A 54,180-nucleotide genomic window follows, 5' to 3' on the forward strand; every position below is an offset into this window, starting at 1 on the left:
TACGGCAGTGGCTAAGCACCCGCCCGGATACCGCATGGCAACTGCAAGCAGATGAACGCCTCGACCCCTTCGCTCTGGTGCTGGTCACTGCGCAACACGACCTGCGCATTGACTGGGCCACAACGCTCAAGGCGCTGCTGATCCCCATGACCACTGATGGAACTGATCCGGCAGGAGCTACCACTGAGTGGTGAGTATTGACTGATGGAGGTTCTATGGCTTCGTTCGAAAGCATTCAGCGTCGCATTGACACCCGCTTTATCCAGGCCCAAAAAAAACTGGAGGAGATCGCCCTGAACAATCAAGCAAGCCCCGAAGACATGCAGCGCTTCCTCGACGCTTCACAAAAAATGGCCATTGCCAGTTTCTCGATCAACGAGCAAACCCGATTCAAGCACAGCCTGACCAAAAGCATTATTGATGCCGTGCAGTGATGCTCAGGTTCAAGCACTCCTTGCAACGGACCCTGTTGCCAGCTCTTTTTTTGCTAGCCAACGGGGCGATGGCCGCCGTTCCACAGGAGTGGCAAAAAACGCCTTATGCCCATGAAGCCAATAACCTGTCAGTGCCTGATTTTCTAGGGGCCTTTGCCCATACCGTGGGCCTGCAACTACAGATTGATGGCGCGCTTCAAGGCGTCGTAAACGGCAAGCTACGCGCCGACACGCTCACCGGTTTAATGGAGCGGCTTGCACTGGAACACCGTTTCCAGTGGTTTGTGCATAACAACACGCTCTACATCAGTTCGCTTGACCAGCAGACCACGAGCCGCCTTGAAGTTGCGGACGATACCATTGCCGATCTGAAGCAGGCCCTGACCCGGATAGGCCTGCTGGATGAGCGTTTCGGCTGGGGCGAGTTGCCGGATATCGGCGTGGTACTGGTGTCCGGGCCCAAACGCTATATCGAGCAGATCAGGCAGTTCAGTCGCAAACGGGCAGAACCCGCCAATAAACAGGATGTGCTGACTTTCACACTGCAGTTCGCCAATGCGGCAGACCGGCAGATCGATTATCGGGGCGAAAAACTGAGTGTGCCCGGTATCGCCAGCTTGTTGCGCGGGTTGCTCGATACCAAGTCATCGAGCCCGTTCGCTGCTCCCTCCCCCGGCCCCTCGCCAGTATCCGGCACGGCCTCCCCCATGCCTTATTCAAGCAATCCACCACTGCCCGCGCTCACCGCCGATTTGAAATCATCAGGCCTGAACGCCATCCGCGTGGAGGCCGATGTACGTAACAACAGCGTGTTGATCTACGACGCCAGCGAACGCGGGACGCTCTATCAGGCACTGATCGCCAAGCTCGATGTCCCGCGCAAACTCGTGGAAATAGACGCCGTGATTCTCGATATCAACCGCACCCAACTCAACGAACTGGGGACGAAATGGGGCTTTCAGAGCGGCCGTTTCGGGATGGCTACTGGGTTGTCTGGCACTTCCCCGACAACCGTGTCCATGATCCAGGCTGACCGTTTTGCAGCCGAGATCAAGGCGCTTGAAGCCCGCGGGCTGGCAACGGTGGTATCCAACCCCTCGATCATGACCCTGGAAAACCAGCCCGCTGTTATCGATTTCAATCGCACGCAATATATCCAGGCCGTCGGTGAGGGCGTGGCCAACATCATGCCGGTCACCACCGGCACCAGTTTCCAGGTCATACCCCGGGTAATCGAAGCCAGTGGCGCCAATCAGATTCACCTGATCATCGATATCGAAGACGGCACCTTTGCCGACAACACAGGGCAGCATTCCACACCGGATGTTCGCAAAGGCAACATCAGTACCCAGGCAGTGATCCACGAAAAACAATCCCTGGTCATCGGCGGTTTTCATGTCGCTGAAGAGGTCGACAGCCGCAATCAAGTCCCTGTATTGGGAAATATCCCATGGCTGGGCAAGCTGCTGTTTTCGTCCACGCAGAACACTAAAAATCGCCGTGAGCGGCTGTTTATCCTGACACCCCGCCTGATTGGCGACCAGACCAACCCTGCCCGCTACCTGCCACAATCGGATCAGGCGCAACTGGAGGCAGCGCTGACCCCATTGAGACGGCGTGATGCGAAGCAGCCAGTGATTCAGCGCTCCGATATTACCCGGGTGTTCCGTCAACTGGTCACGGGCCACGTGCCTGGCCGGTTCACAGCGATGCCGATGCCGACCCGGACGGGCAGCCTGTGCAAAGCGTTCACGTCTCTGAAGGTCGATACCGAGCGTCATCAGTGGTACGAAAGTGAGGACTACAACGTGGCCGTACTGGTATTGCACAACCAGAGCCAGAGCCGGGTGCGCGTCGATGAACGTGATTGCAGCACTGCCGGCACCCTGGCGGTGAGTATCTGGCCGACTCCGTGGCTGGCGCCCGGCGAACGTGCGGAGGTGTTTATCGCGACACGAGCACCCGACCCCGACGAACAATCAAGCGTGTCTCGGCCATCATTGCTGGAGGCCACGCCATGACTCGGCTGATCGCAGTTGCCATGGCGGCGGCCCTGGCTGGACTGTTGCAAGGCTGCACCTCGGATTGCCGTGCAGACCTGTGCGCGCGCCCGGCCTCCAGCGCCAGGACGCTGGTGATCTGGTGGCCACCACACATGCGTACAGAAACAGGCTCGTATGCTGAACGTTCAGACCATCACGTTGTGCCTCTGGAACCCTAGATCAACCGTGCAACGACCCATTGCCCCGGTGATCTGAAGACATTCAAACCCATGCATCCAATCCTGCGCAGAGTCTTAGCCCCCACCCCCATGTACCGGCCTGTCTGATTATCAGCCAGGCCGGTATTGTCGTTACATCAAAGGGCTGCGGCCATGCCGGATCTTTTGGTCAAGCTGCTCGGGATTCAGCTCCCGAATACGAGCCGAGGGCAACGTATCCTTGAACTCAACGCGCAAGGGAGTGTTCTGATCCATACCGTATTTCAACTCAATGTTGAGGAGTTTGCAGGAATTGCTCAAGGCTGCCCTGCTGGAGTAGGCCACAAGAGGAATGGGGGTCTTCATAGCGTCGGTTCTAGTTGCCGTATAGCTTACAGCCAAGGTTTTAATCCGCAGGTTGTCCGGGTTTTCCAGGGCCTTTTGCACATCATTTATGGCGTTAGGCCCATCCCCTATCTGATTGTCAATCATGCGCAGCACCTTCGGCTTGACCTCCAGCCTGATCACTACCGAGGTGCCCTGGCTGCTTTCCAGGTCGTTGATGATCCGCTCGAATTGTGGCTGCTGGGCAAACAGCCGGAGAATTGCCGCCTTGTTAGCAGGCGCAGCGTCATTCAGCCACTCATGGTCAGGGCCACCTTTTACCCCCACATAGGAAACCGTTCTTTCAACTGATTTGAGTGCTCGCCGACCTTGTGCGGCCAGCGCCTCCTGGTGAAGGCAGGTTTGCAGCTGTTCATTGAGGGCATGGTGCTCTTCAGAACGGGTAGCGGGTGACGGTAGCTGAATGAATAGACGATGCAGATGTTGCAGTTGCTCCACCAGTGGGCCCTGTGCTGCAAACGAGGTCAGGTGTTGCTTGAGTGGCGCAGAATGCCGGGACAAGGCATCGCGTAATCCATTGACTTGCGCCTGATCGATCACAGCAGGCTGCTTGAAGGTAAAACGCATGCTGCGGGCAACACTGCGATCAAACCCCAGGGTGAACGAAGAATCACTCGTGATATACGGCACCCACGTAGGTCCATCGGCACCGAGCTGAGTCCACAAGGCGCCATTGGCCGGCGCCATACCTAAAGAGGCACTGCCTCTGGCTAACCATTGGGTATTCACGCTTTGGGCCCGGGTTATTTCATCCTGCCCCAAGACGACAGCGCTGCGTTGATCAACATGAAACAGTTGAAGCCCCCCCCCCGCATTCACCATAGTACGTACCAAGCCACCAGGTGTATTCGAGGTTTCCGGCATCAACATGTGAAAGCGGGGCTGCACATGAGCGGAAACACTCAAGTCCAAAGCATTTTTCGAGCTCGTGCCGCTCTTGTGATTGCTGCCAAGATCCAGCAAGTCGAAAACGTTCCCTTTCTCCCCGGTGAGGATGGCCATCATTGCGGGAAAATCTGCCTCCCTGATATCAAAGCTGACGCTTTGCTCGTTTTCATGCGTCAACGCCAATGTAGTCTCAGCCCCTACCCTGAGCCGGCCTTCGAGTGGCACCTCGGAGGGAAGCAACATGTTACCGACGCCTACAGAACCAGTGACGGTATGGCCAGTGCCCATATTGATGTCAACGCTGACCCCCTGATCGGTTCGAGTCAGCGTTATACCGTTGGTTTTGTCTCTTGAAACACCCCCTATGATTTCAAGCAACGGGACTGGAAGTAAGAACAGGGATGCCGATAAGGTTTTGCTCCGGCTCGATGCAACTGACTGGCCGCTTTCAGACTTTTGAATGCATTGCAGCAGAGCCTGCTTGACCGTCTCTTGTGGATTGAGCCCCAAGGTAGTGGTTATATGAAAATTGAGCGCTGATCCCGGGGTACCCAAGTCCCTGGCCAACAACTTGAAGTTGTTATAGAGCGTTTCTGCCTGCTTCAATCCATTGATGTTCTGCGATGTTTTCTTGTGTACCGGGCTGCTTTGATAGTCCTCTATCGCACTCTCCAGGCGGGCTGTTATTTCGGCCTGATCAGGCGCTTTACCCTCCAGCCGGTCGACCAGTTTGACCAGCCTGAAAAGTGTGCGGGCGTGCTGAATCAAATCGCTCTCGATCAGCCCGGTCGAATTGCTCAAATCACGTTTCAGGCCAGCGTCGTGCAACGACAAACAAACACCCTGTTTTTCGTAACTGCGCAGCAAGGCCGCTGTGATATCAGACTTTGAAGAGCCCATATTCTCGAAGGACTGGCGAATTCGGGACAGGTTGCTCGCTGAGCCTTCAGTGGGTTTGCCACTCGTTGTGGGCAGATAATCCGGGATCACACGGGCTCCCTTGATGTCGCCCAATCGCCTGGCCAATTGCACGCTGTACTCTTCTACCTGACTCATAAAACGCTTGAGTTTTGTGGCCAGGGCCTGGGTTGGCTTGCCCTCGCCCAGGCGGTCAAGGCGACTTGAAATATCCATCGTACGGGGTGTCACGCTCGCCAGCGTACGCAATAGCCCCTGCAGTTCCCGCACATCCGCGTAGAGGTCTGCCAGCCCGCGTCGCCCTTTAACATCATGCTGGATACCAAGGCCGATATTCTTGATCCCCTGAACAGGATGAAAATGGGCTAAAGCACTTTTAATAACCCCACGATCAACCGACAGGGCTTCAGTCTTGTGGCCAAAACAATCGGAGGTCACGGCCCAGGAGGTGCCGTTGTCCTGACTCTTCAACTCAGCGTTGCCCAACACCGTACCCAGTGATCTCGCGGGGGTGTTTGAGTGTGCCGTTAAAGGTTTCCATTGCGGGTCACCATCCGCTGAAACAATCAACTGCCGATAGTGTTCACCCCATCTTTTTTGTTGCGCATTGTTTTCACCCCAGCTGACGATCAATTGCTGACCTGCTCCCATACGCAACGACTTGACCGGCGCATTGTCCGGCACCGGCACGGGAGTCCAGGTGAGCGCTGAGGTGCAAGGGGTTTGCCAGTGAGCCTTGTCGAGCTTGAGCAGTTCGCCGGCGCCGGTCTGTGCATACAGATCTCCCTGACGGTCAAGTGCCAGCGCCACAAGCTCTTTAGGCCGGGTAAAGGTCAAGACCCTGGCCTTTCCGTTGACGTGGGCAATCAGCTTGTTTTCAGCATCAAGCGTTACAAATTGCCTGGCGTTATCGATAGCAAAACCGGTGATCTTTCGCTCGTTATTCTCAACCATGGCGCCACCAAGGTTGATATGGGCATGAGCATCATTAACAAGTGTCAGGTCATAACTGGCACCGCTGTACGCAGCATCCCGCGTTTTATGGATTGCCAGCGCTTTCAGCTCTGCACCTTGCAATACATAAGCGCGACCATCCAGGCCACGCTCCAGTCGCTCCACATTGTGGTGAGCGCTTTTATCCCATTGCTGTGAGCGCTCGTTCCAGCACAGCAATGTGTTGCCCTCAAGCGCAACCTTGCCCCGCGGCCCAAGGTCCACACTACCGGCGAGTGTCTGCAGCCCTGGCTCGGGCAAACCTGTGTCGTTCACTCTGAGGATCACATCACTGAGGTTCCAGCCCGATGCCTGATCAGGGCCATGGCTCAAAGGGGTGCTGTGTAACTGGCGGCGGGAGTCGAGGACAAGGGCGTTGAGCCGGCCTTGATCATCATGCATAAAGCCCTTGATGCTGACTGCGCCCTGATGCAGCTGCTCAAGATTATCGAGTGGTTCAGGGCGCATGACCAATTGCCCGTCTTCGGCATTGCGCAGGTTCGCGCACAAAAACTCACCCTGAGGTGTCGAGGCGTACAGCACATCACCCCCCAGCCCCAGATGCGCCAGTTGCACCGGTTTACCCGACTCGTTGACGGGAACAAGACAAAGAGCAGCATCGGCTGTGTCGCGGCTGATTTTTAGCGTGAAACCCTCAAGGCTCGCCTGCGTTTTACCATCAATGCTCATGTCTGCGACCCCCTGCGGCACTTTCATCAGTTGCCCTTGAGCACTCAAGCCAATACGGCTGTATCGGGCCTCGTCCTTGTCGGGCAACCAACGAAGCGTCTGTGCTTCTAACCGGTACAGGCGTTGCTCGACCACACGAAACTGGCCGCCTTCGGCGGTTGTTTGCACACCGCTTATCTGCCCCAGATGGGCACGCCCGGGATTGATCGGGGGCGACGGGTAAAAACTCAGGGGAAGACTGCTTTTAAGTACTGCAGCGGCCGCAGGGGTGGACTGGATATGAAATACATTAAATTTGTCGTCCCTGATTCGCAGGTTCCGGGCAGGGCCTGCGTAAGTGGCATCTTGCTTGAACGGCCTGGACAACTGATTCAGTTGGGCGGCAATGTCCTGGCCCACATACGAGCCTTGGGTCACGACTTTTCCTTCAACCAGGCTGGCGCTGAATGCCAGAGAGGGCTGCTGATAATGACGAAAACCGGTCATTTGCACCGATTCGGTGGGGCCAGAAGTGTTCGGGGAGGCTGTGCCGCGCATTTCTGACGGCGCTGGCTTTGCGGGTTCAAAAAAATTGACGTCCATGACTGCTCAACTCTGACTGGCTGATGAAGAGTGAGTGACCATGTAATAGCGCCCGGTTCCTGCCCCGATCAGCGTTGCTCAAGTTCCGCCAACTCGATGACTTCACGGCGCTCGTCATCATCCAGTTCTCGCAGAGTGCGGTAGACCAGCGCAACCGCCTGCAGGGTCTCGCGGCTGATGCAATGCCCGGTCTCGATGCCATACAGCGTGCGAGCCAGCCACACACACTGAATCACCGGAACATCTGCTGCCCGTGCCCTGTCGATCATTCGCCGTGCCCGGGCATCAGCCCCCTTGGCAATCACGGTCGGCAAAGGCGTCTGTGGCGGCCGGTAGTACAGCGCCACGGCAAAATGCGTAGGGTTGATCAGCAGCATGTCGGCCTCTTCCAACGGCGGAGTCGGGGCCACAGGCTCTTCATGGGCCAGCTCCTGGGCCAGTGCCCGACGCAGCATCTTGGTATGTGGGTCACCTTCCATGCCCTTGTACTCCTTGACCACTTCGACATGGGTCATGCGCATGCGCCGGGCAAAAAAATACCGCTGCAACGCCAGGTCAACCACTGCTAGCACCAGCAGCAGGCCAAGGCACACATGCAGCAAATGCCGGAACAAGGCGATCAGCGCGACGATATAGCCCGGCAAGTCAGCGTTGACCAACCCGACCAACGCCCCCAGGGAAGGCCCGATCACTCGGTAAAGCACCGCACAGATCAGCAGTGCCTTGATCAGGCCGGTGAGCAGGGTCAACAGTGACTGGGCCGAAAACATCTGCCGGGCCTGATTGACCGGGTTGAGCCGGTTGAAGTCCGGGATCAGGACTTCAGGGGCAAACAGAAAGCCGAATTGCAGCCAGCTGCTGATTAATTTCATCAAGACTGCAACGCCGGTCATCAGTAAGGCGAAGTCAAAAAACAGGTAACCCGCCTCGACGAACACGGCCTGCAGCGAATGACCAAAGGGTTGCCCGACCAGTGAAACGGGCAGCATCAGCAATTGGCCAAAACGCTGCAGGCTGTTCTGAGCCGTGATCAAGGCGACCTCACTGATAACCGCCAGCGTCAGCAGTTTGGCGATGTCCTGACTTTGCGCAACCTGGCCTTTTTTGCGCTGGTCCTGCAGTTTTTTCTGGCTGGCGTCATATTTCTTCTCACCCGAATCGCTCATGACTCACCTACTTTGAAGAGCTGGCCCAGTGCGTGCCCAAGATCCCCCAGCAGACTCATCCGTCCCACGATCAGCTCCTCCAGTTGTGGCAGGTAGAGCAGCAGAAAGCCCAGCCCGGCCAGGCTTTTGGCCGGCATCGACAGCACAAATACCTGCAACTGCGGGCTGTAGAGGCTCAACAGGGCAACAGCGAATTCGATCAACAACAACAGCGCAATAAAGGGCGCGGCGTAGAGCACCAGATGCGTGAAGGTATCGCCGAGCAAAGAAAGAAACACGGCAAAACCATCCGCAGCAATGGTCGGTAACCAGAGCGTGGGGGGCCAGATCAGGTAGCTGTCCCAGATCACCCGGGTCAAGCTGCCCAGCCCGAGGGTGACCATCAGCAAAAAAATGCTCAGTTGCTTGAACAGGTGCCCGACAGGTGTGGCATCCGCCCCCAGCGAAGGGTTGAGCTGCCCGCCGATCAGGGCACCACGCTGGTTATCGAGCAAAGCCCCTACCGACTCGAACAGCCAGAACGGCATGGACAGCAGCATGCCCAGCAAAAAGCCCAGCATGGCCTCTTTGAGCATCAGACCGCCGAGCGCCAGCAGGGTGTAATTCACGCCCGACAAGGCGTGATAAATACCCGGGGCAGGTATCAGGGCCAGCGCAAAAACGATGACATGCCGGGGCATGCCGCGCACATGTTCGAAGCAGAATGCCGGGATCAGAAAAAAACAGGGATACAGGCGCGCCATCGCAATGGCGAGGCTGGGCAGGTATTCGAGAAACGCAATCTGTGGGGCCATCGGGTGTTCCCTCTAAAGCGCCGAGCGGGCGACCATGTCAAAGGTGAGGTTGATCAATTGAATCAGCTCAACCCCGATCCAGCGCCCCGTCAGCGCCAACGTGACGCCCACTGCAACCAGTTTGATGCCGAAGGGCAGCGTCTGGTCCTGTACCTGCATCAGCGCCTGCACCAGCGAGGTCAGCACACCCACCGCTACAGCCACGATCAGCGGTGGCGCAGACAGCACCACCACCAGCAGCATGCCCTGCTTGAACAGCAAAATCGGCTCCATGGACGCCTCACAGATAGGACAGGAACAGACTGTCGAGCAGACGTGTCCAACCCGAAACCAGCACAAACAGCAACAGCTTGAGCGGCAATGAAAGGGTCATGGGCGAGACCATCTGCATGCCCAGCGCCAACAACAGGTTCGAGACGATCAGGTCGATCACGATAAAGGGGATGTAAATCAGAAAACCGATTTCAAACCCTGCCTGTAGCTGCGACAGCACAAATGCCGGTACCAGCAGGATAAGGTCGTCACGCTTGACCTCTTGCACCAGTTGCGCAGGCCATAGACGCGCAGTGTTATCCAGCAGATGGGTCAGCACATCGGGAGCAGTGTTGCGTGCCATAAAGGCCCGCAAGGGCTTTACCGCCTCCTCCCCGCTCTCCTGCAAGGCTTGCACACTGCTCATATCCAGCGGCGTCTGCTTGAGGGCCTGGGCGGTTTCATACCCCACCGGTGCCATGACAAACATCGTTGCAGCCAGGGCAACTCCATAAAGGGCCATGCTCGGCGGCACCTGCTGCACACCAATGGCGTTGCGGGTAATCATCAACACAATGCAGATTTTCAGGAAGGCGGTGCACACCATCAGCAGCATGGGCATCAGTGACAGGCCGCCGAGAAACAGCGCCAGCAGAAAGGGATCGATCCCTTGAACTGTCATTGCGAAAAACTGATGCGCGACAGTTGCAGGCCAAGGCGCCCCTCAACCTCCACCAACTGCCCGTGACCGATCGGCCGGTCGCCGTAATACAACCCGGCCATGCCCGTGTCATAGCCCTCGATGTTCAACACCATACCGGGGGCCAACTGGCGCAGCTCACCCAGGCTCAACTTGAGTGCGCCACAGCGCACGCTCAGCTCTACCTGCAAGGTTTCAAACGGCTCATTACCTTTATGCCGTTCAACGTCCGTACCCGCAAACATCACCTCTTCCACAGCCGACTCCTCGAGAGCACACACGGTCAGGCAGCGACGCCCGCCTTCATCATCAATTTGCGATGTGATCCGCCACCGCCCAATCCTCAACTGCCCCACGCCATCACCGCTGAACAACAGGCGCTCCGGCACCAGCACGTCGCCTGGTCGTACCCTGCGCAACTGCTCAACCGTCAACGGCAGATAGCCAAGCACCACGGGCACAGGCACGGCAAAGCAATCGGGCAACGGCGCCTTGACTGCCTGCCATTGCCCCGCCTCGCAAAGCGCCAACAGGCTGTGGGCCGCCAGCATCAATCGGCCGATACTTCGCGATGGGCCCAGCACTACACTGAGGCAGCACTCGAATGCGCCCACCTGCCTGTCGGCAAGGGGCCGCAGATAGCCAAAAAGCGCCCTCAACTGCGCACTCATGCGCTGCTCAAAGTGCGCCCAAAACCATGACTGGGGATCGTTGCCGGTCTCGGCCAGCACCACCGGGCACTCGCCAAACAGGCTAAGCAAGGGCCCTGCATCACTGAGCGTAAAGACCCCGCAGCGGCTCTCGAACGAGACACACGCACCGCCCTCTGGCGCCCGCCCCGGTTCCAGCAAAAGCTCACCGGGCTCGCCTGCGACCTGAAATGAATAGCGCAGGCCACGACCCAACCGCCAACAGGCCTGGACCGTGGTTGCGTCCAGCCGTGGCAAGGTGATCGGCGCTACCGTCATCACTGGCACTCCTGCAGTAACCGGATCCTGACGACCTGCCCCAAGGCACGGGCCAGACGCCGTTGACAGGGTTGCTGCTGACGGGCGAGCCATTGTCGGGTGGCGGATTGCTGCGCCTTTAAAATGATCAGCCAGCCATGATGTTCATAACGGGCGCTGACACTGACCCGCCCGCGATGTGCCAGATGCAGCACAAATTGCACTGGCCATGGCCCTGCCCCCGTTGCACGGGGCATCAGTGCCTCGGACAACACCTGTGCCAAGCCCCTATCCGCGCCTGCCAGGCTGTCTGCAAACAGTTTGCAGTCGGCTGCGCGCGCCGGGGCGGCAGGCTGATACCGGGCCAATGGCAACGGCACCGGGTTTACTCCTGATGACTCGGCCATCCCGCCTCCTCTGCCAGCAACATCGACAATTCCAGAAGTTTTTCGACCTTTCTCTGGCATTCACCCGCGTACTGGCGGGCACTCTCGACATGGATCGCAACCACGCGCTGCTGCTCGAGCAGCGCTTGCAAGGCACTTGCCTGCTGCGCTGTTTGAGCCGCCCACTGGCGCTGTGACTCGTCCCAGCCCGACAGGGTCCTGGGCGACACCACCTGCCCCTGGTACCGGCCGGTCAGTTCGGCTTGCTGCCGGTTTTCGTTTTGCCTGGCCTGCTCAACCGCCGAACGGGCCTGCTCAATGTTCAGGCCAAGGGCTCGCAGCTCCATACGTTTGATGTGCAACAAACGCTCAGCCCGATCGGCCCGATGTTGGCGCAGGCGCCGCAAGGGCTCGGTGGCAGGCGGGCGGTTTTCAGAAGGGCACATGGGCAGTCAACTCGCTCAAGTGCTCCAGGGTTTCCTGAAACGTTGCAGGCTCGCGCAAGTCCTGACGCAAAAAGGCCTCCACACGCTGGCGGCTCTCGACGGCCAGGTCGGTCAGGGCATCGTTGCCCGCCTGGTACTCACCCAGCCTGAGCAGCAGTTCGATCTGCTGATGCGCGCTCAGCAATCGCCTGAACGCGGCCATGTTTTGCATATGTTCTGGCGCAGCCACATTGCTCAGGATCCGTGACAGGCTGCCCAGCACATCTATCGCCGGATAGTGACCGCGCTCTGCCAGTTTGCGGGACAACACAATGTGCCCGTCCAGCAAGGATCGAACCTCATCGGCTACCGGATCGCCCATGGAGTCCTGCTCGATGAGTACGGTATAGATCGCGGTGATAGACCCCTCGCGAGTCAGGCCTGCGCGCTCTACCAGACGTGGCAACAGGCTGTAAACCGAGGGCGGCAACCCGCCTCTGCCCAAGGGTTCGCCAGCGGCCAGACCGATTTCCCGCTGAGCGCGGGCAAAGCGCGTCAATGAGTCGATCAACAATAAAACCCGCCGGCCTTTGCGTCGGAAACCTTCGGCCAGAGCAGTTGCGGTAAAGGCTGCCCGCGCACGCTCCATGCTTGTGCGATCAGAGGTTGCGCACACCAGCACGGCTTTGCCCCGCAGCCCCTCATCCAGCTCATGGTCAAGAAACTCACGCAGCTCGCGACCGCGCTCGCCAACCAGGCCAAACACGATCACATCGCACTCGACGTTGCGGGCGATTTCGGCCAGCAGTGTGGTCTTGCCACAACCGGCACCGGCAAACAGGCCGACCCGCTGGCCCTCACCCAGGGTCAACAACCCGTCGATGGCCCGTACCCCTGTTGGCAAAGCGCGACCGATGCGCGGCCTCTGAGTGGCCAAGGGGGCTCCGCATACAACTGCATTGGCCTCCTCACAAGGCCGCCAGGCAAAGCCCCCCCCGTCGCCCCCGGCAAGCGGTCGGCCAAACCCGTCGAGCACTTGCCCCAGCAGATCATTGCCGACGCGAACCTGATGCACAGCCCCCAAGCGTTCAACGGCCGCCCCTGCGCATATTCCTTCGAGGCTCGCCAAAGCACTGAGGGTGGCGTCTTGCTGATCGCAGCCGATGACCTCTGCCAGTATCCATGCGTTGCTCCCTGCCTGAACCCGGCACAGCTCGCCAATGCGGGCCTGGGGCAGGCAGCATTGCAGCAGCATGCCATTGATCCGCAGGAGCCGACCGCTCAGGGTCACCGGTGAAAAACCCGCCAGGTGCGTGAACTGGCGTTGCCGCCAGCGCTCAAGGCGCTCAGCAATCGTGCCGTTCACCAGCTCACCTCATAGCGCTGCGCGCCTTCAAACAGTACTCGGCGGTTGTCGATCGCAGTCAGGCGCACACCCTGCGCTTCGTCACCAAAAAACAGCCTACGCCCGTCGGCCAATACAACATGGGCCTTTTGGCCACCGATTATCTGGACGATCCTGAAGGGCAGTACCGTGCTGATTTCCTGGACCTGATTAATGATCGCAACCGGCGTTTCAAACTGCGCCTCGAAGCGATCGAGCATCCGCGAGACCAGTGCCAGCGAGTCTTTGCCGACATCACCGTCCAGGATGATTTGCTCATCAACCATCTGCAGCCGGATGGCGTTGTCCAGATCACGCTCGATCAACATCTTGAGTAATTGCTGATGGACCTGATACGTTGTTGCAAGCTGACGCCTGTCACTGACAGCCAATGGCTTCGGAGAAAGTGCCTGTGCCGTGTTTGAAGGCTGACAGACTTGTGCCGCCAATATCAGCACCGACACGCTCAGGGCCAGCGCCAGCCACTTGCCAGGGCGGCGCGCAGGCACCATGCCCGAGCGCGCGGCGGCCGTTTCGCTCTGCACCCTGGTTACTTCTGCCAGCTCATCCACCCAGGCACTTTGCGTATTGGCGATGCACAAGCGTATCCCGCCAATGGCGAACGCCTTACCCGCAGCCAGATCGGCAATCTGTGCCCGGGCAGTGCCGGTTTCATCCTGCAAGAGACCTTCCTGCGCCTGCACTGTCCAGCGCCCGTCCACACAGTGCAACCGGGCATGCCTGGCTTCAACGCCAGGGTCGTACAACTCCAGGTCGGCATCTTGATGGGCACCGATGCTCCAGCATTCACCGAACAAAGGCAGTGCAGCCCCCTCATGCAAACCGCTCAGCACTCGCAACTCGAACAGCAGGCCAGGCTGCTGCGAATCGAACACCACGGTTGCGCCATCAGGTAAGCCATGCCCCGGACTCAAGACACGGCCTCGCGCAGCACACCGTCGAATTGCAGATCAAGACGCCCGAGCACCTTGACCTTGGCCGAGCCGGTCAACTCGGCGAAAGACATGACCGGCACATGGTTGAATTCATCGAACAACAGCGTGCGCAACGGGCTGCGCAGATCCTGCGCCACCAGCAATACGCTTGCGTCGCACTTGCGCGGTGCAAAAGCCTCCTTGAGCAGCGCCACAAGTTGCGTACTGTGCTCATTGTCCAGGGCAAAGAACACGCCCGATTGGGTTTGGCGCAATGCCTCGCGAAAAAGGTTTTCGCTATGGGCAGACAACAGCCAGGCATGCAGACCGTCAGCCTGACTGTACAGATGATAGATCTGCGACTTCAGGGCAATCCGCGCATAGTCCGCCAGCGCTGACACTTCGCGCTCGTGCTGGCCATGTTCGGTCAGCACTTCGACAATCAGGCGTACCGCCCGCAGGGGGACGCCTTCACTGGCCAGGCGCTGCAGAACGGCAGAGAACCGGGACAGCGGCATGATCCGCTGCAACTCTTGAACCAGCTCAGGCTGGCTGTGCTCAAGCCAGCCGAGAATCGACTTGCTCTCCTGCAACCCCAAAAATTGCGGCCCGCTGATCATCATGGCTTGACGCATGCGCTCAACAATCAAGGCATGGGCACTGAACGACTCGACGCCCTCCCGGGCCAGCAGCGGATCACCGGGGTTCAGCCATAGCCAGTCCCGTTCATCTCTTTGCTCGCTGCCTCTGAGAGCACTCTGAGGAGCATCCGTGACACTGTCCCGTGCCACGGCCCGTCGTTCATCAAAAGTCGCCTTGAGCGTGGGCACTTCGTGAACACAAAAGCGAAACTCATCCTCGGGCAGCACGTCGCTGTATTCGATTTCAAAACTGGGAAGTGTCACCCCGATACGGGTGACGATACTGTTGCGCACCTGACGAATCCCGTGAATCAGCCGCTCAGTAAGCTCCAGGCTTTGATGGGCACTGGCGAACTGCAGCAGATACGGGCGTGTCGGATCAAACACTCTCAGATCTTCGTCGCCGTTGTGTTCAGGGGCCACCTGCACTGCTTGCGCCGGCTCCAACGCCTCAGCCTTGCGGCTTCGCGACCACCAGTAAAAACCCGGCGCAAACGTACACAGGGCAATCAAGCCAAACACCGGGGCGGGCATTCCCGGCAGGGCGGCGAAGGCCAGCATGGCCGCCGATGCGATCATCCAGCTCTTGGGTTCACGGGTTATCTGCTGGCCGATTTGTGCCCCGACATGGCCGCCTGGCGATTGGTCGTCGGGGGCAACACGGGTGATGATCATCCCCGCGGTCAAGGCAATCAACAGCGCCGGAATTTGCGCGATCAGACCATCACCGATGGTCAATACCGAATACAGCGTGATGGCCTCGCCAGCACTCATCCCGTGTTGCACTACCCCCGTGGAAAACCCGCCGAGGATATTGATCAGCACAATCACCAGGCCTGCGATGGCGTCTCCTTTGACAAACTTCATGGCGCCGTCCATGGCACCGAACATCTGGCTTTCCCGGGACAACTGGTCACGCTTGTATCGGGCCTGTGCACCATCGATCAACCCGCCACGCAGGTCACTGTCGATGGACATCTGCTTGCCCGGCAGCGCATCCAGGCTAAAGCGCGCCGCCACTTCAGCGACACGTTCCGAACCCTTGGTAATCACCAGGAAATTGACGATGGTGATGATCAGAAAAATCACCAGCCCCACCGCCAGATTCCCCCCCACCACAAAGTTGCCAAAGGCCTCGACGATCTCGCCCGCATCCTGCTCCAGCAGGATCAGGCGGGTCGTGGCAATCGACAACGCCAGACGAAACATCGTGGTCAGCAGCAAAAGTGCAGGAAATGTGGAAAATGCCAAAGGGTTGGGCAGATAAAGCGCCAGCACGATCAACAGGCTGGCCAGGCACATATTGAGCGCGATCAGCACATCCACCAGCCAGGTCGGCAAGGGCACGATAAAGATAAAAACAATGCCCAGCACCGCCACGGCCCCGAGCACTTCGCCCGGGCTTGCCACATTGCCAGGGCCGTTACTGAGCCATTTGACGAGCCTCATCGAATCGGTCTCGTCAGCCCTGCCGACACCTGGACGATACCTTCGCTCTGAGTGTGTTCACCCATCAGGCTCAAAAAAGACTGCAATGCGTCCTGACGGCTTGCAGGGTCACTCCAAACGGCCAACGGGAGACGCTGAATCAACGGATAAACTTGATTGAGCAAGACCAGTTGACTGGAAAGGTTTTCGCCACCCAACTCACGACTCAGGCTTTGCACCTCATCGCTATCGATGCCCGTGCCCGCATACCCCAGCAGACGTTGCAACAGGCAGACTGGCGACAGTTCGGCCTGCCGTTCGCGGGATGACAATCGCTCAATAAACCACCGGCAACTGTGCAAAAGGCTGCTCAACTGGGTGCAGCCTTGAAGCCCGCTCAACAGAGTACGCAGCCTGATGCTCGGCACCGAGGGCCGGTGGGCGGCGATATCATCCGCCAGCGCGCGCGCCATCACGCGCAACCCGTCGTTGACCCTCTCTTCATCGAATAAAGCCAGCAAGGCCTGGATAATGCTCGGCAGTGATTGTTTGCGCACCACACTGGAGTAATACAGCGTGCGAACAGCCTGGCGCAGCGCGGCATCGCCTTCGGCTGCTGCCAGCGCCAGCGCAATATTCAGGCCCGCCTGAATTTGCCGGTCATAGCGGGTATGCAACTGTGCCTGAACCTTCTGCACCCGCTCGATATCACCTTCACGCCCTTGTGCCCGGGCCTGAGCAACCATGTACTGCAAGACAACACTGGTGCGGGCCGGGTCGTCGCCGGTCAACGCCAGCAAGGCTTCGACCCCTGAGTCTGACGCCAGTGCCAGACGAACGTGCCGGGTCAGCAGCCCCAGGCTGAGCTGAGCGGGATGCCCCAGTTGCTCATAGAGCTCGTTTAACTGCTGGATACCCTCAACCTTCTGCACCCGGTTATCTACCGTGCGCAGCACGCGCTGAGCCAATGCCTTGCTGCTGCTTTCGGCTTTCTGGCTGAACAACATGCCAACCTCTTCAGCGGCACTTTGCGCAGAAGACTGGGGCATCTGCCCCCCAACGCTCCGAGAAGAGAGCAGGATCTGCGCGGTGTCGTTTCGCCCTTCAACTTTCATAGCGCTGCCAAGTCAGGAGGTTTCATTGACCTGTGTGGTTGATCACAGGCAAGCGGTTCCCTGGCAGTAGCATTGGCATGTTTTTGAAAAAACTGGCGCACGCACAAGGTCCGCTACGCAAGATCCGGCACAACCGCGCCTGTTAAAAACCTGTAAAGCTCATATAAATCAGATGGCTATATTCGATCCGCAAATTGGCACAGGCGATGCTTGGGAGGTCCTTGTCGAAACCATTTTCGATAGCACTCACCCTGAGGATAAAAAATGGATCACCTTGATAAGGCTTCCCCCCCTGCCCCCGATTTTCTGGATCTGTCGACTGAACTTCAAAAAAAGCTTAAAGCGTTTATCCACAAGCGCGTACTGAACCCCGAAGATGCAGAGGATATTTTTCAGTTGACCTGCCTGGAGGCGTGGCGCAGCAAAGCACGCTTCAACGGCCAGGCAACGCTCAGCACATGGATGTGCGGCATTGCCCAGAACCTCATTCGCAATCATTTTCGTCGGTTGCACGCAAGGCCGGTGCATTGCGAGTTCGACGAGACGCAGTGCCATGAGCAGGACCACAGCCCCGACCTGTATGGTCAATTTGAGACTCACCGCAGGCTTGAGCTCACGCTGATTGCCTTCAACCGGCTGCCCATCGAAATGCGCGACACGTTGTATGCATCGGTGCAAAGCGGCAGCAGTTATCGCGACACCGCCAGCGCTCTGGAAATCCCTATAGGGACAGTTCGCTCACGCATCTCGCGAGCTCGCGAACAACTCAAGATGGCCACCCACTGCTAGTGCCCGCCACGGATGCTCAGAGGGGTCCATGATTGAGGGCACGCCCGGAGCAAGGCCAGGGAATGGCCCCCACTACCGACTCAGACTTTTTTCGTTCGCGGCAGCAAAATCGCCAGCACGCCGAACAACGGCAGGTAAGAGCACAGGGTGTACACATACTCGATGCCATGAATGTCCGCCAAATGCCCGAGCAAGGCCGCACCAATCCCGCCAAAACCAAACATCAGGCCGAAGAAGATACCGGCAATCATCCCCACATTGCCCGGCACCAGCTCCTGGGCATACACCACAATGGCCGAGAATGCCGAGGCCAGGATAAAGCCGATGATCACGCTGAGCACACTGGTCCAGAACAGGTCGGCATAGGGCAGCAGCAAGGTAAACGGCGCCACCCCGAGAATTGAAAACCAGATCACCGCCTTGCGGCCAATACGGTCACCGATGGGGCCGCCAAAGAACGTGCCCGCCGCAACTGCGCCCAGGAACAGGAACAGGTACAACTGCGAGGTGGACACGGACACGTCGAACTTTTCGATCAGAAAGAAGGTGTAGTAGCTGGTCAGACTCGCCATGTAGAAGTACTTGGAGAACACCAGCAAGCCGAGCACCGCCAGGGCACCGAGTACCCGCTGCTTCGACAACCCATGAGTCGCCTGCTGCCCGGCCTTGAGCTTGAACAGATTCAAATGGTTGCGGTACCAGCGACTGATGACATACAGCAGCCCGACGGCGAACAGGGCAAACAGGCCGAACCAGGCCACGTTACCCTGACCGAAGGGAATGATGATGGCCGCAGCCAACAACGGGCCAAAGGCCGAGCCGGCATTGCCACCTACCTGGAAGGTCGATTGCGCAAGCCCGTAGCGCCCGCCCGAAGCAAGCCTCGCTACACGGGAAGCTTCGGGGTGAAACGTAGAAGAGCCAATACCCACCAGGGCGGCGGCCAGCAAAATCAGCGGAAAACTGCCGACCTGAGACAACATCAAAATCCCGATCAGGGTGCAAACCATCCCGGCAGGCAACAAAAGCGGATTGGGATGACGGTCGGTGTAGTAACCCACCCACGGCTGCAATAGCGAAGCGGTCATCTGAAACGTCAGGGTTATCAGTCCGATCTGAGTAAAGGTCAGGTCATATTTGGCCTTGAGCATCGGATAGATCGACGGCAGTACGGCCTGGATCAGGTCATTGATCAGATGCGCCAGGGCCACGGCGCCGATAATGCGCATGACCAATGGGCTTGACTGAGGGGCTGGAGGGGACGCGATTGTAGTTGTTTGAGCGTTGCTAAGAGCCATTTGGGTTTCCGTACGACAGGTGAATGCGCGCTTGCAGATCCGTCAATGTGCCATTCTTTTACAAGATCTTTCCATGCAAACGCCGTAAAACCTGAAGCAATTGATAGAACGAAGATTTTTTTTAGATATTTGCTTGACACACCCCCCGTACGAGGGAATAATGCGCGCCATCGGCTACATAGCTCAGTTGGTTAGAGCATAGCATTCATAATGCTGGGGTCCGGGGTTCAAGTCCCTGTGTAGCCACCAAACGCTTGTTTACAGAAGTCTCCATGAGTCTGCAGACAGTACAAGAAGCCCGCCTAGTGCGGGATTTCTTGTGTCTGGGGGTTTCTTAATGTCTCCTCCCAAATCTCCCCGTCGCATCCTGCGAGCCCTCGGCCAATAACCTGGCAACTGCGTCCAGAAATCGCCTACCCCCTTACGTCATGACCGATCCGGATCAGTCTGCTTCACACCTGTTCGCAGCCCATGATCTGAAATGGACAGGTAGCCCCACTATTCCCTGACACTTTTAATATAATAAATATTTACTTTTTAAATCTGGGTTACCTAAAAAAAACAATGCTAGCCTGCGCGTTTTTGGAGAGCCGCTTATATGAAGGCACTTAAAGACGTCACTTTTAAGTACCCATGCTCCGTTATTTTTATAATGTCTTTTTTCCTATTTGCCGCCCTGCAATACAGGCCCGCAGTGCTCAATTACACAACACGCTTCGTCGACTTCGCCCACTATATGTTCCAGAACGGATTGACGCTTTTTCCAATCTCTGATGACCTGCAGCCCTATCCCGACTACACAGTGACCCATACGTTCCTCGTTTATCTGATTTCACTGCCATTTGGCCAAGTATCCCTTCTCTCACTGGCGACGCCTTTTTGTATTGCTGCCGCCTTGACACTGGTATTCATATACAAGCTGGGTGAACGACAGGAAAAGAAATGGGGCGCATATGGTGTTGTGTTCGCGCTATTCACCTGGTCATTTCTGGACGGCGTAAACTCCTTATCAATGGATATATACCCTGCACTTTTTACCGTGATATGTTTTTATCTGGCCTGTGCAGGAGACGAGCATAAACAAACATCCCGATTGCTGCTTATACTCGCAGCCCTGGCGCTGGGCTTTGCATTCCGTGGTCCTGTTGGCCTGATCGTCCCAGCCAGTGTAGTCGCCTCTTATTACCTGCTGAGCCGGCAATGGCGCAGGCTCGTTGTGTTCTGCCTGCTCGCCGGCCTGGTCCTGGGCGCTGCCCTTTTGCTGCTGATAGCGGCTGCCTACGCACAAGGTGGACATGCTTTCTTGCAGGAGGTATTGGTCAAGCAAGGGCTGGGGCGATTTGACAGTAACCAGGCACCTAGTTATTACTTCTACTTCTCTGCCGGCTTGCTGACCTACGGTGTAACCGTTTTTATTGCCTTGAACGTGATCATCAGAAAGGGCAAAGATTTTTTTGCACCGTCGCCTCTACCGTCGACAAGCATGCTCTTGTATCTCTCGGCCTGGTTTCTTGTCGTGGTCGTACTGCTGACAATTCCAAGTGCCAAGAAAGCGCGTTACATACTTTCAATCACACCCGCGATTTCCTTGTTAGCGGCCTATATCTTTGTAGATCGAAGCCAACGATTCGCCAACACCAGAGACAAACTGCTGAAGTTCTGCTTGAGACTACCCGTTATTGGCCTCGGGATGCTTCTGTTTGCATTTATTTATAGTCACTTTGCGGCGTCCCCTGTTCAACCGAACTACCTTGGTGCAATGACGGGCTTGATTATTCTTGCCGCGGCTCGCCCCTGGATGGAGTCACGCCTTTATTCACATCCACATCGCGAGTTTTTGACATTCTCTTTTGGGGCGGCGACTTTTCTCGTACTGGACATGTTTTTCTTTAACGCCATTACCTACCATCTGGAATTGGCCAATGAACCGACCCCCAAGTTCTTGCCTTATTGGTTTTGGTGACGCGCGCGCTCACAACGTCACCCATTACGGATTCCGCTCGAGTGAGCGACTATCAAGCAGCCGCCTGATGCGGGCTTAGTCTTGCCTGACGATATCGACTGAAATCTCCACCGCCTCAATCACTCCCCGGTTTTCAAGCCAGTGCGTGGTGTGCCTGTCTTCAGGCCAGCCCACACCCGGGCCATACTCCGTGGCGATACCATTTCTATGGTCAGTGATAACGCCGTGAAGGATATAGACGGTGCCAGGCCTGTCTGCATGGTTGTGAACCGGCCCGAAAACGCCCCCCGGCTCAATCGTCACCTTACGCATGCGAAGCTGGCGCCCTGCCATTCCCTCGATCTCGGGGCCAAGGTCGATGGTGGCCAGCAACGTGACCGTAACGCCTTTGGTCTCGGGTACTGCCTGTTCATTGCTCATCGCACCCACCTTTTCAAAAGACAAAGCCTTATTGAAAGTAAACACCCTGAAAGGCGTAACGAGTGACGAGGCGACAAAGGGATAGGCAGAACAGATTTGCTCCACCCGAAAACAAAAAACCCCCGAAGCCATAAGGCATCAGGGGTTTTGCTGTTGTGGTGCCCAGAGACGGAATCGAACCGCCGACACGGGGATTTTCAATCCCCTGCTCTACCGACTGAGCTATCTGGGCAAGGCGGCAATTAAACGTGTTTTACCGTCGGGGCGTCAAGCACGAAATAAAAAAAAGACCAATGATTACCTGCGCTTACATCACCGCCCAGGCCTGATATCACCCCTGGGGCAGGATTTTCCCCGGGTTCATCAGCCCAAGAGGGTCGAGAGCCTGCTTGACCAGGTGCATGACACCCAGTGCGGCGCCATGCTCCAGGGGCATGAACTTTATCTTTCCCGAACCAATGCCATGCTCTCCGGTGCAAGTGCCCTCAAGGGCAATGGCGCGCTCGACAACCCGCTCATTGAGCGCTTCGGCTTCAACCAGTTCTGCGGCATTGCCCGGGTCGACCACCATCCCCAGGTGAAAGTTGCCATCCCCGACATGCCCGACCATGCCTACGAAAAATGAAACCCTGGCCACATCTTCAGCCGTTTCGGCAATGCACCGGGTCAGCGCCGAAATCGGTACGCAGACATCCGTACTCCAGATCCGACCATTCGGCCGCATGGACTGCATTGCATAGTGGACACTGTGCCGGGCACGCCACAGGGCATTGCGCGCATCAGCATCGCCAGCCGCCTGAAAACCCAATGCACCATTGCTTTCAACAATCTCCCGGGTCAGTTCCACCTGCTCCGCCACACTGGCCGGGGAACCGGCGAACTCGAAAAACAGCGTCGGCGTTTCAACCAGGCCCATGTGCGAGAAACGGTTGACCGCCTGCACCGTGCGCGCATCGAGCAATTCGACCCGTGACACTGGAATGCCATATTGAATGATCGACACCACCGAACTGACCGCCGCCGCTATCGTCGGGAAGGTACACACCGCCGCGCAGGTGGTTTCCGGAATACCGTAAAGGCGCAGGGTGACTTCGGTGATGATCCCCAGCGTGCCTTCCGAGCCGACAAACAAGCGCGTGAGGTCGTAGCCAGCGGATGATTTTCGCGCCCGCCCACCGGTCTTGATCACCTGGCCGTCAGCCAGCACCACGGTCAGGTTCAACACGTTTTCGCGCATGGTCCCGTAACGCACCGCATTGGTCCCTGAAGCGCGGGTCGCTGCCATGCCCCCCAGGGTACTTTCACCGCCCGGGTCGACCGGAAAGAACAGCCCGGTGGTACGCAGTTCGGCATTCAGCTGCATGCGGGTTACCCCGGCCTCCACAGTGACATCCAGATCATCCGGGCGCACGGCGATGATTCGCTGCATGCGGCTCAGGTCGATACAGACCCCGCCCCGGGTAGCGCCTACATGGCCTTCCAGTGAAGTGCCACCACCAAAGGCAATGATCGGCACTCGCTGCGCTGCGCAGAGTTTGACGATGGCCGCCACCTCGGCCGTGGACTCGGCGTAACACACCGCGTCCGGCGGCAAGGTCGGGTGGTATGACTCACCTCGGCCGTGTTGCTCGCACTCGGCTCGGCCAGTGCTCAGGCGCTCACCGAGCAGCTCGCGCAGGGCATCGAGCAGGGTGGGCATGGGAGAAGCGTGAAATGCAGGGTTAGAGGCCATGGAAACGTCCATATTATTGTTGGGAGGGACGATTCCAAGGTACAACAAACGGCCACTGTGATCACCGGCAGATCCGCAAGCCCGCTGAACGTGGCCGTAACGTTACTGGCTGCCGGGATATAACGCCCCGTCAACCAGCCTCGCGACCACCCTGCGCAAACGTTCGAGCAACACCTCATTGGCCGCGACCGAGACCGGGTTCAAGGGCTCACGCAACAAGGCAATTTCGCACTGATTGCAGGCCTCAGCCAAATTGACAGCGCCCACCGTGGCAAAAGAACCGTGCATCCGGTGCACATAACTGATCAGTTTCGAGGTATTGCCCTGCTGCAACGCCAGCTGAGCCTGCGCCAGATCCTCCTGCATGGTGGCGATAAACAGCCGATGCATGGCTGGCGACAGGCTGATCCAGTCTTGCAGATCATCCGTCTGCAGGGGTGCATCGGGGGCATCATGGACGCCAACAGGCAGCTCGGCAGGCGCTGCGCACAAGGCGGACAAGGTCTGGCGTAATGTGGTCAGGCTCAGGGGCTTGACCAGCCATACATTCATTCCCGCTTCCAGGCAGCGCTCCCCTTCTTCACGCAGGGCATTGGCGGTCACACCAATAATCGGCACCCGCGGGTCAAGCTCACGCAAGCGGCGCGTCAGCTGATAGCCATCGAGTCTGGGCATATTGACGTCGGTGATCACCAGATCAAACGACGCTTCCTTCCAGCGCGACAGGGCTTGTTCACCATCGTCTGCCAGCGTGACCCGAACCCCCAGGGCTTCCAACTGCTCCCTGAGGATCTCCTGATTGACGGGGTTATCCTCGGCGACCAGAACGTTCAATTCCAGGTTTGCGGCATAGGGCACCACACTGGCGGACGCCTGGGGGACAGCCCCATGGGCGATCTGCATCAGCGTTCTGCCAATGGCGCGAATATCATAGGCATTGACCTCCCAGCCACGGGCAGTTCTTTGCGGCTGGCTGCCCCCCGACTCGGTCGCCAGCAGCCGCTCACCTTGCCAGGGCACTGTCAGCGGTTGGTCAGGGTCCAGATCCAGCAGGATTGCAGGGTAGTCGGGAGGAAGCGCTGCCGGCATAACCTGGGCGCGAGCGCCCCAATGGTTTAACCAGTCTGCCAGGATCTGCCCTATATCATTGCGCGCAGCGCGCACGTAAACACGGACCCCCTCAAGGTCGATATCGGCACAACTACCCAGTGAGCCGGCGATAACCGGTAAGCTCATATGCAACGAAAAGCTGCTGCCAAGCCCCGGTTCACTGACCACCCGCAAATTCGCGCCCATCATCTCGCTCAAGCTCGCACAAATGGACAGGCCCAGCCCCGCACCGCCTGCACGTTCGCTGCCACCCACCTGGGAAAAGGGCTTGAACAGGCGCGTCAGTTGCCCTTCGCTGATCCCCACGCCGGTATCGGAAACCTGCCACTGCAACGCGGCCTGCCCTTGTTCGATGCCTATCACCTTGAGCCTGAAGACAACCCAGCCGGTGTCGGTGAACTTGATTGCGTTACTCAGCAAATTATTGATGATTTGCCGAATACGTACCGCATCGCCACTCAACAATGGCGGCAACTGCGCGTCGGCACAGGCAAAAATCTTCAAGCCCTTATTGCTCGCCGCGGCTGAATAACTGCGCACACAGTCTTCAAACAAGTCCAGCGGACAGAAGGACTTGGCCTCGACAGCCATTTGCCCGGACTCGATCTTGGAGACGTCCAGCACATCACTGATCAACTGAAACAACACCGTAGACGACCGCTGAATGGTCTGCAGGTATTCACGCTGGCGCTCATTCAGAGACGTAAGGCCCAGCAGTTCAAGATTGCCCAGTACCCCGTATAGAGGCGTACGAATTTCATGGCTCATGGTTGCCAGAAACAGAGTTTTGGCTTTGCTCGCTTCGTCAGCCGAACGCCGCTCCTGCTCCATCAGGTTGGCGTCATCCACATGCCGGGTGACGTCGTTGAAACCACAGAGCACCACGTTCTTGCCCTTGTAACGGGTAAAGACAAAACAGGCCTGCAGATAGCGCCCCGCGACTTCCAACTGGACCTCTCCCAGTTCGTGCTCACCATAATCGCGCTTCAGCAGGGCAATCAGTTCAGGGGTACCCTGCCACTCATGCGCCCTCTGGTTTTCCAGCAGGATCTCTCCCGTGCTGCGCTCGACCACGCACAATCCCACGGGTGCGCTGTCGAGCATGGCCCGATTGAATTCTTCGCTCTCGGCCAGGGACTGGCTGGCACGCTGGGCAGGTTCGATGATTTGCTTGCGGTACCAGCGGTTGAAGCGCCAGCCGATCAGCCCAAACAATACCAGCAGGCCCGCCGCGCCGGCCAAAGGCCATTTGGCATAGCCAAAGAAGTTCTGATAACTGATCGCGTACAACCCGACCCAGGGCGTGGCCCCGCCCGAACTCAGCTTGAAGCGCAGACCATCGCGGGTAATGCTCAAGCCCAGGGGCAGATCCTCGACATCCCCGGCGTCCCCCAGCAATACATCGCCGGCAGGCAAGATCAGGGTCAAACGGCTGTTGGTGGGGTGCATCAGCAAGCGCTCCAGATCACCGATATCGCTGACGTCCAGTAACGCGTTCAGGATCACCAGGTCATTGGCTTCAGCCCCCGGTGGCATGAAGTTGCGCGACAGATTCAGCCCGACGGCGCCGACAATGTACTTGCGCTTTTGAATCAGGTCCTGCGGAGCTTTTATCCAGATCAGTTCATCACTGCCAAGGGCATGGCGATGCACCATAAGTTCATCGTACAAACGTTTGGTCACATCGAAAAAGTTGCTTTTGAGCAACAGGGGGGACTGCCGCGTGCCCTCAATACCGGGCACCGCAATAGTGAATTGATCGCTGGGGGAAAAAACAAATACCTGCGGCGCCACATAGTGGGAATCGGACCAGTAAGCCGTGAAAAGGTCGGTCAACTGCACACCGAGCGAGTAGACGCCCTGCATTTCGGTATGGGTGAACTTGTCTCGCTGGCTCACCGTAAAGGGCAATGACTTGGCCGTGTCACGGTTCTGGAACAAGCGCTCATCGCCCTGACGGATCAGTACCTCGTGCGAGTGCGGTTGGCTATCTATCAGCAGGTTTTCATTAGCCTGACTGTAGCTTTGAACGGCAATATGCAAAAAGGTCTCATGCTCATGAATGCTTTCCATCAGCCGCGCGAAATGAAAATCCGTCTTCTCGCCCTCCTCCTTCAGCACTCGATTAACCGCCCAATAGCTCATGCTCACCAGCAGCAGGGCAAACCCGGTGAGCAGGAGCAATAGTTTGTTAAGTCTGAGTGAGCTCAGTGCCAGCGCACCGAGACGTACCTTAGCTTGCTTCATGATTTAGCGCCGTCGATGACCTGGGAGGAAATAGGCAAGCCTGTTGCTAGCCAAAGGGTTACACATTGCACTATCCGCCAGCCCCCACTGCGCTCGCCACGAGCCTTGCGCCGCCACTTCTGCGCCCTCGAAATGGCCTGAGCAAGCCGAACAGGAATTGTCTGATGGGGATTCTCCTCTGGCAATTGCATCCTTTGCATCACCTGCCGCGGCGAGCCGTTGGCAGGGGGGGCATTAAATAATGGAAATCACACATCATTGGTTTGTAGAGGGCTTCTCTCATGTTTCATAAATTTGGCAAATACACCGCGCTTTGTGGCTCTTCGCTGCTGATCGTAATGGCTGCTGCTACCGCTCAAGCGGCTGATGGTCAGGTTGAATTCACCGGCACTATCAACGACAACGCATGCACCATCAACAGCGAAAGCGTTAAAAAAGCGGTTGATATGGGCCAGGTCCGTATTGCCGACTTCCCTAACACTGTAGGGGCTGTCGCCACTGCTGGCGCCACACCATTTTCGATCTCGCTGGAAAACTGCAGCGGCTCGACCCTGAAAAACGCCTCCATCAAATTCAGCGGCCAACAAGCTGGCACTGATGCAACCGTGTTGGGCATGACCGGTGACAACCAGGTACCCGGCGTTGGTATCCAGATCAACGACGCGCGCACCGGTAACAAGTTGCCACTTAACACGGCCAGCAACGATTACGTTCTGCGTCCGCAGTCCAACACCTTCGACTTCACCGCATCCTATGTTCGCCTGGTTGCCGACACCGCAGCTTCGGGTGAGACCCCGGGTGTGCGTGGCATCGGCACCGGTAAAGTCAATGCATTGGCCAGTTTCGACGTTACCTACAAGTAATTTATGCATTTAACGAAGAGCTCGCGGTTGATCGCGATTGATCGCGAGCTCTGGCGTTAACCAGAGGACATCTTAATGCGTTTAAAAGTTGCAGCCTTTTTGGCACTGGCAGCAAGCTTCTGGCTGCCCCAGGTTCATGCAGGCGTCAACGTGGGTTCTACGCGCGTTGTGTATCAAAGCAAGGAGAAAGAAGCCAACCTTGCACTTTCAAACTCGGGTGATGACGGTGTGCCGTATCTCGTGCAGTCGTGGGTCAGCCCGTTCGATGACCGCGACGCCAGCGCCGATGAGTTTATTGTCACACCGCCGTTGTTTCGCCTGGATGCCAAGGGCCAGAACCTTCTGCGCATCATTGCCACCAACGCTCAGAACCTGCCCGATGACAAAGAAAGTCTGTTTTTGCTCAATGTCAAAGCCATCCCGGCCAAGAGCGAGGAACAGCGTAACCAGAACGTGCTGCAAATAGCACTCAAGACCACGATCAAACTGTTTTATCGCCCCGCCAACCTCAAGGGCACTTTGCCCGAAGCGGTGGAGAAACTGCAGTGGCGGGCTGAAGGCGGAAAACTCACGGTGCATAACCCGTCGGGTTACAACGTGGTGGTCAGCGAATTGCTGATCAACAACAGCGCCAGCAAAGGCATGCCCGAGGTTATCAAGCCCGGCAGCACCGTCACCACTCCAATAGCGCTGAAAAACAGCGACAGCCTAGAACTTAGCTACATCAACGAGTACGGCAGCACAGTCAAGGCCGCACCCGTTACCCCACATTGATCACTGAATAATCCGCTGAATGGAAGGACCCCCTCATGCTGCGATTGCGCATGTGCGCCTTCGCGCGCCGAGTAAAGTGCTGGAGCACGATGACCGTTGCGGCTACAGGTCTTGCAACAACCGCAGTGCATGCAGACTACAGTTTTGACTCTTCTTTTCTGGAAATTGGCGGCGGCAACGCTTCGAGCGAAGTGGCCGAGCAAGTAAAAGCCATGAGCCAGGGTCAACTTCCGGGGATCTACCGGGTAGACCTGTCAGTGGATGACCGGCTTGTGGAGCAGCGCGACCTGCACTTTGTGCGAGAAACCGCGAGCCAGATATCGACTCCCAACGGCCTGTTCCCCTGCTTCAGCCTTCAGGCCCTGATGGATTTGGGAATTGACCCCACACGCCTGAAAAATGCGGACATCAGCGCCGACAATTGCGTGTACTTCAACCGTGACCTTACCGGCGTCACCTACGATTACGACTTCAACAAGCAGCATTTGAGCCTGCAGGTTCCCCAGGCGTATATCGGCAGCGTGCCGTTTGAAACCCGGCGCAAGACCTGGAGCGATGGCGAGCAGGTGGCCTTCGCCAACTACAGTTTTTCCGGGAGCGACTACGAGAACCAGTTCGGCAGCCGCCAATCCCAGTTCGGCAGTGTTCATAGCGGGTTCAACAGCGGCGCCTGGCGCTTTCGCAATTTCTCGACCTGGCAAAAAGGCACTAACGTCGACGGCAGCTGGAAATCGGTGGACACCTATGTCCAGCGCGACCTGGGCAACCTTATGGCCATTGCCACGGTGGGTGAAAGCGCCACCGACAGCGATCTGTTCGACACCATCTCTTACCGCGGCGTGGGGATCGCTTCTGATCTGGACATGCTGCCCGATGATGCGCGTAATTTTGCCCCCGTAGTGCGTGGGGTTGCCAACGGCCGCTCGCTGGTGACATTGCGCCAGCGCGGTTATGTCATCAGTGAACAGTGGGTGCCGTCAGGCCCGTTCGCCCTCAAGAACCTGTACTCGACCGCGGGCAACGGCGATATCGAAGTCACCATCGAAGGCCCCAATGGCGAGCGCCAGGTCTACATCCAGTCATTTGCCTCTGTGCCTTACATGTTGCGTGAAGGCCAGCAAAGCTACGCTGTGACCGCAGGCCAGTATCGCCCGGCAGAAGGCGCGCAGAATTCGCCCAAGCCCAGTTTTGTCCAAGGCACCTATCGCCGCGGCCTGACCGAGGGCACCACGCTGTTCGGTGGCAGCATCGTCAGCGAACAATACAAATCGGCGCTGCTTGGCTTTGCCCACGACTTTGCCGGCTTTGGTGCGATTTCCCTGGACGTGACCCATGCCATCAGCGAAGACATGGGCGCAGACGCCAAAACGCTGTCGGGCCAGTCATATCGCTTCCGGTACTCCAAATCCATCGATCTGACCGATACCAGCTTCAGCCTGATTGGCTATCGCTACTCCACCAGCGGCTATTACAGCTTCAACGAGGCAATCAACGCACGCTCCAACAACTCGCTAGAGCCCTATGTCGATGAAACCCTGAATAACAGTGCGGCGTTTTCCCCCTATTTGACCGGCCATATGAAAAGCAGCTTTACCGCCAACGTATCGCAACAATTCGGTACCTGGGGCGGCATGTACGCCAACCTGACCAAAACCGATTACTGGAACCGGGCCAAGAGCAATACCTCCATTCAGTTGGGCTACAGCTTCAGTGTTGCCAGCGCCTCCTACAACCTGGGGCTGTCACAGAACAGCGGCATGGGCGACGACATCCGTAGCGTGTCGCTGAGCGTCAGCCTGCCGCTGGGCAGCCCGGGCAGCAGCAGCCGCATCGGCCTGAGCACCAACCAGGACTCCGCCGGCAATGCCAGCCGCAATGCCACCTTCAGCGGCTCGCAACTGCAGGACGATGCCCTGTCGTACAACCTGGGCATCAATCAGCAGATCAGTGACGATGACCGCGTGCTCGGCGGCTCGGTGGCGGCCCGCTACAACGCGGCCAATGCCATTTGGCACGGTTCCTATAACAAGGATCAGAACACCCGTCAGATGGACTATGGCGTGGAAGGCGGCGTGGTTGCCATCCGCAATACCGTGATGTTCACCCAGCCATTGGGCGAGACCAACATCATTGTCGCCACCCCCGGCGCCGCCGATGTGGGCGTGCTGACCAAGAGCGGGATCAAGACCAACGGCAGTGGCTACACGATTATTCCCTCGGCGCAGCCGTACCGCAAAAACAAGGTATCGCTCAACACTGACTCACTGTCGGACAACACCGACATTGCCAACCTGGTACAGGAAGTCACCCCCAATCGTGGTGCCTTTGTCCTGGCCAACTTCGAAACCCATAACGGCCGCCGCCTGCTGGTCAGCGTCAGCTCAAGCACTGGCAAGCCCGCCCCTTTCGCCGCCGAAGCGCAGCTGTATGACCCCAAGGGCACTCTGCTGAGCAGCGCGATGGTAGCCGACAAGGGCCGGGTATTTATGACTGGCGTGCCGGACAAGGCGCGGCTGCTGATCAACGTCAACGGCCAGCCTTGGTGCGCCAAGGACCTGGACCTGAACACCTACAACCTGTCAGAGACTGGCATCGGGCAACTGACCATCCGTTGCGATGCCAAATCGCCAGACACTCAAGGTACTCCCGATGCATGAATCAAACGTCAAATCATCTCGTCCGGGGCTGGTCAAAGTCTGCTTGTTGCTGCTCTGCCTGTTGCTGGGACTTGTCAGTCAGCAAGCGTTTGCACTGATTGAAAACAACCTCGCATGCACCCCTACGGGCACCACCGGCATCATTCAGCTGGGCGACCTTGCGCCATCCACCAGCTATACCGCCAACATGACAGCCAACTGCCGGGTTACCCGTTGGTTTCCCTTTGGCGCGTCATTGCAGCACAGCCAGTTCTACAACCAGGGCAGAGGCAGCAAGGTCCAGGTGTTTCATACCAACTCTGGACTGATGGTTCCCGAGCTGCCCATCGGGACTGCGACCACTACATGCATGCCGTGGAGCTGTGTGCAGCTGTACGTGGGCAACACCTTTTCCTACAACGTTCTGCTTTATGGAACGGCGCCCGTCACGCCTGGCAACTACATGGTCAGTGTCACGCTCACAGACACCTCTATCCAAGGTTATGAGGCTTACGGCGACTACTTGCAGACCGTCATTCTCAGCTTCCGGGTCATCCAGCCCGCCTGTTCGATGGGCTCGGCAAAAACCCTCAACCTGCCCTTTGGCACACTCAGCAGCAATGACTTCGCCAGTTCGCAGCAAATTGCCAATATCACCATGAATTGCACTCGCGGTACGCAAGCGACCGCCACGCTGGTACCCACCCAGGCGGCCATCAGCGGCAGCCCGGGCGTTTCAGCCACAACTCTGGCCGGTCTGTCGATGGCTGCCACCTGGGCTGACACCAACACGGCAGTGAGCTTCAACAGCCCACGCACGCTGGCGCTGACCAATGGCAGCAACAACATCAGCCTTGGTTTTCGCCCGCGCCTGAATACCAGTGTTTCGCCTACCGGAAATTTTTACAGTCAGTACACCCTCAACATCACCTATCTCTGATCAAGTAAGGAGCTCAACCATGAAATTATCCCTGACATTGGCTGCGACACTGTTCGCAGGCCTGCTCAGCTCGACCGCCAACGCCGTAACAGACACTGTGACCATCAACCTGAGCGGCACCCTGACGCGTCCGCCCTGCAACCTGACCAGCAGCAAGACGCTGACCGCCAACTTCGGCAGCCTGCGTTATGACCAGGTGGCCGATGCCGCGCTGATCGACATCCCCCTCACCATGACCTGCCCGGCCAACTCGGTACTGGCGGTGAGCATTCTGGCAGCCCGCACGATTCAAGGCTCAACCACACAGGCCTCAACGGGCAAAACCAATCTGGCTTATTCATTGCTCTGGAACAGCGACAGCACGGCGGCCAACATTACCGGGACCAAACGCAACCTGACCAACCAGAGCGGCACGGTCGACCTGAGTATGAAAGCAAAGTTGATTGCCCTTGGTGCGTTGACCGAGGGTGCATTCAGCACTTCGGCTGTTATCAGTATCGAGTACCTGTGAGATGTCCATGCTCGCCAGAGTGAGCCTGTGGGTGGCGATGCTGTCCACCGCAGCGCTGTTGCTCAGCCCGGCCATCTGTGCAGAGGATGCCGCCCTGATAGAGGTGGGCGGCACTCTGATAAAACCACCCTGCACAGCCAACTTCCCGGCCTCGCAAAGCGTGGATATCCCCAAGACAAACCTCAACTCGCTGAACTCGGACATCACCGGCTGGACCGATGTCAGCCTGGACTTTCAATGCATCAAAGGCAGCCAGGTACACCTGCGTTTCAGCGCCGGCAATGGTGCTTTTGACAGCAGCACACTGCGCACCACGCTCGACAGACTGGGGCTGAAAACCCGCCTGAGCGACATGACCAGTACGTTGAAAGTGATTGACCTGAAGCTGGGCGAGCAATTGATCTTCCCGGTTGAAGAAACGCGGCTCAAGCTCCAGCTCTCAGTGCGGCCGGTCAAGACCGGGGAGGAGCTGCCCGCAATCGGCAGTTACAGCTCAACGCTATTGATGGAAATGATCTATCTGTAAACCGCTGCGTCAGGCAAAAAGATTGGCCTTGACGCACAAGATCAGCAGCGCTTGATCATTGTCGACATTGAGTTTGCGCATCGCCGAAATCTTCAGGGTACTGATGGTTTTAATGCTGCGGTTCAGGCTATGCGCGACATCGCTCACACTCACCCCCGTAGAGAACAGACGCAGGACCTCGAACTCCTTGACCGTCAGTTGGCTGAGCCTTTGCGAAAGGTCATCGGCGCCCTCACTCAAGTCCCCTTGCGGCTGGTCCTGCTGGTAGTGCCCTTGGCGATAGAACGCGTCCAGCGCCACCAGGATCTGCTCAAGCCCAGCGCTCTTTGAAATGACACCGCTGATACCCAGCTCATACAGCCAGGTCAGTACTTGTGCATTGGTTATAACGGTCAGGATCAACACCTTGGGTTCGGGAAAATGCCGGCGCAGGTACTCCACCAGGCGAGTGCCGTCACCATATTGATCGTCACCCGGCATGTTGTAGTCGGTAATAATCACATCAGGCTTGAGTAACGAAATTTTGTCGATCAACTCCGAGGAACTCATTGCTTCGCCCACAACCTTGAAACGCGGGTCACGCTCAATGATTTCACGCACGCCCATCAACACAATCGGATGGTCGTCGGCCAATAAGACTTTCATTTGCGGCATGGCAAACATGACTCCTGCACTGGAAGAGCACTACAGCTATTCGAAGGGGTCCGCTTTGATGCAATAGGTCAGCAAGGCATGGTCGTTAAGCACTTCCAGCTTCTGCATCGCAGCCACCTTTTGGGTGCTCACGGTTTTAACGCTGCGGTTCAATTGGCGGGCGATATCACCCACGCTATTGCCCGCAACAAACAGCCTCAGCACCTCAACTTCACGGGGTGAAAGTGTGGAGAAACGTTCATCAATGACTTTGGGGTTAGTCACCACAGAGATGGCTGGAGCAGCCGGGGCCGTATAGTCCCGATCGTTGGCCAACGCACTTAGGGCCTTGCCTATTTCTTCGCGGATATGGCTTTTAGCAATCACGCCTGCCACACCCAGCTCCAGCAAGCGCGAGATAATCAGATGATTGCTCATGACTGTCAGCACCAGGATCTTGACCCCGGGAAAATGCTCAATGATGTACTCGATCAGTTGCAGACCGTCGCCATAGGTTTCATCCCCTGGCATGTTGAAATCAGTAATCAGCAGTTCGGGTTGATGCAACTGCAACTGCTCGACCAACTGCGACGAGCTCAGCGCCTCGCCTACCAGGGAGAAATACTCATCACGTTGAATCATTTCCCGAAGCCCCAGTACCACCACTGGATGATCGTCGGCAATCACTACCTTTAATTCGCGCATTGCCTGGCTCCACATTGATGACATGGCAAGTCCGGCGCCCCCGGTTTCTACAGATCGAGCGCAGAACAAGACCCGTGGCGCCGCACTCAGCTACCCCGGTGATGGCTTAGAGCTATCGTCCAGTAAAAGAGTTTCAAAGTCGGCGCACGATATAGCGCCGCAAATAAGGAAACCTTGCACTTGATCACACTGGATGCTGCGCAGAAACTCGAGTTCGGCCTGTGTCTCGACGCCCTCGGCGACAACTGTCAGGCCCAGCTTGCGGCTCAGTTCAACAAGGCTGCGCAGTGCTGACGCCAGATTCTCGTTTTCGACACAGCCATGTACCAGCGACCGGTCAATCTTGAGCTCACTGAATGGAGTGGAAACCAGATTGAAGTAAGAGCTGAATCCCTTGCCAAAATCATCCTGGGCCAAGCCAAAGCCCATCATGCGCAAACGACAAGCTCCCGCATAGTAATTACTGAGCTCTTCTGTGGTTGAACTCTCCATCAGTTCAAAAACGATACTGCGTGGCTCGCCACCATCAGCAATAACAGCGTCGCGCAGACGGTCGGCGAGCGCATGGTTATCCAGCAAATGCGTGGGCAAGTTGATTGAAACCGGAATATCCCAGCCCTGCTCTCGCCATTGTCTTTGGGCTTGAAGTGTTTGCTCCAGCATCAGCCACAACAGCCGCTCTTCAAGACCGTGGCTGATCAACAAGGTCAGAAAGTCCTTGGGCAATAACAAGCCGGCCTCGGGATGCACCCAACGCACCAGGGCTTCTGCACTGAGAATATTGCCGTTGCGCAGGGATTTCTTGGGCTGGAACCATGCTTGAATCTGCCCGTTGGCCATGGCCAATTCGATACTCTGCGGGTCGACTTCAATGGCCAGTGAGGGGTCCGTATCACCGTTAAGGCGGAAAAGCTCCATTCGCTCTTTCAAGCGCTGTACCGCATTGAACTCGACCGGTTTGGAGATCAGGCCAATCACTGAAATACCCAGGTTTTTTGCTGCCAACCCCGCACTAATCAGCATGCGCCGGGACGAGGCGCTCATCAGTGCCAACGCCGGTTTATTTTTCAGGGCGGCAACTCTCTGGATCAGTTGCACACCATCCATCACAGGCATCAGCAAGTCACTGAGCAGCAAGTCATAGTCATGACGCGCCAGACACTCCAGCGCGCCATCGCCATCCCAAACGGTGTCAACTGTAAAGCCACCCACCTCATTGAAAACGTTCAGCAAATACTCATGCTGAAAAGGGTGATCCTCAACGACCAGTACACGATAGGGCTTCACTGGATCCTCCTTTAGAAGTGCTGAAGACAGTTGTATAGGGTGTGCAGCGTAAAAGGCTTGATCAGGCAGTGATTCATCCCCGCATTCAGACAGCGCTCGCTCTCCTCACGCATGGCATTGGCCGTTGCACCAATGATCGGCAGCGTTATGTTCATGGCCCGCAACCGGGCCGCCAGCTCATAACCATTCATTTTCGGCATGTTGACGTCGGTCAGCAGCAGATCAAAATCGTCGTCGCGCCAACGCTCGAGTGCTTCCAGTCCATCGCTGACCAATGTCACTGTGCAACCCAACTCTTCAAGTTGATCACGCAGAATCAGTTGATTGATCACATTGTCTTCGGCAACCAGAATGCGCAAACCGAGCTTGAGTTCCGTCTTCACCGTACCCGGTTCAAGATCGCTGCCAATACCCATGCCCTGGGCCTTGCACAGGGCACGATAGACGTCCTGCAAGCTGCTCAGGTCCGCTTGCCAGCAAGGGTTTTCAACGGCGGGAGCTACCGACATGTCACTGGCGGCTACCACCAGCGGGCCTGTCCAGCCAGGTTCAAGCAATTGCCGGGCAGCGCCGGGATGCAGCTCCAATAAAACAGCAGCATCGGATGCATCCCCTGGTTTCGGCGCCCCAAGATGAGCCCGCGCACCCCAACGGCGTAACCAGGCGCAATAACACTCGGCCAGTTCGCGCACGGGGGAAACCACATAAACAACGCGGGCAGCCAACTCGCCAAAAGGGCTAAAACGCGCCGGTTCGCTAACCTGCACCAAGGGCAGATGCAGGGTAAAACTGCTACCCAATCCCGGCTCACTGACCAGACGCATGGTGCCGTTCATCAAGTGCATAAGGCGCTTGCAGATGGACAGGCCCAGCCCGGTGCCGGCGACCACGTTTTTCGCAGACTCCACTTGATAAAAAGGCTCGAACAGATGAGCCTGCTCTTCATGGGCAATACCTTTGCCAGTATCGGAAACCTGCCAGTGCAACATCACGCGCTCATCATCACGGCTGTCCATTTTCAGACGCAGGACAATTTTTCCGTAGTCCGTGAACTTCAGGGCGTTATTGAGCAGGTTATTCAAGATCTGGCGGATGCGGGTGACATCACCGCTGAGCCACTCGGGCACCGTTGAATCAATCAATGCAAACAACTGCAGGCCCTTGGCCTGGGCTGCGCCACTGTAGCCCAGGACCACCTCTTCTATCAGCTCAAGAGGGCTGAAGGTGTTGAGTTCCAGTTGCAGCTGACCCGCCTCGATACGCGACACATCCAGCACGTCGCAAATCAGCTGCAACAAGTTGCCGGATGAGCGTTCGATAGCCTTGAGATAGTTGTTCTGCTGATCGTTAAGTTCGGTACGCGCCAGCAGTTCCAGCGTGCCCAAAACACCGTACAGGGGTGTACGGATTTCGTGGCTCATGGTTGCCAGAAACAGAGTCTTGGCCTCATTGGCCCGGTCCGCCAGTTGCCGGGCACGTTCGAGGGTTACTTCAATCTGTTTACGTGCGCTGATGTCGCTGAACGCGCAAATCAGCACGTCCTGACTTTTGTAGCGCGTAGGGGCAAAGGCCAGGTACAGAAGACGGCCATCCTCCATTTCGATCTCATCACTGTTGCGCAAGTCACATTCATCGAACGCGCGTGAAATCCAGCCATGGCATAGCTTGCTGCGCTCAGTGCCGTTACCCAGCCACTGTTGTGACAAGGAGTTTTCCAGTACCACGGTGCCGTCTGTGCGCCGGATTACACACAGGGCCATCGGTGCAACTTGCAATACGGCACGACTGAACGCCTCACTTTCAACCAGCGCCTGAATGCGTTTCTCACCCGGGGTGATCAGGCGCCGATCAATGCGCACAATCAGTAATCGCAAGCCGATGCAGACGGCAATAAACAACAAAACACAGCCCAACAAAGGCCCGCCCAAAACTGGCAATAGAGATTTGATATCTAAGGCATAAACGATTTGCCAGCCCGAATAGCCCAGCTTCTTCGTGATTGCCAGGCTATCGGGCAACCAGCCACTACCGATAAAGCCAAATGAATTCTTGGGTTCCAGCGTCTGCAATGAATTGACGAGAGTGGATTGTGCGGCGTTGGTGAACAGAATCTGGCCTTGACCGTTGAGCAGCATGAAGTCACCGGCACTTTCACTGCGCAAGGCCTCTACCAGATCCGGAACCTCGACCTCAATGCCCAGCCAGCCGGAAGACAGGTTACGGTTATCGAGTCGGGAAAATAAATAAAAGGGGGCATTCAGGACCTTGCTGTCGGTCAGCCACAGATCATCACCAAATGAATAGGCCTTGGCCCCTTCATCAAGCAGCCGCTGCAACACCACTTTGGGCAGCGGTTCAAGGTTGCCTGAAGAGTCGAACAAACACACCACTTTGGGCTTATCCGTCTGCGGCACATACAACAGATTGACTTTGCTTTCGTGCAAATAATCCATCATCCGCCGGGTCAGCCAAAGGTTCCAGTGGCCAGCCTCACTGCCCAGGCTGATGTTGACCTCTTCTTGTGGATCAATACCGGCGACCGTTTGGCCTGCCTGATGATCAGGCACAGTGGCCAGCACCAGGCTCTTGAGAAGCGTCTGGCGGCTGACGAAAAAATCCTGGGCATTGAACACCGCCTCGTTCATAAAACTGCGGCGCTGCGAGACCTCTTCGTTGAACACGGCACGCAAGTATACGAACGACCCCGCAAGGAGTCCGACGATCAGGCCACAGGCAAATAAGTGCAGGAGTTTTCGAGCGGCTTGGGGGGTCGATTTCATGCCGCAAGCCTGAGGCTGCGGCATGCAAAAAATAATCAGACAATTCCTGAAACCAGTCGTCGCTGACTCCGCTCTGCTACGGGGGAGTGACGCTTATTACGGACGCACCGCACTCAAATCCATCCGCCCTTCTTTCATCGGCGGGCACCAGTAGTAGCCACCGTTAAGTGGACGGCTGTAACGATACAAGCCATCGATGATGCCGTCTTCCAGACCGCTCATGCGCCGCAGTTGCACTTCAAAGGCATTCAGCGTGCGGCCAAAGGCAACAAACATCAGCCCGGACTTGCCGTTTTCTGTCCACGGCATGGAGCGACGCACAATAAAGGCTTCCGGGGTGAAGCTTTCCTGGGCAGTACGTTTGACGTGGGCAGACTCCGGCGCATCGTCCAGCTCTTCGTTGTCGCTCTTGCGACGACCCATGATGTTGTCCTGCTCCTCGGACGGCAGTGCGGCAAAACCGTTCAGGTCATGCTGCCACTGCTGAATGGCAACAAAGCTGCCACCGTCCAGCCCGGCGCCAGCATTGGCAACGATGGCCGCGTCCACAGCCGCTTCGTCCACCGGGTTTTCAGTGCCGTCTTCGTAGCCGGTCAGGTCACGATCAGTGCCGTAACGGAAGCCTTCGGTCACTTGCAGCAGGTTGAACGCAGGCGCCAGGGCAGTCTCGATGGCCTGGCTGCGGTGCAGCAACTCGCCACGGTCTTCGCCCAGCAACCACAGCCACAGGGCGTGCTGGGTCGACGGGTTTTCAACCATGGCATTGATCGCAGGAAACACCCGCAACCCCGGGACTTTCGCGCCAAGGGCCAATACCAGCGGCGAACCAAAACCGGCCACCACGCTTTTGCCATCCACCCACTGCGACAAGGTGTCGAGTGCAGCCGGCAAAGCTTCTACTGACTTGAGGGCGAAAAACATGTAACGCGCTTGCGAAGGTATCGGTTTGGCAAGAATGCTCGACTGGTAGAGACTCATAGAAACTCCTTTGGAAAGCCTGGAGTTTACTCCTACCAGTACTTTTTCCGTCACCTCAGAGGGATTTTTCTTAAGTTCAACCCCTGCATATCAAGGCTCATGACGACAGCTGGTTGGCAAACTGACCCACGGCATCGACCACTTTCTGCGCGCCATCCTGGATTTCGACAATCACCGTGCCCGCTTCGGCGGCCAACGCCAATCCTGCTTCGGCCTGAAGCTTGCCATCGGCCATCAGGGTCACGGCGCTACGGGCCATGTCCTGGTTTTGCCGCACCACACCGATGATTTCTTCAGTGGCCTTGCTGGTGCGCGACGCCAATTGGCGCACTTCGTCAGCCACGACGGCAAAACCGCGACCTTGTTCACCGGCACGCGCGGCCTCAATGGCGGCGTTAAGCGCCAGCAAGTTGGTCTGGTCGGCAATCGAGCTGATGGTCTTGACGATGCTGCCAATCACTTGCGACTGATCGCTCAAGGCTTCAATGCCGTCACCCGCCTGCTGCATGTGACGGGCCAGATCACGCATCACTTGCACCGCTTCGGTCACCACTTTGGTGCCGCGCTGGGCACTGCTGTCGGTTTGCAGCGAAGTGCTGTAGGCAATGCCTGCCGCTTCGCAGACGGCCTGTTCCTGATGAACCTGATCGGTGATCACCGTGGCGAACTTCACCACTTTGTACAGGTTGTCATTGGCGTCGCGCACCGGGTTGTAGGTGGCCTCAAGCCATACATCACGGCCGTGACTGTCGATGCGCTGAAAGCGTGCCGCGACAAACTCACCCGCATTTAAACGCTGCCAGAAGGCCTGGTATTCGGCACTGTTCTGTTCTTGCGGGGTGCAGAACATGCGGTGATGTTTGCCCTGGATCTGCCCCAGGGTATACCCCATGCCGGAGAGAAAGCGCTCATTGGCGGTCAGCACTTCGCCCTTGAGGTTGAACTCGATCACGGCGGTAGAACGCATCAGCGCACTCATCAGGTTTTCATGGTCGCGGGAAGTTTCGATGGTGCGCGTCAGGTCACTGGAGAAAATCGAAATGCGCAGCACCCGCCCGCTGGAGTCCAGAATCGGCTGCATGATCGAGCGCAGCCACGCTTCCTGGCCATTGCCGCGCAGCAAGCGCACGGTGCCACTGTAATGTTCATTGCGCTTCATGGCGCTCTTGAAACGAAGGCTGTGTTCGTCGTTTTTCAGGTGCGCGGGCACCAGTTCATCAATATGCAGACCCAGCAACGCAGTACCGGTGTAGTGCATCTGTTGGGTGAAGTTATGGTTGGCTGTCTCGATGCGCCCATCCGCGCCCAGAGACAGCACCAGCATTTCGCTGTCCAGGCTCTCCCGAACCTGCTGCAGGCTGGATATTTCTTCGCGAAGAGCCGACAGCTCTTGCTTCAAGCGTGTGTTGAACATGGGGTACCCGGAGCAATGAAAGAATGCGTGCAACAGAATCGGCTTTAGGCGAATTTTCTGGAGCGTCGAAAACGACCGTTCATCCAAAACCGAGGCCACTGAATAACCCTGCACATTCATGGCCACACACAGTGGGCCATCGGAATTGCTCCCGCTTTGATTTACTGTGCTCGGGCCATCCCATAACCATAAGAAAACCGAGGTACATTTCATGGCCGCCGAGATTACAGACAGCCGCTCTGCCCGCTTTGCCCTGCGCTGCTCGAACTTTGCCGAGCGCTGGTTTCCCGACTCGTGGGTGTTCGCCGCCGTTGCGGTAATAACCGTGGCATTGGCCACGATGCTGATGGGCGCCAAACCCACCGATGCCGCCATGGCATTTGGTGACGGCTTCTGGAGCCTGATCCCGTTCACCATGCAAATGGCCTTCGTGGTGATTGGCGGTTATGTGGTGGCCAGCTCGCCGCCCGCCGTCAAATTGATCGACAAACTGGCCCGGGTACCGAAAAACGGCCGCCAGGCGGTGTGCTGGGTAGCGTTGATTTCAATGGTCGCGTCATTGCTCAACTGGGGGCTGTCGCTGGTGTTTGGCGGCTTACTGGTACGGGCACTGGCCCGGCGCACCAACCTGCGCATGGACTATCGCGCCGCCGGCGCTGCGGCCTACCTGGGGCTGGGCGCGGTGTGGGCACTGGGGTTGTCGTCTTCGGCTGCACAGTTGCAAGCCAACCCCGCCAGCCTGCCGCCGTCGATTCTGGCGATTACCGGGGTTATCCCCTTCACTGAAACCATCTTTCTCTGGCAGTCCGGGGTGTTGCTGGCGGCGCTGGTAGTGGTGTCGTTGATTGTCGCCTACGCCACCGCACCCGGCGCTGAATCGGCCCGCGACGCAGCTGCCTGCGGTATCGACCCGAGCTTCAGCTCACCGAAGCTCCCCCCGCGCACTCGCCCCGGTGAGTGGCTGGAATACAGCCCGCTGCTGACCATTTTGCTGGTGCTGCTGGCTGCTGGCTGGTTGTTCCATGAGTTTTCGACCAAGCCGGCGATCAGCGCCATCTCCGGGCTCAACACTTACAATTTTCTGTTCCTGATGCTCGGTGCCCTGCTGCACTGGCGCCCGCGCAGTTTTCTCAATGCCGTGACCAGCGCCGTGCCCACCACCACCGGGGTGATGATCCAGTTTCCGCTGTATGGCTCGATTGCCGCATTGATGACGGTGGTCAAGGGCACCGACGGGCAAACACTGGCCCACCATATCTCGACGTTTTTCGTGCAGATCGCGTCCCATGACACTTATGCATTATTGATGGGCGTGTATTCGGCGATTCTGGGCTTTTTTATCCCGTCGGGTGGCGGCAAGTGGATTATCGAAGCGCCCTACGTGATGCAGGTGGCCAATGATCTGGGCTATCACCTGGGTTGGGCTGTGCAGATCTACAACGCCGCCGAGGCGCTGCCCAATCTGATCAATCCGTTTTACATGCTGCCGCTGCTGGGCGTACTGGGTTTGAAGGCGCGGGACTTGATCGGCTTCTCGTTTGTGCAACTGTTGGTGCACACGCCGCTGGTGCTGTTTTTGCTGTGGGCATTGGGGACGACGCTGGTGTATACCGCGCCGGTGATGCCGTAAGCGAACTCGTAACTAAATGTGGGAGCGGGCTTGCTCGCGATTCAGGCGGCGCGGTAAAGCAGGAAAACCGCGTCGATACCATCGCGAGCAAGCCCGCTCCCACAGGTTATGCATGCAACTTTATACTGCGCCCACCGGCCGCAAACGATACTGCGGCGGCAACTGGTCAAGGCCGCTGATGGTGGTGTTCAGGCTTTTCCAGCGACCGTCCTTGATCCCGTAGATGCAGCCATGCACCGACAGCTTCTGCCCGCGGTGCCAGGCATTTTGCACAATATTGGTATGCCCGACGTTCGCCACCTGCTGGATCACGTTCAATTCGCAGAGGCGGTCAACCCGCTCTTCCTCGGTGGGTAACAGCGCCAGCGCTTCACGATTCTCGTAATACAGGTCACGAATCGAACGCAGCCAGCCATCGATCAGCCCCATCTGCTGGTCCTTCATCGATGCGCGTACACCGCCACAGCCATAGTGGCCGGTCACCAGAATATGTTTGACCTTCAAAACGTCGACCGCGTACTGGATCACCGACAGGCAATTCAAGTCAGTGTGCAACACGACATTGGCCACGTTGCGGTGCACAAAAAGATCGCCGGGCAACATGCCGACAATTTCGTTGGCCGGCACCCGTGCATCCGAACAACCAATCCACAGGTATTCCGGTGTTTGCTGACGGGCCAGCTTGGCGAAGAAGTCGGGATCTTCCTGCTTGATCGCATCGGCCCAACGCTCATTGTTATCAATCAGATCTTGTAGTTCGTTCATGCTGTGGAGCCTCAAGAGTTGATGCGCTGTTCTGACAGCCGACCAGCGGTCGGGGTCACTTGCCCCATGACATTCCGGCGGTCAGTTGGGTGGAATCTTCAGCAATGGCTACAGTCATCGTATTAAAGCACCCAGAGTATGAGGAATTACCATGACTGATTCACGTCGCCCCTACGGGGCACCACAACCCGCACCTATCGACGATATCGAGGACGCCATGGGTTCGGTGGAGCCGCTGGATTTTGATGATGACGATACCTATGAGCCCGTCAGCGACTTGTTTGTCGACGATACAGGCTCCAGGCACAGAGCCGCGCTGGATGACGAACTGGATCTGGGCCTCAACGACGACGACCTGGAGCAGGAGATGCTGATCCGCGAGGACGGCGCCCGCGATGCCAAGGAGGCTGCCCAGGGCCCGGACGGTGCCGCTGACTGGGATCTGAGCCTGGTTGATGAAGACGAAATCGGCGCCGGCAAAGGGCTGGATGAAGCCGAACTGGCGGAAATTGACCCGGTGGGACGCAAGCGTTGAAAGGTAAACCCTGTGAGAGCGGGCTTGCTCGCGATCGGATCAACACGGTTTACCTGATAAACCGCAGCGCCAGCATCGCCAGCAAGCCCGCTCCCACATAACGACTTTTCGCCGTCAGTCGACCAGCGTGCAGGCCATCACCACCGCATCTTCACGCCCACCCACAGCCGGGTAGTAGTCACGGCGACGGCCGATTTCATTGAAGCCATAACGCTCATACAACTTGAACGCCGCGGTATTGCTGTCGCGCAGCTCAAGGAAGCATTCGCGCGCCTCATGCTGATAGGCAATCGACATCAAGTGCTCAAGCAGCTTGAGCCCCAGGCCACGGCCCTGGCTCTCGGGCTTGACGGTAATATTGAGCAGATGGGCCTCGTCGAGGATGATCTGCACCACGCCATGCCCTACCTGCTGCTCACCTTCAAACATCAGCCAGATATGGTACTTGCCCAGGCCGTCGAGAAATATGCCGCGGGTCCAGGGGTGACTGAAAGCGGCGTATTCAATTTTCAATACCGCATCAAGGTCCGCCTCTGTCATCGGGCGAAAAGTTACCGCATCACTCATCGTTCTGTTTCCAGCGCGCCATTAGCCGGCGCATGGCTTGCCACACATGCGCTTTGCGTTGTGGCTCATCCATTAAGAGTTCCAGGCCCGGCAACGCCCATGCGCTGCCCAGCCCTTCAATTTGCAGTTCAGTGTTGAACGCCTCGGCATCGGCCTCACCGGCAAAGCGCACCGCAGGCAGCCCGATCAGCCACAAACAGGCACATTCGGCCTCTTCCAGGCGGGCCATAAGAAAGCCCTGCACAAACTCACGCGCAGCCTCGGGCCCTTGATCGACATTGCCACGCCGCAGCAACGGCCAGCGCACCGGCTCGCCAATGATTTGCGGGCTGTCGGGCAAGCCGGCAGCGCGCAACATGTCTTTTAACAATAAATAGGCCGGGTCGCGGCTCTGGAATGCACCGCCTGTGGGTAACTCCACCAGCACCAGGCAACGTCCGGCCCGCAGTAACTGCAGGGCAAAACGCGGCGGTGGCAGTTGCACGACCTTGGCCGGTACAGGTGCCAACTCGGCTTCGACCACCGGTTTGCTGACCGGGCGACTGACCGAAGGCCGGGGCACTTCGATTTTTGGCCGCTCGACAGGTTTGCCCGGTGCAACCGCCGCCTTGACCGCAGGCCTTGTGATCACAGGCTCCACGGGCGGCTCGGGGAGCACCAGCAGTTCTGGCCGCGAAGGGGCGGCAAACGGCAGTTCAGTGCGCGGCAACCAGCTGACCACTTGCATGGCAGTCAAGAAAGCGCGGCGGCGGGACTCATTCAACAAGGGTCGGCCATCTGTGGATTACTAAAGTGTGGGGATTCTACCGCCCTTCTGCCCTTCCCGCCCGCAGTTGATCTGCCAAGTGATGACTCGACAGCACGTTGCAGTACAATCGCGGCCTTTACTTGCCAATTGACCGGCCCTCCCATGATCGAACCCAAGCGCGTTTTACGTGCCCTCGCCGAGCACTGGGCACTCCTTGAGCCTTTGTGTGAACACTTCGACCAAGGCACCCTGAGCCTGAACGAATTACGCCTGCAACTGGCCGTTCATCAGATGGACAGCACGCCGCAAGACATCACCGCCGTGCTCGATGCCTGGATTCGTCTGGACATTCTGGTGCCGGTCGCCAAAAGCCCGAACCGTTTCGAGCTAAACGCCCAGATTCACGACTTTCTGGCTTATTTGCGCCACGAGCACCGCCTTGGCCTGTGCCTGGAAATCGAAGCCTACCTGCGCCATCTGGAGCGGCTGGCAGGTTATATCCAGGATGCCTTCGACATTCGAGACGGCCATGACCTGGCACGCCAGCTGCGTTTACTCGATATGCGGGTACGCGATGTATTGAAAAAACTCGCCAACGATGAACAGGCGCTGGTGGCCGTAGCCGAACGGGCCAAGACCAGCGACCGGCAAATTCCGTTGCGTCAGCGCTATGCCGAAGTGCTGGCAACCTGGGATGAATACGTCGAACCCATGATTCAGCTGGTCAACGCCGACGGCGCTTTCGAGCAAGGCGTACGCAAGGTCGAAGTGGTGCTGCTGCGCATGCTCAGCGAACAGCAACGCCTCGGCCACTTGGTAGACGACGACATGCTGCTGCGCACCCATGCGCGCATCCTTGAGATGCAAACCAGCGCCCAGATGACCCTGCGCCATGCCCGTGAGTTGCTACTGCCGCTGCGTGAAGAAGCCCGCCGGCACAATGCCGTGACCCGTGGTGCCGCGCTGGCACTGGCAGCCATCCGCCGCAAAGGCCTGGACGCAGTGCCGCAAGCAGCCATGCCGATGTTCACCCGCCCGCAAAGCACCTTTTTGGGCAGCGCCAGTCAGGTTGAGGCTTATGTCTATGCCCTGGCCCGCTTCGAAGCCAAACCGGCGAAATTTCCCAAGGCGCATAAGGTCCACCGCGGCGAAACGCCCAAGGCCCCGCGCACGGTCAAGGAAATGCTCGACCGCTGCAGCGATGCGCTACCGATGCCGGACTTGATGTGCTGGCTGCTGGCACAAGAGCCAGACGGCGACACCGATGAGCTGCTGTACTGGTTCTCACGCCTGTCCCGTGAAAAACGCTTCGTGCGCGAACGCCTGGAGCGCCGCGATTACCACACCCACGAACATTTGGTCAGCCTGCGCTCCTTCGCTCTGCTTTCTCACAGCGAAGATGCGACCCAGACTACTGCGAGCTCTCTGCATGCATCTTGATCTTTCTGAACTGTCCCAGCTGGCACCGATTTTTCGTGAGCTGTTCAAGGGTTATCACGTCAGCCGCCGCGACCCGGAGCTGTACGCGCAACTGTCGAACTTCCAGGATCAATACCGCGCCCTGTTTAAAGCCCTGGGCTTTGAACTGGTGTGTGATACCCGCGGCTTCTATTACTTTGTGCCCGACACTGCCACTGCGCAGGTCAACAAGACCGCACAGCGCCTGGCGCTATTCACGTTTATCATCGTCGAGCATCTGGCCGATCAGGGCCGCGACCCGATCGCCGTGCTCGACGGTGGCAGCCTGGGCCGCGACGAGTTGCCTGCGCTGCTGGAAAAATACCGCGACCTGTTTGTGCAGGCTGAAGTCACCAGCCAGGACGAACTGGAAGAAAAGATCATGCGCCGCATGACCCAGCTCGGTTTTGCCAGTGAAGAACCCGGCATCTATCGCTTTCTGCCACCGATGCACCGTTTTCTCGATGTGTGCCTGTCGGTGCAACAAGACCGCGACCTGGCCGCCAGCCTGCACAGCATCCTGCCTTTGCCCACGCCGGTGCTGGCCGATGACGACAGTGATGACGAGGCCGCATTGGCCCGCGCCATTGCCGACGAACAACAGGAGATGGACGCATGAGCCAGGAACGCTACGGCATTCGCCGCTTTGCCCTGTTGAACACCGCCGGTTACAGCCTGGGGCTGTTCCCGCTGGAACACCCGCTGTCGGTCTACGGGGCGAACAACCTCGGCAAATCGGCATCAATCAACGCCCTGCAGTTCCCGATTCTGGCGCGCATGTCCGACATGAGCTTCGGCAAATACAGCCTTGAGCAGTCGCGACGCTTCTACTTTGCCTCGGACACCAGTTACATCCTGGTCGAAGTGTCCCTACCCCACGGCCCCCATGTGATCGGTGTTGTCGGTCGCGGCCCGGGGGGCGGCTTCGGTCACCAGTTTTTTGCCTACGCGGGCAAACTGGACCTGGCCCACTACCAGAAAGACGACACCTGCCTGCGCCAGAAGGAGCTGTTCAACAACCTGGAGCGTAATGGCCTCAAAGCCTACGAGCTCAAGCCTGATGAGCTTCGGCGTCTGCTAGTGGGCGGCCATACGTCGATCCCCCTGGACCTGACCCTGATCCCGCTGCGCTCCACCAGCGAGCAGAGCCTCAAGACCTTCCGCGCGCTATTTATCAACCTGCTGCATATGCGCGAAATCACTGCGGCCAAGCTCAAGCAACTGTTCCTCGATGCGTTCGAACACAGCCTGCGTTCGGGCAGCGTTGATTACATTGCCGCGTGCGAAGAAGCTTTCCGTGATGTACGACGCATGGAGCAGGACTACAACGCACTGGTCGGCGCCGGGCCGTTGGTCGAGGCATTGGCCGCAGGTGTGCGCCAGCGCGACCTGCTGCGTGGCAAGCTGCACCGCCTGTCACCGCTGCTCGATTCCTTGCTCGGTACCTGGCAGGACTACGCCGGGGCCCGCAAGGAAGAGCTGCTGATCCAGTCCGAGCACTACCGCAACGAGCAGGACAGGCTGCAGAACGATCAGCGCAGCAGCACTCAGGAGTTGATGCGTCTTGAGCGGGAAATTTCCGGTATCCAGCGCTGGCTCGGCGAGTTGTCAGTGCTCAAACATCGCTTCGCCCTGGTCGACGACGTAAAGGTGCTTGAGCAGCAATTGCTGAGCGCCAAAGACGCCCACGACGAACTGGCGGGGGCGCTGGCGCAGTCGCGTCAGTTCAGTGCCGAGGATCTGGACGAGCGACTGCGCGATCTGGAAAAGCGCCTCAAGTCGGTCAAGCAGCAGCTCGATCACGCCGACAACAACAGCTATGCCCGCTTGCGCGAAGAGTTTTCGCAGCAGGATGTGGAACGCCTGATGCGCCTGTTCAACAGTGCCCTGTTCAGCCTGCCCCTGGGTGAGCACGGGATTGCGCTGGATGACAGCGATGCCTGGGTCAAATCGCTGGAGCTGATCCTCGATGGCTTTAAAGGCGAGCGTTTTGAAGCCCCGGGCCTGTCCATCGACTTGAGCCATATCGAGCCCCCTGCCCTGCAGGCACTGGCGGACCGCGCGGCTTTGCGCGAGCAGAAAGAGCGTCTGGAAAAAGAGCTCAAGCAACTCAAGACCCAGCAGGCCGTGACCTCTGACCGCGCCGCAAGCAAGAGCGAAGCCGAGTCCCTGTATCAGCAGGTGCTGGATGCGCAAAAGGCGCTGGAAGATTTCCGCCGCAGCCAGACGCTCAGTGCAGAAGAAGGCGAAAAACTCGAGCAACTGGCTCAGGCCGAAGCTGCGCAGGACGAGTTGAAACGCTCCAGCGATGCCTTCACCGAGCGCGTCCAGCAGTTGTCGGCCAAGTTGCAACTGGTCGGTCGCCAGATCGGTGACATGGAAGCCAAACAGCGCACCCTGGATGACAGCTTGCGTCGACGCCAACTGCTGCCCGCCGACTTGCCGTTCGGTACGCCATTTATGGATCCGGTCGACGATTCGATGGACAACCTGCTGCCGTTGCTCAACGACTATCAGGACAGCTGGCAGGGCTTGTTGCGTTGCGACGGCCAGATCGAGGCGCTGTACGCTCAGGTACGCCTCAAGGGTGTGGCCAAGTTCGACAGTGAAGACGATATGGAGCGGCGCCTGCAGTTACTGATCAACGCCTACGCCCACCGCACCGAAGAAGCCCTGACCCTGGGCAAGGCGCGCCGGGCCGCAGTCACCGATATCGCCCGCACGCTGCGCAATATCCGCAGCGACTACGACAGCCTCGAGCATCAACTGGCATTGTTCAACCGCGAAATCAACAAGCGTCAGGTGTCCAACCTCAAAAGCTTCCGTATCGTGCTGGCCCCCAACAAGGAGGCGCTCAAACATATCGATCAGATTATCCACAGCGCCAGCCAGTACGAAGAAGGCGAGACACTGTCGGTGTTTGACCTCAGCCAGAGCACCGAACAAGACAACAAGAACGAAGAGGCCAAGGAGTATCTGGCGCGCCTGGTGGCAGCCAACCATAACCAGTTGGGGCTCAAGGACTTGTTCGAGCTGGCGTTCGAGATCACCAAGCTCAATGGCCAGCCGGTGATCCACACGGATATCGATGGCGCGGCGTCCAACGGTACGACCATGACGATCAAGGCGCTGACCAACATGTATTTGTTGCTGCACTTGATGGACCGCGATCAGGCCGGGCGTATTCGCTTGCCGTACTACCTGGACGAAGCTGCCGACATTGACGAGAAAAACCAGACAGCTCTGCTGGAGACCAGTTTGCAGCTGGGCTTTGTACCGATTCTGGCCAGTGTGAAGCCGCAGGTCTGCGCCCATGTGGCCATCGACCTGGAAGGCGGCAGCGGCCCTAACGGGATCTATATCGATGAAGACGACTGGAAGTACATTCGTCGCCATGACGAGGTGAAACCTGATGCGTTGACGGCGGTGGAAGAACGCGAACTGGATGAAGTCTGAGACTGAACCCCGTACATAAAAAAACCGCGATCATTGATCGCGGTTTTTTTTGCAGCTTATTTGCCTAACGGGATCTTCGGTGCCCACTGCAGCCATTCGTCTTCGAACTTGTCAAAGAGCGGGAAGGTTTGCTCAGGGCGAGCCTGGGTGCCCAGCTTGTCGCCGTCCGGTGTGGCGAAGGCAATGCCACCCTGCACCAGGGTTTCCAGGGATTCAGTACGAATCGTTGCTCCTTTGAACAAACCGAAGTCGACACCAAAACCGCTCGTATTCCAGAAGCGGCTACCGCTACGCACCAACGGCGCGTAACGCGGCTCGATCAGGATATGTACCAGCACCCGGTCGGCACTGTTGCCCAACTCATACCCCGTGACTTTACCCACGGTGACTTCACGGTAGGTGACAGGCACGCCCTCCTTGAGCGAACCACGACGGGCAGCGCTCAATACCAGGCTCAATCCGGCCTGGGAAACGGCGGCATCCGGCGCTTGCTCCAGGGCTACAAAACTGGTCTGGCGCCCCAGTTGTTTGCTCGCCGGTTGCACCTCGAGGTACTGGCCGGTGACCAGGGTTTCGAGGTTGGCCGTTTTCATCAAACCAAGCTCCGGCTTGACCACCCAGAATTGGCTGCCAACCCGCGCAATCCGCTCAGGCACTTCGGTGATGCGGGCCTTGAGCAGAACCGATTGCAGGTCCTCGCTCAGGTCAATGCTTTCGATCTTGCCAACATCCAGCCCCTTGAAGCGAATCGGCGTACCCTCGCGCAGGCCATCGGCACGCGGCACCTTGATCGTAACGGCGACTCCCTGCTGCATGGCTGCGTCACGGTCAGTAAACAGACGGAAACGCGGGATACGTTTTTGCAGCGGAGCCTTGGCTTCCGGCGTTTCAAAAGCAATACCGCCTGCCATCAGACTTTGCAGGGATTCGCTTTTAACCTGGATACCGCCGGTCAAACCGCCGGTCAACGTGATGCCGCTGGCATTCCAGAAACGGGTCGAAGCATTGACCAGATTCTCGTATTCCTTCTCGATATGGACACCGATCACCAACTGCTTTTTGGTGCGGGAGAACTGATAGCTCTGCACCGAACCGACCTTGACCTGCTTGTAGAGGATCGGGCTGCCGACATCCAGCGAGCCCAGGTTCTCGGTAAAGAGCACCATATGCAGGCCCGGTGAGCGCAGATCCAGCGGCGGAGCCTTTGGCCGGGCGACGAATTCGCGTTCGGGGGTGCTGCCCTTGTCACCCGGGCGAATGGCAATGTAGTTGCCTTTGACCAGCGCCTCCAGCCCGGTAATGCCGGCCAGGGAGATGGACGGCTTGACCACCCAGAACTGGGTGCCCTGCACCAGGTAATCTTCTGCCAACGGGTCCAGAGTCAGCTCGGCACTGGCGCTGGTCAGATCAGGGTCCACCTTGAGACCCTTGAGGCTACCGACCTGGATGCCTTTGTACATGACCGGCGTACGACCGGCCTGCAGGCCCTCGAAGTCGCTGAGTTTGACTTTGACCTTGATCCCCGCCTGCGCGGCATCGAAGTCTTCATAAAGACGGAACGGCAGGCTCGAATCGGTGGGCGGGCTGTCTTTGCGGTTCTCTGGAGTGGCGAAGGCAATACCACCGGCCACAATACTGGCCAGAGATTCGCTGCGCAGTTTCACACCCGACAGGTTGGCGTCGATGCTGATACCGCTGGCATTCCAGAAGCGCGTATGTTTGCGCACCAGATTGGCGTAGGTCGGCTCGATAAAGACTTTGATTTCAACAGTGCTTTGGTCTTCGGAAAGCACATAGCTTTTGATCTGCCCTACCTGGATCTGCTTGTAGAACACCGGGCTGCCACGGTTCAACGAACCGAGACGCTCAGCTTTAAGCGTCAGGTGCAGACCTGGTTTGGCATCAGACAAGGGCGGTTCTTGTGACAGCGCCTTGAACTTGCGTGCAGGCTCGCCATCGGCGGGACTGACCGCAATATAGTTGCCGGACACCAGCGTTTCGAGCCCGGTGATACCGGCCAGAGTGACACTGGGTTTGACCAGCCAGAAACGGGTATTGGTTTTCAGGTATTGCTCAACGTCCTTGTCCATTTCGACGGTAGCAATCACCCCTTTGCTGGGGCCAGACTCGTCGAGGGCGAGGGTTTTCACCTTGCCCACGGGCATGCCTTTGTAGACCACCTCGGTCTTGTTGGCGACGATGCCTTCGCCGCTCTCGAAACGCACCTGAATATCGATGCCGGTTTCGCTGTAGGCGCGCCACCCCAGCCAGCCACCGATGACCAGGGCAATAAGCGGAAGGATCCAGATCGCCGACCAGTTGGAAGCCGGGCGGGTTTTAGCGGTAGGCAAGTCACTCATGGTCGTCGTCCGACTCCGTGTTGTCCCAAATCAGTCGGGGATCAAAAGTTACAGCTGCAAGCATCGTTAGCACCACCACACTGGCAAATGCCACTGCGCCAAGATTGGCTTCGATGCTGGCTATGCGTCCAAAATTCACCACGGCCACCAAAATGGCAATGACGAAAATATCCAGCATTGACCAACGGCCAATGAACTCGATAAATCGGTACATGATGATACGTTGCCGGGCAGAAAGAGGCTGATGGCGTTGTACCGAAAACAACAGCAAGGCGATGCCGACCAGCTTGAAGGTGGGCACCAGAATACTTGCCACAAACACCACGGCAGCAATCGGGATCATGCCGTGCTGTACCAGCTCGATGACACCCGCCATGATCGTACTCGGCGAGCCCTGGCCCAATGAGTTGACTGTCATGATCGGCAGCAGGTTGGCCGGGATATAGAGAATGGCCGACGTCAGCAGCAATGCCCAGGTGCGCATCAAACTGTCGGGGCGACGCGCGTGAACCAGAGCACCGCAGCGAGTACAGGTTTGCTCGTCGGTTTCGGGGTCTTGCCTGTTCAGTTCGTGGCATTCGCCACAGATCAAGATACCCGCATCAATCGCCCGCATGAGCATCCTCCCCGGATAACGCCTGCCAGATCTGGTGAGGTGACATCACCACTTCCAGCCAGACCTGTACCAGCAACAGGCTGACAAAACAGACCAGGCCCAGGCCAAGACTCAGCTCAGCCAGATCGGACAGTTTTACGATGGCCACCAGCACGCCCATGAAGTACACCTCAAGCATGCCCCAATCACGCAGATGGTGATAAATGCGGTAAATCAGCAAACCGTAGCTGCGCCCGATATTCCAGCGAATGCTCAGCAACACAGCAAGCTGGCAGAGCAACTTGAGCAGCGGGATGCCCATGCTGCACAGGAACACCACCGCCGCGATGCCTTGCATGCCGGTGTTGTACAAACCGAGCACACCACTCCAGACCGTGTCTTGCGACGCCTGGCCCAGTAGATTGAGCTGCATGATGGGTAAAAAGTTCGCAGGTATGTAGAGCAGCAAAGCAGCAATCACAAGCGCAAGGCTGCGTTCAACCACCTTGTACCTATGAGCGTAGAGTTCATAGCCGCAGCGCGGGCATTGGGCTTTCTCACCGAGGGCGAGATGCGGCTTGCGCATCAGTAGATCGCACTCATGACAGGCCACCAACTCGTCCAGCGGTAATTCTGACACCCTGCGGGGGTCAACCGGATCTGGCATATAGGGAGTCTCAGGCTCAGAAAATGACTGGGCCTATTCTAGTGCGCGGGCTACAAAATAACTGTGCCTATTTGCAGGACTTTAGCTGCAGGCGATCTGAAGAACGATACGCTCAGGCGGGTCATAACTTTTTTCGCCACAAAAACAAACCCCCTGTCTGCGTGAGCAGACAGGGGGTTTGGAATTTAATCTTGACGATGACCTACTCTCACATGGGGAAACCCCACACTACCATCGGCGATGCATCGTTTCACTACTGAGTTCGGGATGGGATCAGGTGGTTCCAATGCTCTATGGTCGTCAAGAAATTCGGTAGCCAGGTCGTTTACCTTTCGGTTCACGCTCCAGCGAATGGGTATGTAATAGATGTGGTGTTTTGTGAACCGCAAACTTTCGGTCTGTATCGTCTTCACACACCGCAATTCGCTTCTAAGCAAATTGCTTGGGTGTTATATGGTCAAGCCTCACGGGCAATTAGTATTGGTTAGCTCAACGCCTCACAGCGCTTAC

At 57.6% G+C, this 54,180-nt stretch carries 45 protein-coding genes, 2 tRNA genes, 1 rRNA gene and 1 pseudogene (1 of these 49 only partly in view); 18 read left to right on the forward strand and 31 right to left on the reverse strand.

Annotation, left to right across the window (positions count from 1 at the left end; translation table 11 throughout):
- The 4 genes in view from sctL to hrpT are tightly spaced (at most 35 nt apart) and all read left to right on the forward strand, a layout consistent with a single transcriptional unit that may run on beyond the window.
- Window positions 1-194 carry the 3' end of a type III secretion system stator protein SctL gene (gene sctL, locus GHO42_RS14095; protein ID WP_095021224.1) on the forward strand. The gene continues 421 nt to the left of window position 1, outside the view, so only the last 194 of its 615 coding nucleotides appear in the window; its start codon lies beyond the left edge, outside the window; it ends in the stop codon at window positions 192-194.
- Between the two features lie 21 nt (window positions 195-215).
- Window positions 216-434: a type III secretion protein HrpF gene (locus GHO42_RS14100; protein WP_095019658.1), complete on the forward strand. Its 219-nt coding sequence runs from the start codon at window positions 216-218 to the stop codon at window positions 432-434.
- Between the two features lie 35 nt (window positions 435-469).
- The gene (sctC, locus tag GHO42_RS14105) at window positions 470-2,455 is read left to right on the forward strand and encodes a type III secretion system outer membrane ring subunit SctC (RefSeq protein ID WP_256670529.1); all 1,986 of its coding nucleotides are present in this window, start codon (window positions 470-472) and stop codon (window positions 2,453-2,455) included.
- Entirely contained in the window at window positions 2,452-2,655 is a 204-nt protein-coding gene (gene hrpT, locus GHO42_RS14110; protein ID WP_095031450.1) for an HrpT family type III secretion system protein, read from the forward strand. The genes sctC and hrpT overlap by 4 nt, the downstream gene beginning before the upstream one ends.
- 132 nt (window positions 2,656-2,787) lie before the next feature.
- On the opposite strand, the gene GHO42_RS14115 is transcribed toward hrpT, so the two are convergent.
- The 12 genes from GHO42_RS14115 to sctW all read right to left on the reverse strand — a co-directional run bounded on the left by GHO42_RS14115 (window position 2,788) and on the right by sctW (window position 17,217).
- Window positions 2,788-7,110 carry an AvrE-family type 3 secretion system effector gene (locus tag GHO42_RS14115; RefSeq protein WP_256670528.1) on the reverse strand — a complete coding sequence of 1,441 codons (4,323 nt, stop codon included), beginning with the start codon at window positions 7,108-7,110 and terminating at the stop codon, window positions 2,788-2,790.
- A gap of 68 nt (window positions 7,111-7,178) precedes the next feature.
- A complete protein-coding gene (gene sctU, locus GHO42_RS14120) occupies window positions 7,179-8,276 on the reverse strand; it encodes a type III secretion system export apparatus subunit SctU (protein ID WP_095019661.1) in 1,098 nt (365 codons plus the stop codon).
- On the reverse strand, window positions 8,273-9,070 hold the full coding sequence (sctT, locus tag GHO42_RS14125; protein ID WP_153326349.1) for a type III secretion system export apparatus subunit SctT: 798 nt from the start codon (window positions 9,068-9,070) through the stop codon (window positions 8,273-8,275). Before sctT ends, sctU begins: the two co-directional genes overlap by 4 nt.
- A 12-nt stretch (window positions 9,071-9,082) precedes the next feature.
- Complete coding sequence (gene sctS / locus GHO42_RS14130; protein WP_095003190.1) at window positions 9,083-9,343, reverse strand: type III secretion system export apparatus subunit SctS; 261 nt, start codon at window positions 9,341-9,343, stop codon at window positions 9,083-9,085.
- A gap of 7 nt (window positions 9,344-9,350) precedes the next feature.
- Window positions 9,351-10,004: a type III secretion system export apparatus subunit SctR gene (gene sctR, locus GHO42_RS14135; protein ID WP_153326347.1), complete on the reverse strand. Its 654-nt coding sequence runs from the start codon at window positions 10,002-10,004 to the stop codon at window positions 9,351-9,353.
- Entirely contained in the window at window positions 10,001-10,990 is a 990-nt protein-coding gene (locus GHO42_RS14140; RefSeq protein WP_153326345.1) for a FliM/FliN family flagellar motor switch protein, read from the reverse strand. Before GHO42_RS14140 ends, sctR begins: the two co-directional genes overlap by 4 nt.
- Window positions 10,990-11,376, reverse strand: a complete 387-nt coding sequence (locus tag GHO42_RS14145) for a type III secretion system HrpP C-terminal domain-containing protein (protein WP_178114920.1) — start codon at window positions 11,374-11,376, stop codon at window positions 10,990-10,992. The genes GHO42_RS14140 and GHO42_RS14145 overlap by 1 nt, the downstream gene beginning before the upstream one ends.
- Complete coding sequence (locus tag GHO42_RS14150) at window positions 11,355-11,801, reverse strand: YscO family type III secretion system apparatus protein (protein WP_095019664.1); 447 nt, start codon at window positions 11,799-11,801, stop codon at window positions 11,355-11,357. Before GHO42_RS14150 ends, GHO42_RS14145 begins: the two co-directional genes overlap by 22 nt.
- Window positions 11,788-13,146 (reverse strand): FliI/YscN family ATPase, encoded by a 1,359-nt coding sequence (locus tag GHO42_RS14155; protein ID WP_178126932.1) that lies wholly within the window; start codon window positions 13,144-13,146, stop codon window positions 11,788-11,790. The genes GHO42_RS14150 and GHO42_RS14155 overlap by 14 nt, the downstream gene beginning before the upstream one ends.
- On the reverse strand, window positions 13,143-14,060 hold the full coding sequence (locus GHO42_RS14160) for an FHA domain-containing protein (protein ID WP_254925221.1): 918 nt from the start codon (window positions 14,058-14,060) through the stop codon (window positions 13,143-13,145). The genes GHO42_RS14155 and GHO42_RS14160 overlap by 4 nt, the downstream gene beginning before the upstream one ends.
- A gap of 35 nt (window positions 14,061-14,095) precedes the next feature.
- Window positions 14,096-16,189, reverse strand: a complete 2,094-nt coding sequence (gene sctV / locus GHO42_RS14165) for a type III secretion system export apparatus subunit SctV (RefSeq protein WP_153326341.1) — start codon at window positions 16,187-16,189, stop codon at window positions 14,096-14,098.
- Window positions 16,186-17,217 (reverse strand): type III secretion system gatekeeper subunit SctW, encoded by a 1,032-nt coding sequence (gene sctW / locus GHO42_RS14170; RefSeq protein ID WP_095024944.1) that lies wholly within the window; start codon window positions 17,215-17,217, stop codon window positions 16,186-16,188. Before sctW ends, sctV begins: the two co-directional genes overlap by 4 nt.
- Window positions 17,218-17,547: 330 nt before the next feature.
- Here sctW and GHO42_RS14175 point away from each other — a divergent pair, with 330 nt between their 5' ends.
- Window positions 17,548-18,072 carry an RNA polymerase sigma factor gene (locus GHO42_RS14175; RefSeq protein WP_095019668.1) on the forward strand — a complete coding sequence of 175 codons (525 nt, stop codon included), beginning with the start codon at window positions 17,548-17,550 and terminating at the stop codon, window positions 18,070-18,072.
- An 80-nt stretch (window positions 18,073-18,152) separates the two neighbouring features.
- Here the strand turns inward: GHO42_RS14175 and GHO42_RS14180 are convergent, their stop codons facing one another.
- Entirely contained in the window at window positions 18,153-19,370 is a 1,218-nt protein-coding gene (locus tag GHO42_RS14180) for an MFS transporter (RefSeq protein WP_095003198.1), read from the reverse strand.
- 172 nt (window positions 19,371-19,542) lie between these two features.
- On the opposite strand from GHO42_RS14180, the gene GHO42_RS14185 reads away from it, so the two are divergent.
- Window positions 19,543-19,619 (forward strand) — tRNA-Met (locus GHO42_RS14185).
- A gap of 349 nt (window positions 19,620-19,968) precedes the next feature.
- Complete coding sequence (locus GHO42_RS14190; RefSeq protein WP_153326339.1) at window positions 19,969-21,333, forward strand: glycosyltransferase family 39 protein; 1,365 nt, start codon at window positions 19,969-19,971, stop codon at window positions 21,331-21,333.
- A 75-nt stretch (window positions 21,334-21,408) separates the two neighbouring features.
- Here the strand turns inward: GHO42_RS14190 and GHO42_RS14195 are convergent, their stop codons facing one another.
- The 4 genes from GHO42_RS14195 to GHO42_RS14210 all read right to left on the reverse strand — a co-directional run bounded on the left by GHO42_RS14195 (window position 21,409) and on the right by GHO42_RS14210 (window position 26,842).
- On the reverse strand, window positions 21,409-21,753 hold the full coding sequence (locus GHO42_RS14195) for a cupin (RefSeq protein WP_095003223.1): 345 nt from the start codon (window positions 21,751-21,753) through the stop codon (window positions 21,409-21,411).
- A gap of 156 nt (window positions 21,754-21,909) precedes the next feature.
- Window positions 21,910-21,985, reverse strand: a tRNA-Phe gene (locus GHO42_RS14200).
- Between the two features lie 99 nt (window positions 21,986-22,084).
- Entirely contained in the window at window positions 22,085-23,485 is a 1,401-nt protein-coding gene (locus GHO42_RS14205) for an FAD-binding oxidoreductase (RefSeq protein WP_095019670.1), read from the reverse strand.
- Window positions 23,486-23,587: 102 nt separating this feature from the next.
- Window positions 23,588-26,842 (reverse strand): hybrid sensor histidine kinase/response regulator, encoded by a 3,255-nt coding sequence (locus GHO42_RS14210; protein ID WP_153326337.1) that lies wholly within the window; start codon window positions 26,840-26,842, stop codon window positions 23,588-23,590.
- Window positions 26,843-27,123: 281 nt separating this feature from the next.
- On the opposite strand from GHO42_RS14210, the gene GHO42_RS14215 reads away from it, so the two are divergent.
- The 6 genes from GHO42_RS14215 (at window position 27,124) to GHO42_RS14240 (ending at window position 33,092) form a co-directional block, all read left to right on the forward strand.
- Window positions 27,124-27,705, forward strand: coding sequence for a fimbrial protein (locus GHO42_RS14215; RefSeq protein ID WP_095019672.1), 582 nt, complete (start codon window positions 27,124-27,126; stop codon window positions 27,703-27,705).
- Window positions 27,706-27,780: 75 nt separating this feature from the next.
- The gene (locus GHO42_RS14220; RefSeq protein ID WP_153326335.1) at window positions 27,781-28,479 is read left to right on the forward strand and encodes a molecular chaperone; all 699 of its coding nucleotides are present in this window, start codon (window positions 27,781-27,783) and stop codon (window positions 28,477-28,479) included.
- 35 nt (window positions 28,480-28,514) lie between these two features.
- Entirely contained in the window at window positions 28,515-31,136 is a 2,622-nt protein-coding gene (locus tag GHO42_RS14225; protein WP_095031443.1) for a fimbria/pilus outer membrane usher protein, read from the forward strand.
- A complete protein-coding gene (locus GHO42_RS14230) occupies window positions 31,129-32,055 on the forward strand; it encodes a fimbrial protein (protein WP_095021237.1) in 927 nt (308 codons plus the stop codon). Before GHO42_RS14225 ends, GHO42_RS14230 begins: the two co-directional genes overlap by 8 nt.
- A 19-nt stretch (window positions 32,056-32,074) precedes the next feature.
- Window positions 32,075-32,566: a fimbrial protein gene (locus tag GHO42_RS14235; protein ID WP_095019676.1), complete on the forward strand. Its 492-nt coding sequence runs from the start codon at window positions 32,075-32,077 to the stop codon at window positions 32,564-32,566.
- Between the two features lie 7 nt (window positions 32,567-32,573).
- On the forward strand, window positions 32,574-33,092 hold the full coding sequence (locus GHO42_RS14240; protein ID WP_232527630.1) for a fimbrial protein: 519 nt from the start codon (window positions 32,574-32,576) through the stop codon (window positions 33,090-33,092).
- Between the two features lie 9 nt (window positions 33,093-33,101).
- Here GHO42_RS14240 and GHO42_RS14245 read toward each other — a convergent pair whose 3' ends face one another.
- The 7 genes and pseudogenes from GHO42_RS14245 to GHO42_RS26425 all read right to left on the reverse strand — a co-directional run.
- Window positions 33,102-33,746 (reverse strand): response regulator, encoded by a 645-nt coding sequence (locus GHO42_RS14245; RefSeq protein ID WP_095019691.1) that lies wholly within the window; start codon window positions 33,744-33,746, stop codon window positions 33,102-33,104.
- A 36-nt stretch (window positions 33,747-33,782) separates the two neighbouring features.
- A complete protein-coding gene (locus GHO42_RS14250; RefSeq protein WP_095003207.1) occupies window positions 33,783-34,430 on the reverse strand; it encodes a response regulator in 648 nt (215 codons plus the stop codon).
- 90 nt (window positions 34,431-34,520) lie between these two features.
- Window positions 34,521-35,717, reverse strand: coding sequence for an EAL domain-containing protein (locus GHO42_RS14255; protein WP_095021239.1), 1,197 nt, complete (start codon window positions 35,715-35,717; stop codon window positions 34,521-34,523).
- A gap of 11 nt (window positions 35,718-35,728) precedes the next feature.
- Window positions 35,729-38,497 carry an ATP-binding protein gene (locus GHO42_RS14260; RefSeq protein WP_095021246.1) on the reverse strand — a complete coding sequence of 923 codons (2,769 nt, stop codon included), beginning with the start codon at window positions 38,495-38,497 and terminating at the stop codon, window positions 35,729-35,731.
- Window positions 38,498-38,593: 96 nt separating this feature from the next.
- On the reverse strand, window positions 38,594-39,475 hold the full coding sequence (locus GHO42_RS14265; RefSeq protein ID WP_095019679.1) for a Dyp-type peroxidase: 882 nt from the start codon (window positions 39,473-39,475) through the stop codon (window positions 38,594-38,596).
- 97 nt (window positions 39,476-39,572) lie between these two features.
- Entirely contained in the window at window positions 39,573-40,004 is a 432-nt protein-coding gene (locus GHO42_RS26420) for a methyl-accepting chemotaxis protein (RefSeq protein WP_371928120.1), read from the reverse strand.
- A gap of 108 nt (window positions 40,005-40,112) precedes the next feature.
- Window positions 40,113-41,102 (reverse strand): annotated as a pseudogene (locus GHO42_RS26425) (PAS domain-containing protein); the annotation flags it as partial.
- Here GHO42_RS26425 and GHO42_RS14275 point away from each other — a divergent pair.
- Window positions 41,101-42,519, forward strand: coding sequence for a short-chain fatty acid transporter (locus GHO42_RS14275; RefSeq protein WP_095003210.1), 1,419 nt, complete (start codon window positions 41,101-41,103; stop codon window positions 42,517-42,519). The pseudogene GHO42_RS26425 and the gene GHO42_RS14275 overlap by 2 nt on opposite strands.
- A gap of 120 nt (window positions 42,520-42,639) precedes the next feature.
- Here the strand turns inward: GHO42_RS14275 and can are convergent, their stop codons facing one another.
- Entirely contained in the window at window positions 42,640-43,284 is a 645-nt protein-coding gene (gene can, locus GHO42_RS14280; RefSeq protein WP_095003211.1) for a carbonate dehydratase, read from the reverse strand.
- A 151-nt stretch (window positions 43,285-43,435) separates the two neighbouring features.
- Here can and GHO42_RS14285 point away from each other — a divergent pair, with 151 nt between their 5' ends.
- Window positions 43,436-43,819: a serine kinase/phosphatase gene (locus tag GHO42_RS14285; protein WP_169916771.1), complete on the forward strand. Its 384-nt coding sequence runs from the start codon at window positions 43,436-43,438 to the stop codon at window positions 43,817-43,819.
- Between the two features lie 114 nt (window positions 43,820-43,933).
- Here GHO42_RS14285 and rimI read toward each other — a convergent pair whose 3' ends face one another.
- Complete coding sequence (gene rimI / locus GHO42_RS14290) at window positions 43,934-44,386, reverse strand: ribosomal protein S18-alanine N-acetyltransferase (RefSeq protein WP_016781701.1); 453 nt, start codon at window positions 44,384-44,386, stop codon at window positions 43,934-43,936.
- Window positions 44,379-45,152: an energy transducer TonB gene (locus tag GHO42_RS14295; protein WP_150628568.1), complete on the reverse strand. Its 774-nt coding sequence runs from the start codon at window positions 45,150-45,152 to the stop codon at window positions 44,379-44,381. The genes rimI and GHO42_RS14295 overlap by 8 nt, the downstream gene beginning before the upstream one ends.
- A 144-nt stretch (window positions 45,153-45,296) precedes the next feature.
- Here GHO42_RS14295 and mksB point away from each other — a divergent pair, with 144 nt between their 5' ends.
- The 3 genes from mksB to mksF are packed head-to-tail and all read left to right on the forward strand — an operon-like array spanning window position 45,297 to window position 50,048.
- Entirely contained in the window at window positions 45,297-46,574 is a 1,278-nt protein-coding gene (mksB, locus tag GHO42_RS14300; protein WP_095019681.1) for an Mks condensin complex protein MksB, read from the forward strand.
- A complete protein-coding gene (gene mksE, locus GHO42_RS14305) occupies window positions 46,564-47,211 on the forward strand; it encodes an Mks condensin complex protein MksE (RefSeq protein ID WP_095003214.1) in 648 nt (215 codons plus the stop codon). The genes mksB and mksE overlap by 11 nt, the downstream gene beginning before the upstream one ends.
- Window positions 47,208-50,048 (forward strand): Mks condensin complex protein MksF, encoded by a 2,841-nt coding sequence (gene mksF, locus GHO42_RS14310; RefSeq protein WP_095027172.1) that lies wholly within the window; start codon window positions 47,208-47,210, stop codon window positions 50,046-50,048. The genes mksE and mksF overlap by 4 nt, the downstream gene beginning before the upstream one ends.
- A gap of 56 nt (window positions 50,049-50,104) precedes the next feature.
- Here the strand turns inward: mksF and GHO42_RS14315 are convergent, their stop codons facing one another.
- The 4 genes from GHO42_RS14315 to rrf all read right to left on the reverse strand — a co-directional run bounded on the left by GHO42_RS14315 (window position 50,105) and on the right by rrf (window position 53,975).
- Window positions 50,105-52,408, reverse strand: coding sequence for a PqiB family protein (locus GHO42_RS14315; protein WP_095003216.1), 2,304 nt, complete (start codon window positions 52,406-52,408; stop codon window positions 50,105-50,107).
- The gene (locus GHO42_RS14320; protein ID WP_095003217.1) at window positions 52,401-53,024 is read right to left on the reverse strand and encodes a paraquat-inducible protein A; all 624 of its coding nucleotides are present in this window, start codon (window positions 53,022-53,024) and stop codon (window positions 52,401-52,403) included. The genes GHO42_RS14315 and GHO42_RS14320 overlap by 8 nt, the downstream gene beginning before the upstream one ends.
- Entirely contained in the window at window positions 53,011-53,670 is a 660-nt protein-coding gene (locus tag GHO42_RS14325; RefSeq protein ID WP_095021242.1) for a paraquat-inducible protein A, read from the reverse strand. The genes GHO42_RS14320 and GHO42_RS14325 overlap by 14 nt, the downstream gene beginning before the upstream one ends.
- Before the next feature lie 189 nt (window positions 53,671-53,859).
- Window positions 53,860-53,975: ribosomal RNA gene (gene rrf, locus GHO42_RS14330) — 5S ribosomal RNA — on the reverse strand.
- Window positions 53,976-54,180: the final 205 nt, after the last annotated feature.

Source organism: Pseudomonas sp. FSL R10-0056 (genome assembly GCF_009600105.1).
Classification (GTDB): Bacteria; Pseudomonadota; Gammaproteobacteria; order Pseudomonadales; family Pseudomonadaceae; genus Aquipseudomonas; species Aquipseudomonas bubulae.

Bases quoted from the DNA above. Each gene is read 5' to 3' on its own strand.
- GHO42_RS14100 (WP_095019658.1), top strand. From the start codon at position 216: ATGGCTTCGTTCGAAAGCATTCAGCGTCGCATTGACACCCGCTTTATC.
- hrpT (WP_095031450.1), top strand. From the start codon at position 2,452: ATGACTCGGCTGATCGCAGTTGCCATGGCGGCGGCCCTGGCTGGACTG.
- GHO42_RS14115 (WP_256670528.1), bottom strand. From the start codon at position 7,110: ATGGACGTCAATTTTTTTGAACCCGCAAAGCCAGCGCCGTCAGAAATG.
- sctU (WP_095019661.1), bottom strand. From the start codon at position 8,276: ATGAGCGATTCGGGTGAGAAGAAATATGACGCCAGCCAGAAAAAACTG.
- sctT (WP_153326349.1), bottom strand. From the start codon at position 9,070: ATGGCCCCACAGATTGCGTTTCTCGAATACCTGCCCAGCCTCGCCATT.
- sctS (WP_095003190.1), bottom strand. From the start codon at position 9,343: ATGGAGCCGATTTTGCTGTTCAAGCAGGGCATGCTGCTGGTGGTGGTG.
- sctR (WP_153326347.1), bottom strand. From the start codon at position 10,004: ATGACAGTTCAAGGGATCGATCCCTTTCTGCTGGCGCTGTTTCTCGGC.
- GHO42_RS14140 (WP_153326345.1), bottom strand. From the start codon at position 10,990: ATGACGGTAGCGCCGATCACCTTGCCACGGCTGGACGCAACCACGGTC.
- GHO42_RS14145 (WP_178114920.1), bottom strand. From the start codon at position 11,376: ATGGCCGAGTCATCAGGAGTAAACCCGGTGCCGTTGCCATTGGCCCGG.
- GHO42_RS14150 (WP_095019664.1), bottom strand. From the start codon at position 11,801: ATGTGCCCTTCTGAAAACCGCCCGCCTGCCACCGAGCCCTTGCGGCGC.
- sctV (WP_153326341.1), bottom strand. From the start codon at position 16,189: ATGAGGCTCGTCAAATGGCTCAGTAACGGCCCTGGCAATGTGGCAAGC.
- sctW (WP_095024944.1), bottom strand. From the start codon at position 17,217: ATGCCCCAGTCTTCTGCGCAAAGTGCCGCTGAAGAGGTTGGCATGTTG.
- GHO42_RS14175 (WP_095019668.1), top strand. From the start codon at position 17,548: ATGGATCACCTTGATAAGGCTTCCCCCCCTGCCCCCGATTTTCTGGAT.
- GHO42_RS14180 (WP_095003198.1), bottom strand. From the start codon at position 19,370: ATGGCTCTTAGCAACGCTCAAACAACTACAATCGCGTCCCCTCCAGCC.
- GHO42_RS14190 (WP_153326339.1), top strand. From the start codon at position 19,969: ATGAAGGCACTTAAAGACGTCACTTTTAAGTACCCATGCTCCGTTATT.
- GHO42_RS14195 (WP_095003223.1), bottom strand. From the start codon at position 21,753: ATGAGCAATGAACAGGCAGTACCCGAGACCAAAGGCGTTACGGTCACG.
- GHO42_RS14205 (WP_095019670.1), bottom strand. From the start codon at position 23,485: ATGGCCTCTAACCCTGCATTTCACGCTTCTCCCATGCCCACCCTGCTC.
- GHO42_RS14210 (WP_153326337.1), bottom strand. From the start codon at position 26,842: ATGAAGCAAGCTAAGGTACGTCTCGGTGCGCTGGCACTGAGCTCACTC.
- GHO42_RS14215 (WP_095019672.1), top strand. From the start codon at position 27,124: ATGTTTCATAAATTTGGCAAATACACCGCGCTTTGTGGCTCTTCGCTG.
- GHO42_RS14220 (WP_153326335.1), top strand. From the start codon at position 27,781: ATGCGTTTAAAAGTTGCAGCCTTTTTGGCACTGGCAGCAAGCTTCTGG.
- GHO42_RS14225 (WP_095031443.1), top strand. From the start codon at position 28,515: ATGCTGCGATTGCGCATGTGCGCCTTCGCGCGCCGAGTAAAGTGCTGG.
- GHO42_RS14230 (WP_095021237.1), top strand. From the start codon at position 31,129: ATGCATGAATCAAACGTCAAATCATCTCGTCCGGGGCTGGTCAAAGTC.
- GHO42_RS14235 (WP_095019676.1), top strand. From the start codon at position 32,075: ATGAAATTATCCCTGACATTGGCTGCGACACTGTTCGCAGGCCTGCTC.
- GHO42_RS14240 (WP_232527630.1), top strand. From the start codon at position 32,574: ATGCTCGCCAGAGTGAGCCTGTGGGTGGCGATGCTGTCCACCGCAGCG.
- GHO42_RS14245 (WP_095019691.1), bottom strand. From the start codon at position 33,746: ATGCCGCAAATGAAAGTCTTATTGGCCGACGACCATCCGATTGTGTTG.
- GHO42_RS14250 (WP_095003207.1), bottom strand. From the start codon at position 34,430: ATGCGCGAATTAAAGGTAGTGATTGCCGACGATCATCCAGTGGTGGTA.
- GHO42_RS14260 (WP_095021246.1), bottom strand. From the start codon at position 38,497: ATGAAATCGACCCCCCAAGCCGCTCGAAAACTCCTGCACTTATTTGCC.
- GHO42_RS14265 (WP_095019679.1), bottom strand. From the start codon at position 39,475: ATGAGTCTCTACCAGTCGAGCATTCTTGCCAAACCGATACCTTCGCAA.
- GHO42_RS26420 (WP_371928120.1), bottom strand. From the start codon at position 40,004: ATGCGTGATCTGGCCCGTCACATGCAGCAGGCGGGTGACGGCATTGAA.
- GHO42_RS14275 (WP_095003210.1), top strand. From the start codon at position 41,101: ATGGCCGCCGAGATTACAGACAGCCGCTCTGCCCGCTTTGCCCTGCGC.
- can (WP_095003211.1), bottom strand. From the start codon at position 43,284: ATGAACGAACTACAAGATCTGATTGATAACAATGAGCGTTGGGCCGAT.
- GHO42_RS14285 (WP_169916771.1), top strand. From the start codon at position 43,436: ATGACTGATTCACGTCGCCCCTACGGGGCACCACAACCCGCACCTATC.
- rimI (WP_016781701.1), bottom strand. From the start codon at position 44,386: ATGAGTGATGCGGTAACTTTTCGCCCGATGACAGAGGCGGACCTTGAT.
- mksB (WP_095019681.1), top strand. From the start codon at position 45,297: ATGATCGAACCCAAGCGCGTTTTACGTGCCCTCGCCGAGCACTGGGCA.
- mksE (WP_095003214.1), top strand. From the start codon at position 46,564: ATGCATCTTGATCTTTCTGAACTGTCCCAGCTGGCACCGATTTTTCGT.
- mksF (WP_095027172.1), top strand. From the start codon at position 47,208: ATGAGCCAGGAACGCTACGGCATTCGCCGCTTTGCCCTGTTGAACACC.
- GHO42_RS14315 (WP_095003216.1), bottom strand. From the start codon at position 52,408: ATGAGTGACTTGCCTACCGCTAAAACCCGCCCGGCTTCCAACTGGTCG.
- GHO42_RS14320 (WP_095003217.1), bottom strand. From the start codon at position 53,024: ATGCGGGCGATTGATGCGGGTATCTTGATCTGTGGCGAATGCCACGAA.
- GHO42_RS14325 (WP_095021242.1), bottom strand. From the start codon at position 53,670: ATGCCAGATCCGGTTGACCCCCGCAGGGTGTCAGAATTACCGCTGGAC.